Origin of the sequence: Burkholderia sp. KJ006, assembly GCF_000262695.1 — a bacterium.
In the GTDB taxonomy this organism is placed as follows: domain Bacteria; phylum Pseudomonadota; class Gammaproteobacteria; order Burkholderiales; family Burkholderiaceae; genus Burkholderia; species Burkholderia vietnamiensis.
On record NC_017922.1, the window covers coordinates 980,418 to 1,038,088 of the forward strand.

The following is a 57,671-nucleotide window of genomic DNA, read 5'->3' on the forward strand; positions in this document are numbered from 1 at the left end:
ACTACCAGTTTCTTGTCGGGCATCTGTCTGAACGCGTCCACAATTTCCGGTACCTTCTTGTAGGGTACTAACCTCGAGGCGGTCAAATAGAACGGCTCCTTGGGTAAATGCAGCGAGAACGCATCCGTATCGACCGGCGGATAGATGACCGTGGCATGCCGCCGATACGACTTACAGATGCGCCGTGCGATGAAATTCGAATTCGCAACGAAGGCATCGACCCCAACTGAAGTCCGCGCGTCCCACATCCGTACCTTGTGTAGCATCCAGCGCGCAAACACGGTGCGCAACCCGCGATTCAGTTTCGCTTCTCGCAAATATTGGTTCTGCAGATCCCATGCGTATCGCATAGGCGAGTGCACGTAAGATACGTGAAACTGATTCGGCCCAACCAGAACGGCCTTCGCCACTGCGTGCGAGCTCGAAATAACGATGTCATATCCTGAAAGATCAAGTTGCTCGATGGCAACCGGCATTAGAGGAAGATATGACCGATACTTCGAACGTGAACGCGGCAGTTTCTGAATGAAAGTAGTCTGTGAGCTTTTTCCCTGTATGAATTGTCGATCAGCGTCCGAATAGTGATCGACGACGGTGAACATGTCCGCATGAGGAAATATCTCGACAATCTTTTCGAGTACCCGTTCCGCGCCGCCACGAGTGACGAGCCAGTCGTGGACAATAGCAATCTTGTGTCCTGCAAGGGGGCTCATGTCACGCTCCCAAACTATTTACCAGTTCCATCATCCTGCTCGTCCTGCGCTCATACGTATATTCCTGCGCGAGCGAAAGCCGCGCGTGGAGTTTTTCCGTCGAGTCCGAAAGAGCGCGCTCAACACCCGCGACGAAGGATGCGTGGTCATTCGCAAGCGTGCACACATCGGCAAAACCGGCAAGTGCATGGAGATCGGTCGCAACGACCGGCTTGCCAGCCGCGAGATACTCAAAGAACTTCATTGGAAACATTCCCCGCGTATATTCGTTCAGGCGGCTTGGCAAAATAGCGACGTCAATGCCTTTCAGGTAAGCCGGCAAGCTCTCGTAGGAGCGCGCACCGAGGAGATGGACATTTGGCAATGCTTCGACCTGCGAAACGGTAGTCGATGGATCGCCTTCTCCGACGCGACCAATTAGTACGATCGACCATTCGGGATGCTCGTGCGCCATGCGAGCCAGAAGCTCGAAGTCAACCTTGTAACCGCTGATCGCACCGATGAATCCGATGCGCGGCCCTGGAATCGCCTCAAGATCGGAGGGAACCTTGAGTTCTCGGTCCATCGCCGAACCAAAATGAGCGTAATCGGCAACGTTCGGGAAATAGTAGGTCTGCTGCTTCCACGCCTTGCGCGTCTCCAAGAGGTGCTCCGAAGTGACGAAGCAGATCTGGCAAGACTGTGTCAGTTCCATCTCCGCAACTTCCACGATGTCGTATGGAACCCCAGGTTGAGCCTTAACCTCGTCAACGCAGTGGTAGACGAGCTTTTCGAAACGCGACAAGTCGAAGAACCGCGTAGTCAGAGGGTTATATGTCCAGCAAATCGGGCGCTTGAATCCCAAGTATGTGCTGCACATCGCCAGGCCGAACGACAGCAGCATGCGGTTGAGACGCCGCACAACGCTATATTGATGCATGGGAATAGCAACAGGTGACCAAACCCAGATCCGTTCCTGCACCTGACGTAGCCCCTTCGCGCTCTTGACCAGCCGCCGCACAATTCGGCGCATGTCACCCGTGGTCGCCGATGGCTGCCGCAGCCCGATTGAATCCACATAAAGGACGCGATGGCCGCGGCGTGCCAGTTCAACGGCTACGTGCTGTTTGTTCGTCCAGAAGGGGTTGTCCCAATCCGCTGTCGACAGCAGTACGATGTCTTCACATTTCATGATGACTCTCCATCCGACACTCTTGTTGCGCGCGAAATTGATTGCTGGCGCGAAGCTCTTGAAATAGCTGGATGTATTGAGCCGCGCAGTAATCGATCGACTGCTTCGCGTCAAGCACGCTGCGACTGCCTTCGTTCGCGTGGCCCAGTGCGGACATGAGGGCATCGGCTGCCTCTTCGGCGTTCAGCGCATCAACACCCCACACCGCTCGCCGGTTAGGAACCCGATTCAAAAGATGGTCAGACAGGACGCACGGCAATCCCACGCCCATCGCTTCGAGCAAATTGAGCGGCGCTCCTTCTGCACGCATCGATAGGAAAGCGAATACATCGCCCGCATTCAAATAGCGCGCAACCTCGTGCCGGGATAGTCCGCCGGCAAAGTGAACTGTCCGTTCGATACCGAGTTCGGCTACGAGACTCTCAAGACGACGTCGGTCCGGACCATCGCCCACGAGGATCATCCGTACCGAAGGAGCCCGCTTCAGAACGAGCGCAAAGCTCGAGATCAGCTGTGCCACACCCTTTTCGACGTGCATACGGCACGCACAAACAATTACGGGTGCCCCAATCCAGCCGAGCTTCGCGCGGATCGCTTCACGCGCATCGAGGTCGATTGAAAACAAAGACTGATCGATGCCATTTTCGATGACTGCGATTCGTCGGTCTTTGCCGCCAAGCCGCGACAGCGGATGCAATAGCTCGCTCTTTACCGTCTCCGAAACGCATACAGTCGCGTCATATCGTGCGCGCACGGCGCGATCCTTGAAGAGCCAAACCGCGTTGCGTACGGATCCCGCGACTGACTTGATAGATGGCGTCTTCCACTTCGTGCGAATTTCCCCGAGGCTGCTCCCGTGTGCCTGCAACACGATGGGTTGATGACGCTCGGCGGTCATCTTTGCCACCTCACGGCCTGCTGCGCTGACGCTGAGCACACCGAGCGTCGTATCCCTTCGGACATCGAGAAAGAGCTCCTTCGTGCCATGCCAGAATCGTGCCGAATAGCGGGCCGCCGCGGCACCAGCGATGGCCTGCACGCACACGCCATCTTGCTCAAATGTGGCCGGCGCTCCGACGATCTCCGTTGTGCCGACGATGACCTCAACACCCTGACGAACGATCGCCTTCGCCAAATCCCAGGTCATGACCTCGAGTCCACCGATACGATGTTGGGGAATCGATCGGGAAAGAATCAATAGCCGCTCTTTTGTCATCTTGCTTCCGCGATTTCGCTATAAATGCGCTCAAGCGTCGAACATTGCTTGACCACATCGAATTGCCGTTCCACGCGCGCCCGTCCACTGCGCCCCATTCGCTGCCGGACCGTCTCGCTTTCCACGAGAAAGGCGATTGCATCCGCTAATGCGAAAGCGTCTCGCTCGGCAACCAACAAGCCCGTCTCGCCGTCCACTACGGCTTCTGGAATCCCTCCATGCCGCGTCGCCAGAACAGGTAGGCCGCTAGCAGCTGCCTCGAGAACCACCATGCCCAGCCCTTCGGCGTCGCCGTTACCGGCAGTCACACTGGGTAGGCACAGCAGATCAGAGCTCTGCAGATGTGCCTGCACTTGAGCTTGTGTTTGGACGCCATGGAATGCCACGTTCCCCGTCAGGCCTTCCCGCGTCGTCATAGCTTCGAGTTCGGCACGCAGCGGGCCTTCGCCTATTACATCGAGACGCACGCGACGACGGACACGCTCCGGTAAGCGCAACAGTGCTTCCAGCAAATAGCGCGTGCCTTTTTTCTCAACTAATCGTGCAACGTGCAGGATCCGAAACACTTCACCGCGTGTGTACGACGTCGGCGTAAATTGACTTAGGTCTATCCCGATGTAATGCGTCAAGAGTCGCTCTTCGGGAAATCCAAACTCGATCGCTTTATTGCGGATGAATTCCGAAACGCACAAGAGGCGCGTTGCATATCTCGCGAGACTTCGATGGGATAAACCGTAGCGCACCAAAGCCGGCGACCTGGAATTTAGGAACTCAGCGCGTCCGACTGTCACGTCAAAGCCATGCAGCGTCGCGATAAGAGGTACGCCGAGCGAACGCGCGAGTGAAGCTCCATATAGCGCGTCGACGCCAAAGTGCGCGTGCACGAGCGCAGGCTTACGCTTGGCGACTTCCCGGTTCAGCTCCCGAGAGCGACCGCAAAGCGCATGCATGAACTTCCCTATTCGTCCGCCAGACTCGATAACGATGCTTTGCTGACCTGCCGCCGCGGGCGCCCAGCGTTCACGCCCGACGAATATCGGGTGGAACGAAGGAAGATGGCGCGCCTGCAGTGCGATGAAAGGCTCCGAAGGCTTGAACAGCTGATTGCGGTAAATCACAACAGAGCGGTTTTCGGCGCACGGGCGTCCCGGGAAAAGCGAATTTTTCGCGTTCATTCCGACACGCTCTCGTAGCCGTAATAGCTCGAGTAATACGCTCCGTATCCGACGCGGCGCTTCGGCACATCGGTAAATAGCGCGCCTTTCAGGGTCACGCCACTAATTCGCAGTCGGCTTACCGATTCGAGCAGCTCTGGCACTGGGTGACGCCCGTGGCGCACGACAAGAAGAGTCGAGCCCGCATGGCGACCGATCAATGCCGCATCGGTCACGGCCAGAATAGGTGGCGTGTCGATGATAACGAGGTCGTAGCGCGCCCCGAGCTCGTCGAGTAGCGCCTTGAAATTGCGGCTCATCAGGAGTTCGGCCGGATTCGGCGGTAGAGTCCCCTTCGGCAGCAAGTCGAGCCCCGGCAGCACCTCATGCAACAACGCGCTGTCGAGTTCGGCTCCCGCAATCACGTCGGAGAGCCCCGGCTGTCGTGAAACGCCCAAATAGCTATGGACATCGCCGCGCCGCATATCCGCATCGACAAGAAGCACTCGCTTGCCGCTTGCGGCGAGTACCGCTGCCAGATTGACTGACGTGAACGACTTACCGACGGCCGGACGTGGTCCCGTAATGACCAGGATGTTGTTCGATGCTTCGATAAGCCCGAACTGCAATGCGGTATGCAGACTGCGCATTGCTTCTATCGCCACGTCATTAGGGGCAATTGCCGCGAGTACGTGGTGCTGCCCGACGGACGCACGGCGGATTGCGCGCGACAGTCGCGTCTGCGTCTCGCTGTGCGGAATCGAAGCGTAGACGGGAAGCTCAAGCACACGTTCGATCTCGTCACTCTGCTCTACCCCTCCAAGCAACGTCTTGCGCAAGAATGCCACCGCGACGCCTGCGACAACGCCAAGCACCAGTGCCGCAGCAATCACGAATAGTCGCTTGGGCTTGACCGGTAGATCCTGAGCGACTGCGTAGTCGACTACGCGCACCGAGCCGACCTGCCCAGCCTTCAAGATGCGTAATTGCTGTGCGCTGTCGAGCAGATTGGTGTACAGCTGCGTATTCACGCGTACGTCGCGCAACAGCCGAAGCGCCGATTGCTCCGTGTTGGGGAGACTCTCGACGTGCTTGTTCAACTGACCCTGCTGTTCCTGCAAGGCAGTGATTTGAGCGTCCAATGACGCAATTGCCGGGTGTGACGGTGTAAACCGTTGCGCCAGCTCGATACGCCGTTGTTGGAGGTCCGCCAGCTTGGCTTTGCCATCCACAATCTGCTGGAGTAGCAACCGGCTCTCCTCGGTCAGGTCAACCGTACCGTTCCGATTCCGAAAGACGTTGTAGCGGTTCTCAGCATCGTCGAGTTGCTTGCGCAGAACCGGGAGTTGCTGGTCGAGAAATGCGATCGTGTGTTCGGCTTCAGCCGATTTTCGATCTATGTTTTGCTGAACATATGCAGATGCGATCGCATTTATGATTTCGGCCGTGCGCTGGCTATCCGGTCCGTCGAGGCTCACGCCGATCACGCCGGATTGCTTGGTTTTCTCCGCGATGACAAGATCATTCTGAAGTTTATTGACCGTTTCAAGCGTCGACGCGCGTTTGACCACGAACTCGGTGCCTGGCCTGCCAACAAGGCGAGAAACCTGTATTGCACGCACCTCACCGGACTTGAAAGTCAGGAGTTGACCGACCCTGCCCCGCAACACAACACTGTCGTCCTTGTCCCGCAGTTCGAATTGATTATCCGGCAGGGCTATGAGGATGAACGGTACGTCGTACAACTGCTCCGGAACGTCGAAACGAGTGACTTCGGCCGCCTCATTACCCCATGCGAACTGCCGCAGGCCCCATAGCGGCGGGGCAGGCATCGACCCGGAGGCGTGTCGTGCGATTATCGATCCTATAAACGGGAAATATCGCGGCTGAACCGAAATGTCGAGGTGCAGTGCGCGGACCGTTTGTCCTACGACGAGACGCGAACGAATCAGCTCAATTTCTGCCGATGCAGTCTGCTTCGTGTCGAAAACAGAAGCGAGCTGCCCCAGCGCGTCGTTGACCGATCCAGTGCTGTCATCGACTTGAATCATCACGTCTGCCCGATACACCGGCTTCGCGATCAACGCGTACATGACACCAATCAGCACGGTACATGCGGTAATAGCCGCAATCAGTCGCCAGTTTTCCTGAACGATTACCAAGTAATCGGACAGATGCACGTCTTCGCTATGTGCCGCGTCAACAGGGATTTTGATTGTAGCAGTCATCTCTTATTTGTTCAGGCGAGTAATTTCATTGGTCCAGCGCACCAGACCTTTTTCGATCTGCGCAAGAGAAGCCTCAAAAATCGAACGTCCTCGGCGATACGGATCAACTACGTCTTCGCTTCCGTCAGAGGAGATTCGATAGACCCGCCCTTTCGAAAACGGATAGCGATTCTCGATTTCCTTTTGCTGCATGCGCGTCATGACCAGAACGAGATCGGCCGTTCTTACATGCTCCAAACTCATGCTCGACGCTATATGGCTGCCAATGTCTATGCCTCGCCGCGCCATTAGCTCGATGGCGTGCGGATCGGCTGTTCTGCCCACGAGCGCGCGGCAGCCCGCTGAAATAACGTTCACGCCTGGCAGACGCTCCGCCAGCAAACCCTGCGCCATCGGGCTGCGGCAGATGTTGCCTTCACACACAACCAGGATGGTGTCGATCATTTGGTCAGCACCGCGCCGGTCAGACCTGCGTTGATCGCGGGCAGCAACAGGCTCAGTACGCGGCTGAAACGCACAAGCGCGTTGCCGTCCACATACACGACGTCCTTCGGCTGCAGTTCGAACTGGTTTGCCAGCACCATCGAAACCGGCGAGTGAGCGTTCAGATGAAAAACCTGCGGCTTCGCTTCCGACGCACCGCGTATCACGTACAGCTGCGCGGCATCGGCACTCGCGCTATTCACGCTACCGGCCTGCGACAGCGCATCGCTCAACGTCAGGCGTCCGTTCCGCAACGGCAATGCCGTAATCGGCTTGCTGACTTCACCCATCACGAACGCGCCGTTGTCCTCGCGCGAAACGACGCGCAGCAGATCGCCGTTCCGAAGCAGGATCTTCGAAGGATTGATGTTGCGGTCGAGCATCCGCGTGAGGTCGATGCGGTACGACTTGCCATTTCGCACGACGACCATCCGGCTCTGATCGGCCGTCGGGCTGAATCCGCCCGCGCGGTTGATCGCCTCGTTCAACGTCATCGGGACATCGTTGACCGGGATGACGCCCGGTGTATGCACTTCCCCGTCCACATACACCTGCTTTGCACGAAACGAGGAAACGCGCACCGTAACCTGGGGCTTCACGAACACGCGTTGCAACGCGGCCTGGACGACACGTTGCGCCTGATCGATACGTATTCCGGCGACATGCACGGCCCCGGCATACGGTATCTGCACGTTGCCGTTGTCGTCGATGACGAACCCCTGGACAGGGTCGTACGGCCGCGAGTTCGTCGAGTTTTGCGCACCCTGCGCGGCTGCAAGTTCCGGGTGATCCCAGACGGTGATCTGCAATACGTCGCCCGCGCCGAGCGTGTACGGCTCGGGTTTGCCTACCAGGTCGCTGAGCTGCGATTCGCCGAGCCGCTGCGCTGCCTCACGCATCTCCTCAATCAACTCCATGTTGATATCGGTGATCGGAATCTGCAGGTTCTGCTGCGACGTACTTTCATCGCCGCCTGTAACCGGCAATGTCGCTTGCGACGACATGCGCATGCCCGGCGCCACCGAGCATGCCGACAGTGCCGCGCTCATCGCCGCGCCGATCACGATTCGTGTGCCAAGACGGCGGATTTCCGTCGCCCCGGCCTCGCGCCGATCCAAAATACATCTCATCTCGTGTTCCCCGGTTTATGTTTAGAGATGCGACAAATCACGACTTCCACCACCGCTCAATAAGCATTCGCATTGACCAACCCCTTCGCCACCGTCGCCAACACGATCCGCATATCCAGCGCGAACGACCAGTTCCGCAGGTAATAAAGGTCGTACTCCACCCGCTTCTGCATCTTCTCGAGCCGATCGGTTTCCCCGCGATACCCGTTCACCTGCGCCCATCCGGTGATGCCGGGCTTGATTCGATAGCGATGGATGTAGCCGTCGACGACCTTCTGATACAGCCGGTCGTGCTCGATCGCGTGCGGCCGCGGTCCGACCACCGACATGTCGCCACGCAGCACGTTGAGGAATTGCGGCAGCTCGTCGAGACTGGTCCTTCTGAGGAAGCGCCCCACCCGCGTGATGCGCGAATCGGTCTTCGTCGCCTGCGTGACCACGCCGGCCTGCTCGACGTGCACGCGCATCGTCCTGAACTTGAGGATCTGGAACTCTCGTCCGTCGGCCCCCTTGCGGTACTGCTTGAAAAACACCGGCCCGCGCGACGACAACTTCACCGCGATCGCGATCACGACCATCACCGGCAGCAGCCCGATCAATGCAACGGCTGCGAACAGGCGATCGAACAGTTCCTTCTTCCACATCGCGTGGCGCGGCAGTGGCGATGCCACGAGATTGATCGCCGGCGCACCCATGAGGTCGACCATCTCGCCGTCGAACAGCGCGACGCTGCGCACGTCCGGAATGAAACGGATGTTCACCAGGTCGTCGCCGAACGCATTGACGAACCGCAGAATCGTCGCCTCTTCCGACAAGGGCAGCGCCAGCCAGATTTCCTGCACACCGGTCTCGCGCACGAACTTGGCGAACTCGTCGAGCTCCGTGAATACCGGCACTCGAGGCGAAACACTCGCGACCGCCGGCTGTAGATCGAACACCGCAGCCGGGCGAAACCCGCTCGCCGGCGACTCCTCGATGTTGCGAATCACCTGCTGGCAATGCTGAGCATGCCCCACCACCGCAACACGGCGCAGGTTGATGCCCGCGTGGCGGACGCTGCGCAGGAAGATATGCACGCCAATGCGCGAAGCGATTAACGCGCTCCCCGTCATCGCGGTCCAGTACACGAACCACAACCGTGAAATCACGTCCGATCGATGCAGCGAAAACATCAGCACGATGCCGCACGCCTGCACCGCGAACCACGCGAGCGAGATCTTTCCGCTCAGCCTGAGCATCGAGCGTCCACGCCACGATTCGTATACACCGAACACCGGAAACAGCACGAGTGCAAAGGCGATCGAAAACGTCACCAGCGCGCCGTCGAAGTGCGATTCAGAAACCGTCTGATAGCGAAATTGCGACGCCAGCAACGAGCCGGCGACGATCACCGCGATATCGACGAGTCGAGCCATCATTCCTTGCAGACCGAACATTTCAATCTCCCGTCTGATGTCAACGAATACAGCCGAATCGGCGCATCACGCACGCCCATACGTGTCATCGAACCGCACGATGTCGTCTTCGCCGAGATACGATCCCGATTGCACTTCGATGAGCTCGAGCGGCAACTTGCCCGGGTTCTCGAGACGATGCGTCACGCCCAGCGGGATGAAGGTGGACTGGTTCTCGCCGAGCATGAATTGCTCGTCGCCACGCGTGACGAGCGCAGTTCCGCTCACGACGATCCAGTGTTCGGCGCGGTGATGGTGTAGCTGAAGCGACAGCCGGCCGCCGGGATGCACGACGATGCGCTTGACCTGGAAGCGCGCGCCGTGATCGATCGAGTCGTAGTAGCCCCACGGGCGCCGCACCTTGCGGTGCGCGTCGGCCTCCGGCGCCTGCTGCGCGCGAATGCGGCTCACGAGGCCCTTCACATCCTGCACACGCGAGCGATCCGCGACGAGCACGGCATCCGCCGTTTCGACGACCACCGCATTGGTCACACCCACGCATGCGACGAGGCGCCCTTCCGAATGAACGAAGCTCGACGTCGCGCCCTCGAATACGACCTTGCCGCGACCGACGTTGCCGTCGGCGTCCTTGTCGAGCGCCTCCCACACGGCGTCCCACGAGCCGAGATCCGACCAACCCGCATCGAGCGGCACGACCACGCCCTCCGCCCCGACCGCCGTGGACGCCAGGCGCTCCATCACGGCATAGTCGATCGAATCCGCCGGCGACTTCAGGAACGCGTCCTCATGCGGACGGAAAAACGGGCCGTCGGTCTCGCCTTGCACGTACGCAGTGAGGCAGGCCGCGTGCATGTCCGGCTGCAGCGCACGCAACGTGTCGAGCCACACGCTCGCACGCACGACGAAGATCCCGCTGTTCCACCAGTACGCGCGCGACTCGACATACTGCGCGGCGAGTTCGGCAGCCGGTTTCTCGACGAATCGCTCGATGCGATGCGCGCCGCCGTCGAGCGCTTCGCCGAGCTTGATGTAGCCGAAACCGGTATCTGGACGCGTGGGCGGCACGCCCAGCGTCGCAATCGCACCGCGCCGTGCATGCTCGACCGCCAATGCGATCGCACGGTGAAACGCCGGAGTATCGGCAATGGCGTGATCGGCCGGCATCGCGACGACGATCGCGTCCTGGCCATCGGCATGCGCCACCGCGGCGGCGAGCGTCAGTGCAGGTGCCGTATCGCGCCGCGCGGGCTCGACGACGATGCTTGCGGCGAGCCCGCTCGCACGAAGCTGCTCCGCCGTGACGAAGCGGTGTTCATCGCCGCATACGACGATCGGCGCCGACACTTCGCTCTCGCCAGCTGTAAAGCCGGTCATGCGCTGAACCGTCGCCTGCAGCAGCGAGTCGGCACCCAGCACGCCGATCAGCTGTTTCGGATATTGCTCGCGCGACATGGGCCACAAGCGCGACCCCGATCCACCCGCGAGAATGACCGGCGCGACTCGAACCTTCGCCCGCACTGCGTCGCCGCGGTCGGGATCGACCGATCCCGTTTCGTCGTGTGCTGTCTCGGTGAATGCCGACATGATCTGCACTCCTATTCTCTCAGGGCAATGATTCGATTCGAAAATCCGAGAAGATGTGCGCCGTCCCGTCGCCGCGGCACATCCCGTGTTTGCTAAATCGGTCGCACGTCCTCGTTCGAGCGGGCCTGCAACCGATATTGCGAAGGCGTCACATCCAGGTGCCGCCGGAAAATCTTCGCCAGGCGATCACCGTTTCCCCACCCGCATTGCCGAGCGATCGTGCCGATCGGCATGTCGGTCTCCATCAGCAGCTGCACCGTGCGCTCCAGGCGCACCTGCAGCAGAAACTCGGACGGTGTCGTTCCGATCTCCTGCTTGAAATGCCGCAGGAAGTTCCGTTCGCTCATTGCCGCAACCCGCACCGCGTCGCTAACCGATATCGACCGATCGCAGTTCCTGCGCAACCAGTCCGCTGCCGCCCGTACCCGCTCGACGGGCGCACCGTGGCGCGCGTCGTCATGCTCCGCCGTAACCAGCGCGTCGTTCAGCGCGAGCCGCGACGCGATCGCTCGTACCGCATCGCCGCCGAGATCGCGCTCGACCAGAGACAACGCTGCGCGAGCCGGCCCGTAACCGTCGTAATCGACGACGACTGCATCGGACGCGTGCGCACCGCTTCGCGCGGCGTCGATCAACATCCTGCCTTCGCTGATGGTCTCGACCATGCCGGCCTTCGGCACGACGACCCTCAGCCAGTCGATCACCCGCGCGTCACGCGCAGCGCGCCGCGCACCTTCTCCACCTGCAACGAATACCGCATCGAAGGTATCGGCCAACGCCGCATCGCACGCAAACGTGCGTACGCTGACGGCCGACGACCACACGACGTTTCCACCTCGCGACGAATAGAACCGAACGTCATACAGCGGAAGCGAGGCCGCTTGAGGTGCATAGATCTCATTGGCTGCCTCGAACACCTCGCATACCGCAGCCGCTGCAAGCAACGAGAATCCCTCGAATACGACAACGCCGATTTCCCGACTCTTGCGCGACCGTCTCCCTCCAACATCTCCTTCCGCTTCATCTACCGAATGAGCGACATTCGTGTGCGTCATGGCGTACTCTCGAACATCCCTTCCAATCGACTTCGGTCCGGCTCGGTAATTTGACTCCGTTGCGATGCATCATACCGACGGCGCCGAGTGGCGTTTAAACGCTGGCCGATCAGAACAAACAGTCGTCGGATTAGCCTGCGGGAATTCCCTGATCGGCCAGAAATTGGCGTTTTCTGACTACCGTGTAGCAGCGAAATGAAGCACGTGTGCTGGAGAAAGATGCATGACGAGCGAGATGCGGGAATCGCCGCTTCCGAATGCGTCGAATCGAGTAGCACTGCGATGTGACGACAGCACGCGCCAACGCGCACTTCACGCACCGCTTCGCAGGTTCCCCATCGATCCAGGCCATATGCGAATGCGATGCGGCTCACGGCGACGGGATGGTCCGATGCCTTCACATCGATGTGGCAAACGCATGCGATTCGACGGCAACATGCAATCGGTGTCACTCGTGCATGTGCCGCATCGATACGGCGTATTCGGCCACGCGTACGGCCGCGGCCGCAGTAGGCAGATTCCGCCAGGTAACCGAACACCGTGTTTGGTCTCGCGTGCCCGTGCTGTCGCATATGAGCGGCGTCGCGCGCACCGCTTACCGCTTCAACGAGCGTCTATGTGAGCGCTATGCCAGCGATGAGCGTCGCGACGCCGATCGGCAGCGCGAACACGGCCGAGAGCGCCATTCTCTTCAATACGCGAGCGCGCGCCACTTCACGCGAACCACGGGCCCGCCGAGGCCGAAACTCGAGCAGCAGCATCGCACGTCCATGTCGGGCACCGGCCCACAGGCCGGATGTCACGCTGAACACGAGGTAGACCAGAATCCACACGAAGCAGATTCTCGAGAAGATCAGGAGAGCGACGTTCATATCCGCAATGCCAAGTTATCGGTGAAGTCGCGCAGCTCAACCGATGCGCGATTCGCTGCTGCTAGCGTACATTGCGGTGCAACATGCCGCACATGACATTCTTCCCCTCGATTCCGCCATTGACGATCGCGTTTGACGTAGATGAAGGTTAGTGAGCGCGCCAGCCGTTTTTTGCGCGGTCGTGCGTGAATGCCGTGCTACGCGACGGACGCGTCGAGCGCAGCGCACGGTGCCGTCGGGTTCGGCAAGAGTGAGGTTCTGGAGATTGGCGCTTGCTGCATCGCCGCCTTCGATAGAGGCGGCACGCATCATCGCGTGGCGTCGGCGAGTCGAGCGGCGGCAAAGACATGCGCCGCACCTGCAGCTCGACCCGTGCTGAATAAAAAGACCTGCGCGCGCGACGCGCGCAGGTGAAGTTCCGAGGAGGTTCCGGGGTGAACGCGTCTCCTCGAAAGGCCAGACCAAAGACTAGCGCCGAAACGATCGTTCGGAATCGAGATGGCGGCTGCCGCCACGATCATGGCCGAATGCAATTGTGTCGATGCGCGCCGCACGCTCGACGCCAACGACATCGCGATAACGCGCCGATTTGCGAGCGCCAATTGGCGGAATGCTTCGAGGTTTTGACCGACGAGCGCGATCATGCCGGGCAATGATGATGAACACCGTCGGCGACAACTCCGCGGCATTGTGGGTCTACGAAATCGGCACACCGATTCACAGACCGACGCAAACGCCATCGCGATCCGACGCCGGCACATTCCCACAAACTTCATGGAGCCTCTCCGCCATGTTGCCGCTCGATACCTTCTTGCGCATCGTCGACGCAACGCCGCTCGTTGCGATCGACCTGATCATCTCGAACGAGGACGGCGCATACCTGCTCGGCCATCGCACCAACCGTCCCGCTCAGGGCTTCTGGTTCGTGCCTGGCGGACGCATTCACAAGAACGAACGCCTCGACGATGCATTTCGACGGATTGCGCGCGATGAACTCGGATGCAGCGATCTCGAGCGCGCCGACGCGGAGCTGGTCGGCGGTTACGATCGCTTGATCGAAACTGCGTCAATCAAGCTCGGACATCTCGATCGATTATGTTGCGATGGAATACTCGATCTTGTGTCGCTGGCCAACGGGCCGCACCGCGAGCAATCGACGACACGGTCAGCGCCGAAGGGGGTTCAAGCCTACTTCGCGCCAGCGCCCTGAACACCGCCCCGAGCCACGCGTGCGCACATGCCCCAATCGGCCGGCAAGACGCCGGCCATCACACCCACTGCGAATGCGACGCTGCGTTTCAGCGGCGGAACGTGCCGTTGCGCCATTCGACACCGTCCGCGGACGCGATCATGCGGTCCCGAGCGGCCGCGCGATACTCGGTCGGCGACATCGACAGATGCTGTCGGAACAGCTTCGCGAGGCGGTCTCCGCTGCCGAGACCGACACGGCGCGCGACCTTGTCGGCCGGCAAGTCGGTTTCGACCAGCATGCAGCAAGCCTTCTCGAGCCGCACTCGCAGCACGAACTCGGTGGGCGTCACGCCGATCTCGTTCTTGAAGCGCCGCAGAAAATTCCGCTCGCTCATCGCCGCCGCCTGAGCGGCATTGGCGATCGAGATGCGATTTGCGCTGTTCGCGCGCAGATGAAGCGCGGCAGCACGAATCAATTCGCTGGCGCGCGCCTCCTGCGCGCCGAACAACACGCTCGCGAACTTGCGGCTCGCGCCCGGCATCATGCAGGCGACGATTTCCTGCGCGATCTCGTAGCCGGCATCGCGCACGACGATCGACAACGCAGCGGCGAACATGCCCTCGTCGCCATCGCTGCTCTGCTCGGCTTCGCCCGGATTGCACACCGCCAACGACGCCTGCAGCGCGGGCGGCACGGTCTCGGGAGTCTTCTGGTTCAACCGGATCGCGCTCAGCATTTCGACGCCGGCGCCGTCCCCCTTGACCACGCGCGCACGCTGATGCGCATGATGCAGCCAGCCGATGAACGGCTCGTCGAGCCCGTTCACCCGCCCCTGCCCGCCCAGCACGAACATCGCTTGCACGCTGCTCGTATCGAGCGGACGCGGCGCGTCGGTCCAGATCTGCACGCCCGACGACGAGCGCACGGCGCCGCCATGACTCGAGTGAAGCCGCAATTCATAACGGTCCTCAAACGACGCATTGACGCGCTCGAGCCGATTGGCGAGTTCGAATACTGCAGCCAGCCTGCCCATTTGCATAATGGAAAAACCGTCGAGCAACAGAATGATTACGCTGTCACGTCGACGACCGATAGTTCGACCCCGATCCCCGCTCACTCGCGACCCCGTTGTAATTACATTCGGCACTGTCAGCATCATCTCGGCCCTTTAACAATTTTTTGCATTTTCTGCAGCGCATCATATGCGGCAAATACGCCGCCGTTCCGTCAGTGTCCGATCTCGCCTCATTGTTGACGGAATCAATCAAGACGGCGATCCGTTACCAATTATTTGTTGGTAATCAAGAAAATCAATCACGCCGACCGCCGCGGAATTGACCTCCCTTGATCCAGGTCATTGCCTTAATATTTTTGCAATGTATCGCGCCGCTGTATGGAATGCGTGCATTGCGGGCGTTGTTCGTGTGCCGTTGCGGCTGCGGGGCCCAAATGGATATGGCGCGGCGGCGCCGATGGTATCGCGAGTTCACGTCATTGAAGCGGTGCTCGGCATTAGCAGCCGCAACGGATCTCACGAGCCATTCACCGGTGATCAAACGTATCTACCGGCAGTACATCGCAGGGCAATATGCCTGTCGATTTTAACGTTTGCGCAGAATGTGGAATCCAGCACAATTGGTTCTAGAACACTTATTCGCCGGCCGTCGCATGTCGTCCTGGCAACGCTTTAATATCCAGTAACACGCCGTAATTAAAAGTGACAGCGGGAACTCGCGCTTTTTGCGGGTTGCCCGCCGTGACAAGCAGATCGTGTCCGACACGCAAGTGGGCACCGTCGCGCAGTGGTCCGGGGCCGCACACGCCCGCCGACTGCCTGCGGAATGTGTCAGGCGCGTGACGAGCAACGCGCCCTGCAACGCCACCGGACTCCGCCAGGCCCCAACGCCACCGCAGCTCGCGCCGTATGCGAACGAGACGGAACAATCCGTACCGGATCACCGATAGTTCGAACAACGGATGTTGCACGATTGCCAGCGCCACGCACATTCGATGTCGAGCGCCATACCTCACCGCGCGATTTCGGCAAATAGCCCGGATCGCTGTCGGATAAGACATGGGCCGTATCGCTCGTTGCATGCCTCGCCGAATCGGATCCGGATTCGCGCTACTCATGTCAATTCGCCAACGCGAGAGTTTCGCGATGTTGCCGAACGATCGCTTTCTCGGCGCCTGTATTGCACACCATCACGCCGATCTTGCCTACGTGACTGCATAAATTTATTGGCACACCCGCGGGTGGCCGGAGTGCACCGTACGGCGAATCAGTTTCCATCACATGGTGACAATTCAAGCGAATAAAGAACGCGGCTTCAATCCGACAGGACACCATCAACATACTGCACGACGAGAAAGCATCGCACAACCGTTCCATAAGATTCAGCTCGCGCAGCGGCAATAATCCCGCACAGTATTTCTGTTTATCAATCGACGCTAAAAATGGTTTGAAACTCTCAGCACTCGGCGTCGGCGGTGAGCTTTGAAGACCGCATGGAAAGCGAAAACGATCGATCTACCGTCACACACGAAACTAAGAATCCCATAATAATCCGCCAAATTTCACCGTCCGATCTAGACAAGACTTTGTCCGAATACACCTTATTAGATCCATTGCCTTCTCGAAAATAGATCAAATAAAACGGCGCCCAGTATCGTAATCCGCTCGATATCAATCAACAGCATCGCAAATCGCCCTCGCCCCACATGTCCGGGACATACCGATCCCCGTTTCTTTTCCACGACACATCGCACCCCTGAATTTCCGCAAGAAAATATCTCGATGTACGCTGCACTGCACTATTCGAACGCAAACACGCACACAAAGCGGAGAGACCATGAAACAAGCAACTTTTCCGATCCTGACGATCGCGTCGTTGATGGTGGCCGGTGCAGCGCACGCGCAGACGAGCGTCACGCTGTACGGCACGATCGACACCTCGTTGACGTACGTGAATCACGCCGACGGCAGCAAGAATCTCTGGGCGCTCGGCAACAGCAGCGCGGGCAACCTGTCGGGCAGCCGCTGGGGTCTGAAGGGCTCGGAGGACCTCGGTGGCGGCCTCTCGGCGATCTTCCAGCTCGAGAACGGCTTCAATCCGAGCACCGGCGGTCTCGGCCAGGGCAGCCGCATGTTCGGCCGTCAGGCCTACGTCGGCGTCGCCAGCAATCAGTACGGTTCGCTCACGCTCGGCCGCCAGTACGATCCGCTGATCGATCTCGTCCAGCCGATCACTGCCGACAACTACTTCGGCAGCGCGTTCGCGACCGCCGGCGACGTCGACAACTACGACAACAGCTTCCGCGTCGACAACGCGATCAAGTACACGTCGCCGGTGTTCGCCGGCCTCCAGTTCGCGGCGATGTATTCGCTGGGCGGTGTCGCGGGCAGCACCGGCTCGAAGCAGTCGTATTCGGCAGGCGTGTCGTACACCAACGGTCCGCTGAGTCTCGCCGGCGGATACTTCTACGCGGCGAACGCGAACCCGTCCGCGGGCACGCGCACGACATGGTCGAGCACGTCGGACGGCACGTTCGACGGCGCGATCAACACAGGTTATCAGAGCGCGCATTCGATCGGCATCGCGCGCGTGGCGGGCCAGTACGTGTTCGGCGCATTCACGGTGGGGGCCGGCTACAGCAATTCGCAGTACCGACGCGACGGCGCCTCGGTGTTCGCGAGCAACGAGCACTACAACACCGCGCAAGGATTCCTGAACTATCAGGCGTCGCCGGCGCTGCTGGTCGGCGTGGGCTACAGCTTCACGAAGTCGGGCGGCGACACCGCGGCGAACTATCACCAGGCATCGCTCGGCGCCGACTACAACCTGTCGAAACGTACGGACGTCTACATGACGGCCGCGTATCAGCATGCCAGCGGCACGACCGCCGACGGAGCCGGCGGCTCGATGGCGGCAGAGGCTTCGATCGGGTCATACGGCTACAACGGCACGAAGTCCCAGACCATGGTCAATCTGGGACTCCGTCACCGGTTCTGATCGCCGTCGCGGGCAGCCGGCCGCGTCGGCGCCCGCAGTCTCACTGCGCGTGCAGCGAGATCTCGACGCGCCGGTTGCGCGCGCGCCCTTCTTGCATATCGTTCGACGCGACCGGGTTCGCTGGCCCGTGCGCCGCGGCCGCGAACGCGTCGGCCTGCAGTCCATGCTCGCGCAAGTACGCCGCGACGGCGTCGGCGCGACGCTTCGACAGCGCCTGGTTGTGCGCGGCCGAGCCCGTCGAGTCGGTATAGCCGTCCACGTCCACGCGCGCGAAATGCATGTCGCGATGCTGGTTCAGCAACGCGTCGAGCGCGGCGCGTGCGGCCGGCGTCAGAACGGTCGAGTCGGTCGCGAAATAGGCGTCGCCGGTCAGCGTGACCTTCTCGGCCGGGGCCGGTGCAGTACGGCGTCGTCGAATCGACCACGCGCACGGGTTCGCTGCCGCACATGCGCGTCGCGACCTTCATGCAGGCCTTCTCGCTCGACAGGAAGCCGTGGCAATCGACACGGAACGTCTTGATGCCGTCCCGCGACTGCCGTTCATAGGCGTTGAACGTAGGCCCCGACGCGTTTCACGTAAAGCTCCGTAAATGCGAGGGGCACGGCGCAGGCGGCGCGATGGCGCGCCGCATGCGCGTGCGATGGTGTTCGGAGTGCGACGCGGCATGTGCCGGCCGTACGTGCCGGCGCATGCCACTGCGCCGCTCATTTCCACTGATACAGCATGCCCGCGCCGACCACGCGCTGGCTGCCGGCAAAACCGACGTTGACCGTCGCCTTCAGGTTCTCCGTGATGCGCGCCTGCACGCCGACTGCCATGGCTTTCCGGCCCTGGAACGTCGCCGTGCCGCCCCCCATCGCGAAGCTCGAATCGCGGTCCATGTGCGGAATCGACGCCATCCCGGCCGTCGCGGCGATCCCTCGCGCGCCATCGAATCGGTCTGCTGGATCGGCCGCTGCATCTGCGTGAGCTGGTTGTTCACCGTGTTCAGCGATTGCGTGAACTGGTTCGATACGGCATTCAGCTGATTTACGTTCACCGCGTCGGTGCCTTGCGTACCGGCCGCGACGTTCACCACCTGCCGCGCCGAATCCGCCGAGCCGACCGCGACGACGTTCGAGCGGCCGCCGTCGTTGCTGCCCGCGCCGAGCGCCGTCGAGTCGTTGCCCGACGCCGTCGAACTGTTGCCGACCGCCGTGCTGTTCGAGCCCGACGCAACCGAGCCCGAGCAACCGGCCGACGAATTCGAACCGCTCGCCCCCGGGCGGCACGTTGCCGCCGGCCGGATTCGACGTGTAGGAGCCGTGCGCGCTGGCGCTGTCGATCGCGATCAGCACGATCTTGTGCGGCGACGGCCGCAGCAGCAGTAGCCGCTGCACGATGTCGAAGAACAGGAGATCGGCGCGGCGCAGCACGCCGGACGCGCTCAGCGACACGCACACCAGCAGCACGAACGCGCCCATCACGATGCATTCGCGGATGAAGCCGGCGGGCAAGTGTGCGTCGTCGCCGCGCATCAGAGGCGGCTCGTCATGCATGCGCGTGGCACAGCGGCAGCTCACTCGCACTCGAGTCCGACCGGCGTCAGCCGGGCCGGCGACACCGGCTCGGCGGGCTGACGCAACGCCGCCGCGCCGCCGTGAGCGCGCTACGACGACACCGCTTCGAGGCGATAGCCGTGCGTATAGACGACACTGAGCCGCACGCCGTTTCCGGGCAGCGCTCGAGCTTCTGCCGCAGCCGGTAGATGTGCGTATCGAGCGTGCGCGACTCCGGATCGAGCTCGCGCCCCCACGTGCTCATGCAGACCAGCTTGCGCGACAGCAGCTTGCCGACGTTGTTGAAGAACAGTTCGGCGAGATCGAATTCCTTCGGCGTCAGCTTGATCGGCGCACCGCGCAGCGTGATCGTGCGCTCGCGCGGATCGAGCAGGTAGTCGCCGGCTGCGATCGCGCCGCAGCGGTCGGTAGCGCGCCGAGCGCATCAGCAACGCGTTCACGCGGCTGGCGAGTTCGGCGACGCGAAACGGCTTCGCGATGTAGTCGTTCGCGCCCGCATCCATCGCGAGCACGATCTCGTCTTCCAGCGTCTTGCTCGTCACGAACAGCACGGCGGGCGAGGCGCCCAGCGTGCGGCGGATCCAGTACAGCACTTCGAAGCCGCTCATGCCCGGCAGCAGCCAGTCCAGGATCACGAGGTCGAACGGCTCGGCGCGCAGCAGCCGCTGCGCCTCCTGGCCGTCGGCCGCTTCGATCACCTCATGACCGAGCGGCTCCACTACCCGCGCGGCGCGCCTTCGCATGAACGGGATCATCTTCGACTATCAACACACGCATCAGCGGTCATCCTCGTCATCGGCGGACGAGCGACCTGGCCGTCGTCGCTTCGCCGCGGGCACGACATCGTATGGGATACGTATGGGATACGAACGAATCATGCGCGTACGGTGCAGAGCCAAACAGCGCGCGCGTCCGCGCCCACGCTCATGGCGGTTCGCATTCGTCGCGCTACCTCGCGCGACCGGTAGGTACGGCGCGAATGGTCCAGCAGGCCCGTTATGGGCGTTCCACGGGGCTCTCAGCATCGGGATGCTCATGGTTGCAGTGCCTTCATCGGGCTGCATGTGTTTCGGTGGTACCGGATGGAATCGGCCGCGTCGCGCAGCCGGTTTCGCGGCAAACGTTTGCGTCCGGAACACTCACGAGCAATTTTTTTCCGATCCGAACGATCCGCCGACGCTGTAGTCGTTGGCGAGCCAAAAGCCGGGCGGATTTTCGCATGAGGGTAATGGTTGTCATGTGACGACAGATGTTTGAGCGCAACAGCCATACATGCTCAGCCGGCGTGCTTCGCGGACGCCCTCGCGCCTCATTGGATCGCCGCAGCCGAAGGCGGCGATCATGCGATGGCACGCCGCCGGCCCGCGTCATCACACCGATGCGCGTGCAACGCCGGATTCCGCCGGACGACGCCATTAAGTCGCCGAACGAACGCATGCCGACCGGCGCCACGGGTTGGTTCGCGCCAGCGACGTCGCGACACCCACCGCTGAGCCGACGCACGCGCTGCGTGCTCGCGAACACCGACAGCCACGACCGGTTCGATCTGTCCCGCACATCGATCCGCCGAGTTCGCCATGTTCATTTCTTTTCATGCCGCGCGACTCACGAAACGTCGCGCGCGACCGCCGCCTGATGAACCGCGCGACCGGCGATCGACGCAAGTTCACTCACCCATTTTTCATTCCGGCATCCCACTATTTTCCAGTTTTTCCACAACATTCAGTGATTGACCGCATGACCACGACATCACATTTATAAACTGACTTTATTTAACTATTTCTGTCTTTCTGCTGTGTCAAACTCTCGTCCGGTTCCGCGTCCTTTCTTTCGTTTTCCGCGTCAGTGCGTTCGAAGGATAGGCGGCTCGCAACGGCCCTCGTGCCTACGGTCGTCGCAGCCCCGGAATCCCAGACTCTGGGAACATAAGTACGCGATGTCACATCGAGCGCCGAGCGCAACAAAGCGCCGCTTCGACCGTTGAATTTCGCGTGGAATACCAGTTGATTGGCCAAACCGGTTCCACTGCTTCGAGGCTAGTTTGCAGGCATTCCAGCTCGCAAACCTTTGCCCGAGCGGACGAAATGTTTTCCCGGCCGGACGATATTTACATTCATACAATCGCGCATCGCGACGGATGCCGAGTGTGAACGCTTTTTTTACGCCCAATAAATACAATGCCCGCTCACGGAGACGATAAAACGATGAATTCGATCTGCAATGCGTACGGAGTCCCGCACGACAAAATCCGCTTCAATCCATCGTTCGGGCCAATTCGATTTCCATTCGCCGGATTCGGAAATAACGACCGGTATTCAGCGGACGTGGCGGCACGGTTTTTGTCGATCCGTTCGCGATTGCTCCGCGCAGCGCCGCGCGTGCCGTGCGCTGTCAATCAAGTCCACACGGATCGCACGGAATCGTTACCGCGGCGCGCGCCCTCGACCTATAATTTTTCGCAATAATCGCGCACATAGATGCATCGAGCCAGCCCAGGCCAACCCTCTCCAACGCGCTCGCAACCATGCCATCCCGTTCGTCCAGTCCGGCGTCGCTCCGCGCCACGCCTGAGCTCGTCGGCGCACATATTCTCGTCGTCGACGATCGCCCGAACGACCTGCGGCTCCTGACCGAGATCCTGCGCTCAGCGCGGTGCCGGATCAGCGTCGCGTTCGACGGCCTGCAGGCGTATCACCGCGCGCAGGCGATCGTGCCCGACCTGATCCTGATGGACGTCCGGATGCCGCGCATGGACGGCTTCGCCGCGTGCCGGCTGCTGGCGTCGACGCCCGACACGCAGAACATTCCGGTCATCATCCTGACGGCCGCCGGCGATCTCGACGATCGCATCGCGGGCCTCGAGACGGGCGCGCTCGACTACATCGTGAAGCCGTTCGAGCCGGCCGAGGTGATCGCCCGAATCCGCAATCACCTGAAACGCGCGCGGCGCAGCCAGCCGTTCGCGCATCTGCCCGAGCTGCCCGATCACCCGGACACCGCGCTGGTGCGCGCGGCCAGCGACATCCTGCTGCGCGAACTGCGCAACCCGCCGACGCTGGACGAACTCGCGCGGCAGGTCGGCACCCATGAGAAGCGGCTGTCGCGCGTGTTCCGCGATCATCTCGGGCAGACCGTATTCGAATATCTGCGCGACACGCGGCTGCGCGCGGCGCAGCACTTCCTCGCCGCGACGTCGATGGGCATCGGCGACATCGCCGAGGAGATCGGCTTTTCGACGCCCGGCAACTTCGCGACGGCGTTCCGCGAACGCTTCGGCGTCACGCCGTCCGACTGGCGCCGCCAGCGCCCGACGGTCGATGCGCAGCCGCCGTCGCATGACCATGCGTAGGCGCGGCGCGTCGGCCGCGTATGCGTTCGGGCTGCTCGTGCGGCTCGTGCTGGCGCTGCTCGCCGCATACGCCGCGCCCGCGGCCGCGGCCGACGACAACCCCGCGCGGCTCGAGGCAGTGGCGTTGCTCGAGGATCCGGGCGCGGCGCTGTCGGCGAGCGAGGTCGCGACGCGGGTGGCCGAGCGTCAACGTCGCGCTGCCGAGCCGGCGCGGCCGTCGTTCAACATCGAATTCTCGCGTTCCGCGTGGTGGGTCGGCGCAACGCTCGTGAACCGCGCGGCGACCCGCCAGCCGATGGTGCTGGCGATACGCGACGCGCGCGTCGATCGCGCCGACTTCTATGTCGAACACGGCGGCCAATGGACGCTCGCCGGCCGCTTCCCGGCCCGCGACGGCAGCCTGGGCGAACCGGTGTCGCGATATCCGGTGCTCGCCGCGACACTGGACGCCGGCGAACGGCTGCCGGTGCTGGTGCGCGTCACGTCGCGCAAGGAACTGAAGCTCGCGCCGAGCGCATTCACGCGCGACGCGTGGCATGCGTACGAGCTGCGCGCGGCGATGTGGGACTTCGGCTTTCTCGGCGGGCTGCTCGCGCTCATGTGGTGTGCGCTGCTGATCGGCTTCTTCTCGCGCAGCGGCACGTTCGCGGTGCTCGCGCTGCTGGCGCTCGGCACCGCGCTGTTCGAGGCGACCTACCGCGGCTACACCGCGCTGTACCTGTGGCCCGGTGCGTACGAATGGTCGGCGCGCGCGGAAATGGTGTCCGTGTATCTGTCGCTCGCATGCTTCATCGCGTTCATTCTGCTGATCGCCGATCGCGAAAAGACCGGCATGCCGATGCGCGCGGCGTACCTGGTGTTCCTCGCATTCGAATGCGTCGGGATGGCCGGCGCCGCGTGCGGCGATCTGCTGACGTTCACGTGGCTCAGCCTGCGGGTGAACGCGGCGCTCGCGGTGATGAACATCAGCCTCGCGCTGATCCTCGCGTTCCGCCGCACGCCGACCGCGCGCGTGATGCTGATCGCGATCTCGTTCGCTGGATTCAACATGCTGATCCGCGTGCTCGACGCGCGCGGCGCGATTCCCGGTTGGCTGCCGTGGCTCCGATCCGACATCTATCCGAACCCGGTGATCGCGATCATCGGCCTCGCCACGCACCTGCTCGTGCTCGCCGCGTGGATCAACCACGTGGGCCGTCAGCGTACCGAAGCGCGCAAGCGCCTCGAGCACTGGCAACTCACCGAACAGGACCGCCTGCGCGACGAGGTCGCGAAGCGCACGGTCGCCCTCAACGACGCGCTGCAGGAAGTCAAGACGCACATGCAGCAGAAGATCGAGACGCTCGGCTACGTCAGCCACGACCTGCGCGCGCCGCTGTCGACCATCCACGGCTACGCGAAGCTGCTGCTGCAAACCGCGACGCCCGGCCAGGCGCGCCTGATCCGCTCGATCGACCGCAGCATCCGCTACCAGCTCACGCTGATCGACGAATTGCTGCAGTACACGCGCGCCGAGCTGCAGCCGCTCGGCATTGCGCCGGACGCGACCGACCTGCCCGGCCTGCTCGACGACATCGGCGACTACGCGCTCGCGCTGTGTGCGCAGCAGAACAACCGCTTCGACTACCGGCCGCTGACGCCGTTGCCGCGCAAGCTGACGATCGACGGCATCCGGCTGCAGCAGGTGCTGCTCAACCTGCTGTCGAATGCGTCGAAGTTCACGCGCGACGGCACGGTCACGCTGTCGATCGGCGCGTACCGGCAAGCGGGCGCGTGGCGGCTGGTGTTCGAAGTCGCCGACACGGGCATCGGCATCGAGCTCGACCAGACGACCGACATCTTCCGCGCGTATCAGCAGGTGCAGGCCGTGAACGGCGGGACCGGCCTCGGCTTGTTCATCGCGCAGCGGATCGTCGGCGCGATGAACGGCGAGCTGGCCGTATCGAGCCAGCCGGGCGTGGGCACGTCGTTCACGTTTCAGATCGTCGCACCGGCGCTCGGGCATGCGTTGATCCCGGCGTCCGCGCTCGCGCGCACCGTGCAGCCAGCGGAACAGATCGACCTGCTCGCCGATGCGCGCGGGATGCGCTGTCCGCCCGACGATGCACTCGATGAACTGATCGTGCTGGCCGGCGAGGGCCGCCTCACCGATATCGAGGAATGGCTTGGACAGCATGCGCCCGCGCCGCGACATGCCGCGTTCGTGCATGCCGTGCGGGAGCGGCTCGACACGCTCGACCTGCAAGCGATCGAACGCCTGGCCGCAGCGCTGAAGCATACGGGCATCGTGGATGCACCGAGTGCGCCGTCGCTCGACGCGGAGCCGGATCTGGCCGGGCCGGCCTGATCGCGGTATGCGCGCAGGCCGTCGTCGGGCGGTGTGCGGTGCGAGGCCAGCGCGCCACGCATGCACCCCGCGCCGCCGCATGGCCCGCACCGCCCTCACGCTACAACCGCGGCATCGTCGACACCAGCGCCGCGTCGTCGCCCGGCGCAGCGGCCGCGGGCCGAGCGGTTTCCCGCGTCGCGCGCTTCGGATCGAGCCCGCTGCCGCCGGTGCGGCGCCGTGCGGCGTGCCGCTCGATGACCCGCTGCAGCAGACAGAACACGCACAGCAGCGCACCGATCACGATGCGCGTCCACCACGAGCTCAGCGTGCCGTCGAACGTAATGAGCACCTGAATCGTGCCGAGAATCCCGACGCCGAACACCGAGCCGATCACGTAGCCCACGCCGCCCGTGAGCAGCGTGCCGCCGATCACGGTCGCAGCGATCGCGTCGAGCTCCATCCCCTGTGCCTGCAGTCCGTAACCGGACAGCACGTACAGCGTGAACACCACGCCGCCGAGCGCCGAGCAGAAGCCGCTCAACGCATACACGCCGACTTTCGTGCGCGCGACCGGCAGCCCCATCAGCAACGCCGAGCGCTCGTTGCCGCCGATCGCGTAGACGTTGCGGCCGAAGCGCGTGAAATGCGCGACGTAGATCGCGCCGGCCAGCGTCGCGAGCGCGATCAGCGCACCGGCGCTGAGCATGCCGCCGCCGAGCGGCACGCTGATGCCCGCGAGCGCATGGAACGTCGGCTCGTTGATCGTGATCGATTGCGTGGTGATCAGGAAGCACGCGCCGCGCGCGAGGAACATCCCGGCCAGCGTGACGATGAACGGCTGCAGCCGGAAGTAGTGGATCAGCGCGCCCATCGCCGCGCCGTACAGCGCGCCGAACAGCAGCACGATCGGCACGATCGCCCACACCGGCCAATGCAGCCGCTCGGCGCCGACCGCGCACAGGATGGTTGTCAGCGCAACGACGGAGCCGACCGACAGATCGATGCCGCCCGACACGATCACGAAGGTCATCCCGATCGCGACGATCAGCAGGAACGCGTTGTCGACCAGCAGCCCGGTCAGCACCTGCATGGAGAAGAAGCCCGTATACATCACGGACCCGAAACCGAACAGCGCCGCGAACAGCGCGATCGTCACGACGATCGGCAGCGTGCGCGGGTCGGTGAGCCGTGCGAGGAATCGGTTCATCGCGGCGTCGCTCCGGTGGTGGCGCGCAGCGCGCGCGTCGCGTGGCGCAGCGCCAGCGCGCGCGCCGCGTCCGACTGGATCAGCGTGACGACGATCACGACGATCGCCTTGACGACGAGCGTCGCCTCGGGCGGCACGCCGATCGAATAGGTCGTGTAGGTCAGCGTCTGGATGATCAGCGCGCCGAGCACCGAGCCCGCGAGGCTGAAACGGCCGCCGAGCAGCGACGTGCCGCCGAGCGTCACGGCGAGGATCGCGTCGAGCTCGAGCAGCAGCCCTGCGTTGTTGCCGTCGGCGCTGCGCACGTTCGAGCTGGCGAGGATGCCGGCAAGCGCCGACAGCACGCCGGAACACAGATAGACGCCGAACACGACGGCCCCCGCGCGCAGCCCGACGAGCCGCGTCGCGACCGGATTCACGCCGATCGCGCGGATGAACAGGCCGAGCGCCGTGCGGTTGACCAGCAATGCGATCGCCGCGATCGTCGCGATCGCGATCCACACCGAGCACGGCACGGCCGCGAGATAGCCACCGCCGAGCGCCAGGTAGCCGGGCGCGGCGATCGGAATGATCTGTCCGCCGGTGAGCAGCTGCGCGATCCCGCGCCCCGCAACCATCAGGATCAGCGTCGCGATGATCGGCTGCATCCCGACGAACGCGACCAGCACGCCGTTCCATGCGCCCGCCAGCAGCCCGACGCCGAGCGCCGCGGCGAGCGCGACGCCGACGCGCGACGGGTCGCCGTCGAGCACGATCGCGGCCGCCGCGCCGGCGATCGCGACGATCGCGCCGACCGAGATGTCGATGCCGCGCGTCGCGATCACGAGCGTCATCCCGAGCGACACGATCACGAGCGGCGCCGCGCGATTCAGGATGTCGATCGGCGCGCCGAACAGATGGCCGTCGAGCAGCGAGATCGACAGGAAGCCCGGCCGGTGCGCGACGTCCAGCGCGAACAGCAGCGCGAGCGTCAGCACCGGCCACGCGAGCGAATGACGAAACAGCGAACGCAGCCGCGTCATGAGCGGCCTCCCGCGATCAATTGGTACACCTGCTCCTCCGAGGCATCGCTGCCGGTCAGTTCGGCGACCTTGCGGCGGTCGCGCAGCACCGCGATCCGGTGACTCACGCGCACCACTTCGCTGATCTCCGACGAAATGAACAGAATCGCGAGCCCCTGCGCGCACAGCGCGAGCACGCGCTCCATGATGTCGAATTTCGCGGCGACGTCGATGCCGCGCGTCGGCTCGTCGAGAATCAACAGCTTCGGCTCCGTCGCGAGCCAGCGCGCGAGCAGCACCTTCTGCTGGTTGCCGCCCGACAGCAGCCCGATCGGCTGCTCGGCGTCGCGCGCCTTGATGCCGAGCCGCTCGATGTACGTGTCCGCAAGCTCGCGCTGGCGCGCCCGCCCGATCAGCCGCCACCAGCCGCGCCGCGCCTGCAGCGCGAGCACGATGTTTTCGCGAATCGACAGCGCGGCGACGATGCCCTCCTTCTTGCGGTCCTCGGGGCAATACGCGATGCCGTTGTGCACCGCGTCGTGCGGCGACGCGAGCCGCGCGCGCCGGCCGTCGATCTCGATTGCGCCGGTGTCGGTGCGCTCCGCGGCGAACGCGAGCCGCGCGGTCTCCGTGCGCCCCGAGCCGAGCAGCCCGGCCAGCCCGACGATTTCGCCGGGCCGCACGTCGAGATCGAGCGGGCTCATCATCCCGCGCCGGCCGGCGCGCTGCATCGACAGAAACGGCGCGCTCGCGCCGGCATCGCGCTGCACGGCCGCCGCGCCCGCCTGCAGCGTGCCGGACACCGGCTCGCGGCCGGTCATCTTCGCGACCAGCAGGTCGACCGGCAGCTCGCGCGCGAGGTACTCGCCTTCGCGCTCGCCGTTGCGCATCACGGTGATGCGGTCGGACACCGCGTAGGTCTGTTCGAGAAAGTGCGTGACGAACAGGATCGCGATCCCCGACGCCTTCAGCCGGCGCAGCACGTCGAACAGCCGCGCGACCTCGCCGTCGTCGAGGCTCGAGGTCGGCTCGTCGAGGATCAGCACGCGCGCGTCGACCGACACCGCGCGCGCGATCGCGACCATCTGCTGCACGGCGATCGGATACGCGTCGAGCGAGCGCGTGACGTCGAGCGACAGGTCGAGCTCGGCGAGCGCGTCGCGCGCACGCGCATGGATCGCCTTCCAGTCGATCGCGCCGCGCCGCATCGGCTGCCGGCCCGCGAAGATGTTCTCCGCGACCGACAGGTTCGCGCACAGGTTGACCTCCTGGTACAGCGTCTGGATGCCGGCCGCCTCGGCCTCGCGCGGCGCCGCGAAATTCACCGGCGCGCCGCCGACGCGAATCTCGCCCGCATCGTGCGCATGCACGCCGGTCAGCACGTTGATCAGCGTCGACTTGCCCGCGCCGTTCTGGCCCATCAGCGCATGGATCTCGCCCGGAAACAGCCGGAAGTTCACGCGCTGCAGCGCGTTGACGCCCGGAAACGCCTTGTCGATGCCGATCATCTCGACCACCGGCGGATTCGTCATGGATCGCCCTCGATTCGTTGAAGTGGCCGGACGGCGGCGCGACGGCCACCGTCCGCGCCGCAAGCGACGCTCAGTACTTGCGGGTCGGCAGCACCTGCGCGGCGACGTTCATCGGGAACACGGTCTCGTTCGTGACGATCCGCTTCGGCAGCTGCTTGCCGGCCACCACCTCCTTCACGGCGGTCATCAGCTGCGGGCCGAGCAGCGGGCTGCATTCGACGTCGACGTTGATCTTGCCCGCGACCATCGCCTGGAAGCCGCCCTTGGTCGCGTCGAACGACACGACGCTCACGTCCTTGCCGGGCTTGATGCCGGCCTCCTCCATCGCCTGGATCGCGCCGAGCGCCATGTCGTCGTTGTGCGCGTAGACGACGTTGATCTGCTTGCCGTAGGTCTTGGCGAACGCTTCCATCACCTGCTTGCCGCCGGCGAGCGTGAAGTCGCCGCTTTGCGACGCGATCACCTTGAACTTCGGATTGTTCTTGATCACCTCGAGCAGGCCCGCGCGGCGGTCGTTGGCCGGCGCCGAGCCGACCGTGCCCTGCAGCTCGACGATGTTGATCGGGCCGGCGTCGTTCTTGTAGCGCTCTTCGAGCCAGTGGCCCGCGCGCCGCCCTTCCTCGAGGAAGTCGGAACCGATCATCGTCACGTACAGCGACGGGTCCTTCACGTCGACGCCGCGATCGGTCAGGATCACCGGAATATGCGCGGCCTTCGCTTCGGTCAGCACCGGCTCCCAGCCCGACTCGACGACCGGCGAGAACGCGATGACGTCCACCTTCTGCGCGATGAACGAGCGGATCGCGCGGATCTGGTTCTCCTGCTTTTGCTGCGCGTCCGAGAATTTCAGGTTGATGCCGGCCTCCTTCGCCGCACTCTTCACCGACACGGTGTTCGCCGTGCGCCACGCGCTCTCCGCGCCCACCTGCGAAAACCCGAGCGTGATCTGCTTTTGCTGCGCGTAGGCGCCGGTGGTCAGCAGCGTCGCCGCCGCGACGATCGCGCCGGTCGCCAGCTTCCTGATGAATGTCATGGTCCGTCTCCGATGATGTCGTTGTATGCCGCGGCGCCGGCGTGGCGCGGTGCCGCGCTGCGCTGTTGTGGTTCTGCGTCGCGCGGGCGCGGTGCGGGGCCCCGCGAGCCGGCGCTTGCGGCCGGCCCGGAATAGACGCCCCGCATCAGTCTAGGAACAAGTCCGATAACCTGCCAATGAAATCTTGGATTGAAGCGATACAACTATCGGCATACGTATAAACACTGATCCGCGGCGCGCGCCACCGCGAGCCGTGCCGCAGGCCGTGCAATCGGCCCTGGAGCGGCGCCGGCGACGCGGCGCACGCAACTTGCTCCGGCGCTCAGGCTCGTTCAAGACAAGGAGAACCGCGATGCGTGCCGGACGCGAACCGAAATCGCAGCGCGCGGCCCCCGGCCGCCGCCTGCCGCGCTGCAGCATGACGAAGCGCCCGTCCCGCTCGAACGGCGGCGCGCGGGTGGACGCCGCGCTGCGCCACGTCGACGACCGGCATCCCGGCTATACGCGCCGGCGCGTGCGCAACGGCTTCGCGTATTACGGACAGGACGGCCAGCGCATCCGCGACCCCGACGAAATCGCGCGCATCAACGCGCTGGCGATTCCGCCCGCGTACACCGACGTGTGGATCTGCATGGACCGGCGCGGCCATCTGCAGGCCACGGGCCGCGACGCGCGCGGGCGCAAGCAGTACCGCTATCACCCGCTGTGGCGCGAGACGCGCGACGCGAACAAGTACGCGCGGATGGCCGCCTTCGCGGCTGCGCTGCCGCGGATCCGCGCGCGTGTCGCGCGCGACCTCGCGCTGCCGGGAATGCCGCGCGACAAGATCGTCGCGACCATCGTCCGCCTGCTCGACACCACGCTGGCGCGGATCGGCAACACCGAATACGCACGCGAGAACGCGTCGTTCGGGCTGACGACGCTGCGCAAGCGCCACGTGACGATCCGGCCCGGACAGGTGCGGCTGCGCTTCACCGGCAAGAGCGGCATCGAGCACGACGTGACGGTGCAGGACCCGCGCGTGGGCCGCATCGTGCGACGCTGCGCGGAGCTGCCGGGGCACGAGCTGTTCCAGTATGTGGACGACGACGGCGCGCGCCATTCGGTCGGCTCGTCCGACGTGAACGACTACCTGCGCGAAGCGGCGGGCGCGGAGTTCACCGCGAAGGACTACCGGACCTGGGCCGGCAGCGTGCAGGCGCTGGCGCTGCTCAGGCGCATCCCGCACGAGAGCGTCACGCAGGCGCGCAAGCAGATCGTCGAGACGGTGCGGGCCGTCGCCGGCATCCTGCGCAACACGCCGGCGGTGTGTCGGCGTTGCTACATCCATCCGGTGGTGCTCGACACGTTCGAGGCCGGCCTGCTCGACACGTTCGAGGTGACGCGCAAGCCGCGAGGGCTGCGCGCGGACGAAGCGGCGTTCGTCGCATTGCTCGAGCAGGCCGAGCGCCGCTCGGCCCGGCCGCAGAAAAAATGACGCGGGAAGTGACGCGGGCCGCGCCGGCCCGCGGTCGGCGTTACAGCCCGAGCGAATTCGCCGTGCTGCGAAACACCAGCGGACGCTCGTCCTGCCGCTGCTCGCGGCGGGCGAACTGCACGGCCTGTTCGACCCGGCCGTGATGGGCCGATTTCGAGCACACCGGATCGGCCTCGGCCGGATCGCCGGCCAGCATGTACGCCTGGCAGCGGCACCCGCCATGATCGACATGCCGCTCGTCGCAGGTGCGGCACGGCTCGCGCATCCAGCCGTCGCCGCGAAACGCGTTGAACGCGTCGCTGTCGTACCAGATCTCCTTCAGCGACTGCTCGCGCACGTTCGGCAGCGTGAGGCCGGGCAGCGAGCGCGCGGCATGGCACGGCAGCGCGGCGCCGTCGGGGGCGACGCCGAGGAACACCGAGCCCCAGCCGTTCATGCACGCCTTCGGCCGCTGCTCGAAGTAGTCGGGCACGACGAACAGGATCTTGCAGCGCTCGCCCACCAGCTTGCGGTAGCGGTTGACCGTTTCCTCCGCGTCGCGCAACTGCTCGGCGGTCGGCATCAGCTGGTCGCGGTTGAGCATCGCCCAGCCGTAGTACTGCGTATTGGCGAGCTCGAGAAAATCCGCGCCGAGATCGAGCGCCATCTCGATGATCTGCCCCACGTGCGGCAGGTTGTATCGATGCAGCACGCAGTTCAGCACCATCGGATAGCCGTGCTGCTTGATGAGCCGCCCGACGCCGCGCTTCAGGTCGAAGGTGCGCGTGCTGGTGAGAAAGTCGTTCAGCTCGCGCGTCGAATCCTGCAGCGACAGCTGGATATGATCGAGGCCGGCCGCCTTGAGCCGCTCGATGCGCGTCGCGTTCAGGCCCACGCCCGACGTGATCAGGTTGGTGTAGAAGCCGAGCGAGCGCGCATGCCCGACCAGTTCTTCCAGATCGTCGCGCTGCAGCGGCTCGCCGCCGGAAAAGCCGATCTGCGCGGCGCCGAGCGCGCGCGCGTCGCTGATCACCGTGCGCCACGCGTCGGTGTCGAGCTCCGCGCCGTGCGTCGCGAAATCGACCGGGTTGTAGCAGAACGCGCAATGCAGCGGGCAGCGGTACGTGAGCTCCGCAAGCAGCCACAGCGGCGCCGACGGCCGGTTCTGATCGGGGGTCGTGTCCATGTCAGTCGAGCCAGCCGCGCAGCCGCGCATGATCGAGGAAGCGGTAGACGTCCGACGCAAGATCCGACGTGCTGAACAGCTGCTCGAGTTCGCCGATGATGTCGTCGAGCTCGCGCGTGCCGTCGCAGCGCACGAGGATCTCGCCGGCACTCGGGTTGAGCCGGACCATCCCTTCCGGATACAGGAGCACGTATGCGTCCTGGGCCGCCTCCCACTGCAGGCGGTACATGCCCCTCAGCGAGGGGCGCAGCGGCACGCCGCTGACGGCTTCGTTCGAGTTCATGCGGGATATGCCTTTTCGATCGCATCGAGAATCTGCCACAGGACATCCAGCTTGAACGACAGGATGTCGAGCGCGCGCCGTTGCGCGTCAGGTGTCGTGAAATGGCTCAGCGTCACCGCGAGCCCGTGCTCGACGTCGCGCTGCGCGAGCGGCACGCGGCTGCGGAAATACTGCAGGCCGTCGGCCTCGATCCACGGGTAGTGCGACGGCCAGCCGGCCAGCCGGTCGAGGTGGATCTGCGGCGCGAACATCTCGGTCAGCGACGAGCACACGGCTTCCTGCCACGGCGCGCGACGCGCGAAGTTGACGTACGCATCGACCGCGAAGCGCACGCCCGGCAGCACGCGCTCGAGCGACCACAACTGCGCGCGCTCGATGCCGACCGCCTCGCCGAGCCGCGCCCACGCCTCGATGCCGCCTTGGCTCTCGCCGTGCCCGTCGTGGTCGAGAATCCGCTCGACCCACAGGCGGCGCGTCTCGCGGTCGGGGCAGTTCGACAGGATCGCCGCGTCCTTCAGCGGAATGCTGATCTGATAGTAGAAGCGGTTCGCGACCCAGCCGCGAATCTGCTCGCGCGAGCATTCGCCGGCATTCATCCGCCGGTTGAACGGATGATGAATGTGATAGCGCGATTCGAGTGCGCGCAGGCGCGCCTCGAACTCCTGCGCGCTCCAGGGCGTCGCGTGCAGCGCCGCGGCGGGAATCGGTGCGTTCATGGTCAAACCTCGAATTGCATGCCGTCGTGGGCGACCTCGATGCCGTGCTCGCGCAGCTGCGCACGCTCGGGCGAACCGGGGTCGAGAATCGGATTCGTGTTGTTGATGTGGGTGAGGACCTTGCGCGTGCTCGCGGGCAACACCCCGAGCCGCTCGATCATCCCCGGGTGCGCGGCGTCGCCGCGCTGCGCGAGATGCCCCATGTCGGCCGCGTGCTTCGACGACAGGCCGAGGTCGATCATCTCCGTCCCGGTCCAGAAGGTGCCGTCCACCAGCACCAGCTCGGCGTCGCGCATCGCGGCGCGCACGCCGTCGTCGACGTCGGCGAGCCCCGGCGCGTAGAACGCCTGGCGGCCGGTGGCCGTGTCCTGAATCAGCAATGCGATGTTGTCGCCCGGCACGCTGGCTGCGCGATGCGGCGAGTAAGGCGGCGGCTTGCTGTCGACCGGCAGCGCGGTGAAGCGAAGGCCGGGTGCGCCGGCGATCGCGAACGGCTCGCGCAGCGCGATCGGGTTCACGTCGACGCCGCAGTAGTGGCCGAGCAGCGGGACGAGCGGCAGCCCGGTCGACAGGTCCTCGAGCACCGGCGCGCTCGCGTAGAGCGGCAGCGGCGAGGTACGCTCGCGCAGCATCAGCAGGCCCGTCACGTGATCGATCTGCGCATCGCACAGCATCACGGCCGCGATCGCGCTGTCGCGGATCTGCCGTGCCGGTTGCAGGTCGGGATCGGCGCGCAGCTGCGTGAGGATGTCCGGCGACGCGTTCACCAGCACCCAGTCGACGCCGTTGCCGCTGACCGCGATCGACGACTGCGTGCGCGGCACGATGCCGCTGCTGCCGGTGCGGGCGCGACGGCAGTTGCTGCAGTTGCAGTTCCATTGCGGCAACCCGCCGCCGGCGCCCGAGCCGAGTATCTTGATCTTCATCTGCGTGTGCTCCGGGTGCTGCCCGCATCGGGTTCGCCGACGCGGGCGGCACTGCGTGCGTCGATCAGCGGTTGGCGATGTACATCGTGATTTCGAAGCCGAAGCGCAGGTCGGTATAAGCCGGGGTGGTCCACTGCATGATGTGTCTCCTTGTTGAGTTGGTAAATCGAACAACCGCATCGATCGAGCGGCCGTTACCAGTTCAGCAAGGAGCGTGCCGGGGCGGCGGGCGCGCGGCGCGGCGGCGTGCGCGGGCCTGCGCGGGCGTGCGACAGCCGCCGCATCGTGACGACGCCGCCATTCTTACGATATACCAACGAAACTCTTTCGGAATCCGTCGGGCGACACGCTCGGGTGTGCCCGATGGGCGTTGCAGGTGTTGAATCCTTGAACACCGGGTGTTGCAACATGACACACCGGTGTGACACTCGCGGCGGCGTCAGCGCGTTTCGGGCTCCGTCGCGTCCTGGGCGGCGGCCGGCATCTTCCGGTAGATGGTGTTGCGCGACACGCCGAGCGCGCGCGCCGCGGCCGATACGTTGCCGCCGTGACGGGCGAGCGCGGCCGCGATCGCGGACGCGGCCACGTCCTGCAGCCGCGCATCGCTGGCGGCTGCCGCGGCCGCCGCGGCGGCCAGCGGCGCGGGCTCCGCCGCGAGCGACGCCACGTCGTGGCCGTTGGCGGCCGGTGTCGGCTCGCGCCGCACGTCGTCGAAGAAATCGTCCGGCAAATGCTCGCGGCGAATTTCGCCGTCTTCGTCGACCATCGCGGCGGCGGTGCGCAGCAGGTTCGCGAGCTGCCGGAAGTTGCCCGGCCAACCGCAGCGCTCGAACAGCGCCATCACGTCGGGCGCGACGCTCAACGGGCGGCGGCCTGGGCCCGACAGCGTCTCCCGCTGCAGCATCTTCTGCACGACCACCGCGAGGTCGGTGCGATCGCGCAGCGGCGGCAGGCGCACGACCAGGCCGTTGAGCCGGTAGTACAGGTCTTCGCGGAAGCGGTTCTGCGCGATCATCTCGCGCAGGTCGCGGTGGGTCGCGCAGATGATCGCGATGTCCACGCCGATCGCCTTGGTCGAGCCGAGCGGGTTGACGATGCGCTCCTGCAGCACGCGCAGCAGCCGCACCTGCAGCGGATACGGCATGTCGCCGATCTCGTCGAGAAACAGCGTGCCGCCGTTGGCCTGCAGCAGCTTGCCGGTCGCGCCCTTGCGCCGCGCGCCGGTGAACGCGCCTTCCTCATAGCCGAACAGCTCGGATTCGATCAGCGTCTCCGGGATCGACGCGCAGTTCACCGCGACGAACGGACCGTCGCGGCGCGGCGAGTCGTTGTGGATCGCCTGCGCGAGCAGCTCCTTGCCGGTGCCCGTCTCGCCGGTGATCAGCACCGGGATGTCCTTGCCGATCACCTTGCGGACCTTCGCGATCACGGCCGCGACCTGCGGATCGCCGGTGTCGAGGTAGCTGAGCCGCGACAGGCTCGCCGCGTTCTGCGCAGCGGTCGGCCGCGCGGCCTGCGCCGTGCCGCCGTCGTGGACTTCGGCCGGGCGGCTGCCCTCGGCCCGCGATGCGCGCCGGAACTGCACGCGCGCGCAGACCACCGCGCCGTTGCCCAGATTCAGCGACACGTGCGGCTCGGTGCTGGCACGCATCCGGTCGATCAACTGCGCGCTCGTCACGTCGAACAGCGACGCGAGCGTATGCGCGCGCAGCGCCGCGAGCGGCATCCCGAGCTGGAATTGCGCACTGCGGTTGGCCGACAGGAAGCGGCCGTCGGCGGTGAACGCGACGATCCCCTCCATCAGCGTGCCGAGGAATTCGGGGCGGCCGTGGAACGACACCTGCAGCGTTTCCTGGAAGGTCGTCGTGAACAGATGGTTCTCGATCATCTGCACCGACATCTTCGCGAGCGCCATCGTGTGCTGGTGATAGCTGCGATGGTCGCCCGTCACGTCGAGCACGCCGATCGCGTCGCCGTACGGATCGAGAATCGGCACGCTCGAGCAGGTGAGGAAATGGTTCGCGGCGAGAAAGTGCTGGTCGCCGTGCACGACCATCGGACACAGCTCGGCGAGCGCGGTGCCGATCGCGTTGGTGCCCTGCCGGTTCTCGGCCCAGTTCGCGCCCGGGCGCAGCGCGACGCGCTCCGCGCGTCGCAAGAAATCGTCGTCGCCGATCGAATGCAGGATCAGGCCCTCCGCATCGGTCAGCACGATCATACTCTGCGTGTTGACGATCTGCTCGTGCAGCGTCTCCATCACGGGCATCGCGTGGACGCACAGCACGCGGTTCTGCTCGCGCTTCAGCGCCAGCGCGGTGCCGGACAGCAGGTCGTAGTCGGGGCGTGTCGACGCCTGCAGACCGAACGTTTCGGACCGCTCATGGGACTTCTGGATCGTCGGCGTCGGCCAGCCGGGCACTTGCGGTGCCCGAGCGCCGGCCGTCGGATAAACGTCATCGCGCATTGTCTCCTCCGGGGATCCTTCCGGTCGATGCCGGACTCTTTGCCATCGATGCAAGCAAACATCGGGCCACAGGGCGGCCCGCTCATCGAGGTCGTGGCGTTGCGTCGGCGTCCGGCCGACATTGAAAGGAAAATGAAATCGGCATCGCGAGGCACGTCGTGCGATGCGTTTCCGGTACGGCCCAGTGATAGCGCGAAACCATGGCGCACCGCCACCCGGACGAATCCCTAGGGTCTGTTCACGCTAATAGCGGACTTGCGCTGGCCCCACGAACGAATTTTTCCAAATAGGCGAACGTGCCTTTGCGCCCGCACGGCGGCGTCGTTCGTCGTTGCAATAGCTACGGCTATTGCGCCTCCTCTCTTCTTGCCCTGCGGGCGCAAAGGCCCGTTCGCAAGCCCGCTATTAGCGTGAACAGACCCTAGCTTGCGCGCGGGCGCGATTCTCGCTTCAGTGGACGCAAGCGCGCGGCGCGCCGTCGCCGCCTTCTCCCACTACCCCGACCGACATGAAGCACACCTTCAAGCGCCTGCACTGCGACGCCTGCACGATCGCATGGACCGAAGCCGGCAACCCGCTCGGCGAGCCGATCGTCGTGTTGCACGGCGGCCCCGGCAGCGGCAGCCGGCCCGCGGTGCTGAGCCTGTTCGACCTCGAACGCATGCGCGTCGTGCTGGTCGACCAGCGCGGCGCGGGCGCATCGACGCCGCGCGGCGGCTTGCGGCACAACGACACGACGCGGCTGCTGCGCGATCTCGACGCGCTGCGCGCGCAGCTCGGCATCGCGCGCTGGGGCGTCGTGGGCGGGTCGTGGGGCGCGGCGCTGGCGCTCGCGTATGCCGGACGGTATCCGTCGCGCGTCAGCGGCGTCGTGCTGCGCGGCCTGTTCCTCACGTCGTCGCGCGAAGTGCGCGCGTTGTTCGTCGGCATGCGCGCGCACGCGCCGCGCGCGTGGCGACGCCTGATCGACGCGGCCGGCACCGCGCGCGCCGAGCGCCTGACGACCAGCTTCGCGCGACGGCTGCAGCCCGGCGCGAGCGCGGCGCGGCAACGCGCGCTCGCGCTCGCGTGGAGCGCCTACGAAGACGCGATCCTGACCGGGCGGCCGACCCGCCGCACGCGCACGACGCAACCGGCGCTCGAGCGCCTGATCGACAAGTACCGGATTCAGGCCCATTACCTGCTGCACGACTGCTGGCTCGGCGAGCGCCGGCTGCTCGCGCTCGCGCGACGGGCGGCCGACGCCGGCGTGCCGATTCACGCGGTGCACGGCACGCGCGACCGCGTGTGTCCGGTCGACAACGTCGCGCGCCTCGCGCGCGCGGTGCCGGCCGCGCTCGTCGAGCGCGTGCCGGCCGGCCATCTCACGCGCGACGCTGCGCTCGCGCGCGGCGTCGCCGCGGCGGTGCGCGCACTGCCGGCCGTCATGCCGGCCGATCGGCACACGGCAGCCGACGCGCCCGTTCAGTCCCACGCATAGCGCGCGCCGAGCCACGCGCCGCGCGGCGCGCCGGGCCCGACGAACTGCTCGTTGACCGGATTCAGCCCGTCGAACGAATGATTCGGGCCATTGAAGAAGTTGCGGCCGAGCGTGCCGAAGTTCGCATAGCGCTTGTCGAGCAGATTGGTGACCGACGCGAACAGTTGCAGATGCTTGGTCGCCTGCCACGTCGTGTCGAGATCGATGAGGAAATAGCCGGGAATCGTGCCGTTCGCGTCCTGGTTGTTCTCGTCGCCGCGCGCGAATACGCCGCCGCGATACGTGAGGTTGGTGCCGATGTTCCACTTCGGCGTCGCCGCGAAATCGAGCCGCAGCTTCACGGTGCTGGCCGGAATGCCCGGAATCCGGTCGCCGGAATGCACGACGATGTTGCCGCGCGCGTCGGCGCTCGAATTGCTCGCGCTGCTTTCGGTCCACGTCGAGCGGTAGCGCGCATCGACATAGCTGTAGCTCGCGCCGATCCCCACCGGCCCGAGCCGCGTGTGTCCGGCCAGCTCGACGCCTTGCCGCCGCGTGTTGCCGACGTTCTGGAAATAGCCGAGCGTGCTGGCGCCGCCGTTGCTGCTGATGAACTGGATATCGTCGGCGAGCGTGGTACGGTAGACCGCCGCGCTCCACGTCGTCGCCTGGCCCGCGCGGCCGCGCGCGCCGAACTCGAAGGTCTTCGCGATCACCGGCTTGAGCGCCGGATCGGCGAGAAAGTCGTTCGGCAGCGAACACGGCGCGGCCGGGTCCGCGCAGGCGAGCTCGATCGCGGTCGGCGAGCGCATTCCCTCGTTGTAGGTCGCGTACGCGGTGAAGCCCGGCACCGGATTCCACGTGACGCCGACGGCCGGATTGAACCGCGAGAACGTATGACGCGCGGTGAGCAGCGGCTGCTGGCCGCTCACGTCCTCGATCGCGGCGCGCGACCAGTCGTAGCGGCCGGCCAGCGTCAACGCCCACTGCTGCGTGAGCGCGAGCGTGTTGTCGAAGTACACGCCGTAGTTCGCGTTGCGCGTCCGGGCGCGGGTCGTCTGCGTGAAGTCGCCGACGCCCACCGTCGCGCGCGTGTCCGTGAACGCCGCCTGCTGCGACGCCTGCTCGAAACCCGACGTCGCGAGATCGGCGGACGCGCCCATCACGAACTGCTCGTCCATGCCGGCGAGCTTGCCGAGCAGCGTCAGCTGCAGCGCCGCGCCGTAGCTGTCGGTCGTGATCGTCGAGCGGTCGTTGGTCCCTTGCACGGTGTCGACGGCGCCGCTGTCGTCGACGCTGCCGAAGTCGTCGTTCACGTTGCTGCTGGTGTTCGTGTTGCGGTAGTGCCGGTAATGAACGCCGCCGCTCAACTGCACCTGATCGTTGAACGCATGATCGCCCGACAGCGTGACGTACGCGGCGCTGTTGCGATTCAAATCCGGATAGGTGTACGCCTGCGCGCGGTTGTCGAGAAACGAGCGCGGAATCGTCTGCGTGCCCTGCAGCGCGTTGTCGGCGCCGCCGGCCGAGATCGACAGCGTCGTGTCGGCATCCACGTAGCGCAGCTTGCCGAAGCCCTGCCGTACGCGGCTCGCGTTGTGATCGGCCCAACCGTTGTCGTTCGCGACGTTGCCCGTCACGTAGTAGTCGAGCGCGCTGCCGATGCGCCCGCCCTGCTCGAACTGCGCGGTCTTGCGCCCCCATGAGCCGCCGGACAGCTGCGCGGCGCCGCCGGGGCTGGTCCTGCCGTTCTTCGTCGTGATCGCGAGCGCGCCGCCGAGCGTGTTGAGCCCGTAGGTCGGGTTCGAGCCGGGAATCAGCTGCATCGTGTCGATCGCGGCCTGCGGAATCAGATCCCAGTTGACGACGTCGCCAAACGGTTCGTTCACGCGCACGCCGTCGACGAACACCGACAGCCCCTGCGGCGTGCCGACGACCGGTGACGCGGTGAAGCCGCGGTAGTTCACGTCCGCCTGGTACGGGTTGCCCTGCGCGTCGTTGATGTCGATGCTCGTCACGTTGCGCTCGAGGTAGTCGGTCAACACGCCGCGGTGCTGCCGGTCGACGTCGTCGCCACGTATCGTCTGGACGTTGGCCGGCACGCGCGACAGCGGCGTGCCGATGCCGAGCAGCGGCGTCGTGCCGACGACGACGATCGGCGCGAGCGTCTGCTCCGCGGCCGGATCCGACGGCGCGACCTGCGCGGCAGCGGGCGTCAGCCAGCCGCCGCGCAGGTCGCCGACCCACAGCGTTGCGCCGGCGCGGCCGGCGGCCCGGCAGCGCTTCGCCAGTTCGGCTTCCTTCATTTACGGGTCTCCTCAGTCGTCTTGTCGTCGTGTTGTCGTGTATAGCGATACAGCAGGCGCAGGCGCCGTATCGGCGGCCGCGGTCGGTTTCGCGTCATCGGCTGCGCGCCCGCGGCGAACGCGATGCCATCCGCGTGCTGACGATGCCGGACACGTGCGTGCGACACCGTCTCCGTCGAGCCCATTGAATCGTTCTGGAAATGGCATCCGGTTTCGCGCTGCATGAATCGCTTCGTGATCCAGATGGCAAGAAGCATGCCGAAATGCCGGTCGCCTTGCGGGTGGCCTTGTCAGCGCGAAGCCGACCCACTCACCCGCGGACGCATTGCGACACTGGGCCACGCGCGTGTTGCACTTCGTGTCACCGCCGCTGCACCTGTGTCACTTTGGATCAGCACGGCGCGGCGCATGCCGCGAGATGCGCCGACATGCGCGGCGCGATGCCCGTCGGCGCCGGCACCGGAACTGCGCAATCGGTGAAAACCAGCGGCGCGCGACGGCTTCATCTCGTTGATCGATGCGAGCCGGCCCGCCTCGAACGCGAGCACGGCGCAGCGTGCATCGTTGTTCCGCCGCACGATGAATGCACTGTCATCTTTAGCAACACTACACGCACGGTTGTCCCCGAACGCAACAACCATTGATCAACCGCAACCATCGGCACGCGACCGCACGGCGCGCGCGAATCGCCCGCTGCGCGTTGCGCGGCAATGCTCGCGCATCAATGGCATGCGATTTGCGTTACTGGCTGCGCACTGATCCCGGAACCCCACCCAGCCGGCCTGGCCGGATGTTGGCCGCGGTGCGACCACAATGACTCAGGAGACAACCATGAAGAAACTCTCGGCTTCGAAGAGCCGACTGGCATCGATCGGCATCGCGGCGGCTGCCGCGATCGTCTTGAATCCCGGCCTGGTGGCTGCCGCCGCGGATTATCCGGCCGTTACGTATCAGCGGCTGACCGATGCGCAACGCGACCCGGGCTGGCTCACCTACTACCGCACCTACAACGGCCAGGCGCATTCGCCGCTCAAGCAGATCGACGCGTCGAACGTGAAGCAGCTCACGCAGGCATGGAGCTACAAGTTTCCGGCCGAGCTGAAGCAGGGCTTCGAGGCCACGCCGATCGTCAACGGCCGCTACCTGTTCGTCACCACGCCGAAGGACAACGTCTACGCGTTCGACGCGACCACCGGCGCGCAACTGTGGAAGTACGAGCCGAAGCTCGGCGCCGAGTCGTTCAAGACCGCATGCTGCGACGTCGTGAACCGCGGCGTCGCGCTGTACGGCAAGAACGTCTACGTCGCGATGCTGAGCGGCGAGGTTGCCGCACTCGACGCCCAGACCGGCGCGCTCGTGTGGAAGAAGCAGATGTTCGAACCGGGCCTCGGCTACGCGTTCTCGCTCGCGCCGCTCGCGATCGACGGCGCGATCGTGGTCGGCAGCTCGGGCGGCGAATACGGCGCGCGCGGCTTCATCGCGGCGCTGAGCCCGAACGACGGCTCGGTGCTGTGGAAGCGCTACACGATCCCCGGCCAGGGCGAGAAGCACGCCGACACGTGGCCCGACGGGATGCAGGCGCACGGCGGCGCGCCGGCGTGGCTGACCGGCACCTACGATGCGGCGACGCGCACGCTGTACTGGGGCGTCGGCAACCCGGGGCCGTGGCTCGCGGACCTGCGCCCCGGCGACAATCTGTACTCCGATTCGCTGCTCGCGCTGGACCCGAAGAACGGCGACCTCAAGTGGCACTACCAGTACACGAAGCACGACACGTGGGACTACGACGGCGTGAACACGCCGGTGCTCGCGACGATCAAGTACAAGGGAAAAGAGCATGACGCGATCATCCATGCGGACCGCAACGGCTACTTCCACGCGATCGACCGCGACAGCGGCAAGCTGATCTACGCCGAGCCGTTCGTGAAGGCGACCTCGGTCACCGGCTACACGGAAGACGGCGCACCGATCCAGGACCCGGCGAAGTATCCGAAGGTCGGCACGACGATCGAGACGTGCCCGAGCTTCCTCGGCGGCAAGAACTGGTGGTCGGTGTCGTACGACCCCGAGCGTCATCTCGCGATCGTGCCGACGCTGCATGCGTGCATGAGCCTGTCCGGCAAGTCGGTCAACTACATGGAAGGGCTGCCGTATCTCGGCGAAGGCTTCGAGATCAAGCCGGAACCGGGCAGCGAAGGCTACGGCGAACTGCAGGCCATCGACGTCAACACCGGCAAGAAGGTGTGGAGCCACTGGAGCAAGCTGCCGTGGAACGGCGGCGTCGCGACGACCGCCAGCGGCCTCGCGTTCAGCGGCTCGCTCGACGGCCACCTGTATGCGTTCGACGTGTCGACCGGCAAGGTGCTGTGGGAAAGCCCGCAGCTCGCGAGCGGGATCATCGCGCAGCCGTCGGTGTTCGAAGTCGACGGCAAGGAATACGTCGCGGTGCTCGCCGGCTACGGCGGCGCGAACCCGATCTGGGGCGGCCCGATGGCCAAGGCCGCGGATGACGTACCGCGCGGCGGCACGCTGTACGTGTTCGCGCTGAACCGCGGCTGATCGGCGTCCGACCACCGCATGACGCCCGCGCCGACGGTGCGGGCGTCCTCCCCTTCGTTCCCATTACCCACCGAGCGTACGAACATGAACCTTCGACTTTCCCGCGTAGCCGTCGCCAGTGCGCTCGCGGCAGGCACGGCACTGATTCCCGCACTGTCCATGGCCGCGCCTGCGGTGCGCGTCTGCTCGCTGCCGGGCACCCCTACCGCCGGGCTCGACAAGGCCGTCGCCCGCGAGGCGTTCCGCACGGCCGGCATCGCCGCGACGTTCGCCGCGCACGACGCCGCAGGCAGCGACGACGACGGCGTGTCCGCCCACGAGCTCGCCAAGATCCTCGAGCACGATTGCGACGTGCTCGCCGGCTTCCCGCGCTCGGCGATCGCCGACGCGTCGGACACCAAACTGCTGTTCTCGCAGGGCTACCTGCGCTCCGGCTACGTGAGCGTCACGCGCCGCGACGCGGCCAAGCCGGCCAACGAACGCGAAATCGTCGCGGCGACGTATGCAAGCCCCGCGCAGCTGATCGCGGTGCAGCAGAAGAACGCCCGCTTCGATCTCGAGAACACGTCGGAGCAGACCGTCGACGCGGTCGCCCGCGGCCGCGCGAACCGCGCGATCGTCTGGTATCCGGCGGTCGTCGCCTACCAGGCAGCGCATCCGAAACAGGCGTTCAGCATCGGCGCGACCTCTTCTCCTTATGCGGAATGGCAGCTCACGTTCGCGTTCGCGCAACGTTCGGCCGAGCTGCAGCAGCGGATCGACGCCGCCCTCACGCAGATGAAGCAATCGGGCCGCCTCGCTGCGCTGACGCGCAAATGGGCGCTGCCCGGCAACGCGCTCGAAGCGCGCGCCACGCACGATTCGCGCGCGACGCCGCGCTTCCTCGACGGCGCGCTGGCCACGGGCGCATCGCGCGCCGGCGTGATCCGCGCCGGCGGGCGGGCGGCCGGCGGCGGCTTCATCCGCGTTTCGGACAGCACCGGCGAAGCCGCGCCGTCGTTCGACGCGGCCCAGGTCGAGCATGGCAAGGCGCTGTACGGCAGTGCGTGCGCGAAGTGTCACGGCGTCGATCTCGAGGGCAATACGGCGCCCGCGCTGAGCGGCCCGTCGTTCGCACCGCTCGCGCATTCGCATCTGACGATCGGCGGCGTGTTCGGCTACATGGCGACCAACATGCCGGCCGACCAGCCGGGCAAGATGAAGGACGACGAGTACGCCGACCTGATGGCGTTCCTGCTCGCGTCCAACGGCTATGCCGCGTCCAAGACCAAGCTGAGCGCCGACACCGCGCGCGCGTCCAACGCGCCGCTCGTCGCCGGCCCGGGCGGACACAAGCAAGCCAGCCAGTAAGCGCGGCGCGCGGCCGCCACGGCACATGCCGGGCCGCGCGTCGGCAAGATTTCTTCTTCAACAGGAAACGACCGTGATGCACAACCCGAATCGCAGAACCTTCATCGTCCAGACCATCGGACTGTGCGCGGCGCTCGCCGCAACCCGCTCCGCGCTCGCCGCGCTGCCGCTCGTCGACGAGAACGACGCGACCGCGAAGACGCTCGGCTACCGCGCGCGCGCGTCGAGCGTCGACGCCGCGAAGTTCCCGAAATACCAGAGCGGCCAGCGCTGCGCCAACTGCCGCTTCTACAAGAGCGAAAGCGCCGACGCCGGCACCTGCCCGATGTTCGCCGGCAAGTCGGTCGCGGCTGACGGCTGGTGCAACGTGTATGCCAAGGGCGCGTGATGCGTTGCCGGCGCGCCCGGCGCCACGGCACGCGCCGGTGCCGGTGCCGGTGCGCGCCGCCGGCCACGACGGCGACGCGCCGCCTCACGCGGCGCACCTGCACGCACTGATTTCGACGGGGCTCACACGCGGCTTCGTCACGCACGGCGACATCATCGACGCCTTGCCGGACGACGACGCCCATCAGGGCGGCGTCGACGCGACGGCTGCGATGCTGCGCGAGCTGGGCATCGCGGTGTCGGACGGCGCGCACGCCGCGGGCTGGACGCTCGACCGTTACTTCCAGCCCACGCCGAGCGCGCGTGCGTGGGCCGAAGGGGCCGGCGCGCTCGCCGCGGCCGAGCTGAGCGCACCGCGCACGACCGACCCCGTACGCCTCTACCTGCGCGAGATGGGCATGACGCCGCTGCTCACGCGCGACGAGGAGATCATGCACGCGCAACGGATCGAGCGCGGCCGCGCGGCGTCGGTCGCGGTGCTGTGCGGCGATCCGCAGGCACTCGACGCACTGGTCGCGATGCGCATCGAGATCGCCGAAGGCCGGACGGCCGCGTCCGCTTACGTGCTGTCCATCCCGGATATCTCGGACATGGCGCCCGCCGGCGGCGCCGCCGACAGCACGCATGCCGGCGATACGCCGGTCGACGCGGGCGCGAGCACGCGCGACGACGACGCTCCGGCCGACGATGGGCTCTGCCGTCATACCGTGCTCGCGCGACTGGCGCCGATCGACGCGCTCGCGGCCGCGATGCGCGCCGCACTGGAAACCGACGGCGCGCACGGTCTCGCCTACCGCGCCTGCGTGCGCGAAGCGGCCGCCCTGCTCGGCACGCTGCGCATGTCGATGCGCGCACTCGAGCGCATGAGCGAGCCGCTGCGCACGCACGCGCGCCGGCAGCGCACGCTGCACGGCCGGCTCGCACGCACGCTCGCCGACGCGGGCGTGCCGCACGGCGCGGCGGCTGCGTGCGTGCAGCGCGACGGCGATCATGCCCGCTGGCTCGCGGCGTGCATCGCCGCGCATCCCGAATGCGAGCCGGCGCTGACGCGCCGCGCGGCCGAGCTGGTCGACGCGCGCGACGCGATCGCGCGGGCCGCCCGCACATCGCCGCTGCCGCCCGACACGATCGCGTTGCTCGATGCGCGGCTCGACACGATCGAGCGCGCGATGCAGCCGGCGCGGATGGGCCTCTTCGACGCGAACCTGCGGCTCGTCGTATCGATCGCGAAGCGCTACCCGGACCGCGGGCTGCCGTTCGCGGACCTGATCCAGGAAGGCAACATCGGGCTGTTGAAGGCGATCGACCGCTACGACCATCGGCGCGGCTTCCGCTTCTCGACCTACGCGACCTGGTGGATCAGGCAGGCGATCACGCACGCGCTCGCCGATCTCGGCCGCACGATCCGCGTGCCGACGCACACCGTCGACGCGATCAACAAACTGACACGGATCGCGCGCGAACACCGGCAGCGTTCCGGCGCTGCCGCGACGCCGCACGAACTGGCCGTGCAAATGGGCGAGCCGCTCGACAAGGTGCGCGACCTGATGTCGATCGTGAAGGAGCCGATGTCGGCCGACGCGCCCGTCTCGCCGGAAGGCGAGATGACCTTCGTCGACGTCGCGCCCGACGTATCGACGCCGTCGCCCGAAGACGCCGCCGGCGCCGCGCAGTTGCGCGACACGATCGCGGCGATGATCGGCCGCCTGCCCGCGCGCGAGGCGACGGTCCTGCGGCTGCGCTACGGGCTGCACGCGGACGAAGGCTGCTCGCTGCGCGACATCGGCCGACAGCTGAACCTGTCCGCCGAACGCGTGCGGCAGATCGAGGCGTCGGCGCTCGCGCGGCTGCGCGCGTCCGACGGGCTCGACGTGCTGCGCGCGTTCATCGCATAGCCCGCGCAGGGACGGCGGCGCATGCGCCGCCGTCCGCCGCCATGTTGACACCTGCAACACCCGCTGCTGCATTTCGGCGCAACGATCGCGCCGCTCACGATGCCGCGCGGCCATGCGCAGATCGTTTGCATCCCCTATCGATTCCGGAACGCCGCGCGCGACGGGCATGCGTGCCGATTCGACCGGATCGCGGCGGCGCTTGGCATGCTAGTTGCGTTTTGCTATTCCAGCCACACCCAGACAAATTATGGAGAACACCTTGACCGCCCTCGTATCGATCCTTCAGGAAAGCCGAATCTTCGAACCGACGGCCGACACGCGCGCACGCGCGACCATTTCCGGCATGCCGGCCTACCGCGCGCTCGTCGCCGAGGCCGAACAGGACTACGAGGGCTTCTGGGCGCGTCTCGCGCGCGAGAACCTGAGCTGGCACAAGCCGTTCACCAAGGTGCTCGACGAGAGCAACGCGCCGTTCTGCACGTGGTTCGACGACGGCGAGCTCAACGCGTCGTACAACTGCCTCGACCGTCACGTCGAAGCCGGCAACGGCCAGCGCGTCGCCGTGATCTTCGAGGCCGACGACGGCACCGTCACGCGCGTCACCTACGCCGAGCTGCTCGCGCGCGTGTCGCGCTTCGCCAATGCGCTGAAAAAACGCGGCATCGGCAAGGGCGATCGCGTCGTCATCTACATCCCGATGTCGATCGAAGGCATCGTCGCGATGCAGGCCTGCGCGCGCATCGGCGCCACGCACTCGGTCGTGTTCGGCGGCTTCTCCGCCAAATCGCTGAACGAGCGGCTCGTCGACGTCGGCGCGGTCGCGCTGATCACCGCCGACGAGCAGGCGCGCGGCGGCAAGACGCTGCCGCTCAAGAGCATCGCCGACGAGGCGATCGCGATGGGCGGCTGCGACGCGGTCAAGAGCGTGATCGTCTATCGCCGTACCGGCGGCAAGATCGACTGGCATGCCGGGCGCGATCTGTGGATGCACGAGCTCGCCGACGCCGAGTCCGACCACTGCCCGCCAGAATGGGTCGGCGCCGAGCATCCGCTGTTCATCCTCTACACCTCGGGCTCGACCGGCAAGCCCAAGGGTGTGCAGCACAGCACCGGCGGCTACCTGCTGTGGGCCGCGCAGACGATGAAGTGGACCTTCGACTGGAAGCCCGACGACGTGTTCTGGTGTACGGCCGACATCGGCTGGGTCACCGGCCACACGTACATCACCTACGGGCCGCTCGCATGCGGCGGCACGCAGGTCGTGTTCGAGGGCGTGCCGACCTACCCGGACGCCGGGCGCTTCTGGAAGATGATCGCCGACCACAAGGTCAGCGTGTTCTACACCGCGCCGACCGCGATCCGTTCGCTGATCAAGGCCGCCGACGCCGACGACAAGGTCCACCCGAAGAGCTACGACCTGTCGAGCCTGCGCATCATCGGCACGGTCGGCGAGCCGATCAATCCGGACGCGTGGATGTGGTATCACAAGCACGTGGGCGGCGAGCGCTGCCCGATCGTCGACACCTGGTGGCAAACCGAAACCGGCGGCCACATGATCACGCCGCTGCCGGGCGCGACGCCGACGGTGCCCGGTTCGTGCACGCTGCCGCTGCCGGGGATCATGGCCGCGGTGGTCGACGAGACGGGCCAGGACGTGCCCAACGGGCAAGGCGGGATCCTGGTGGTCAAGCGACCGTGGCCGTCGATGATCCGCACGATCTGGGGCGACCCGGAGCGCTTCAGGAAGAGCTACTACCCTGAGGAGCTCGGCGGCGGGCTGTATCTGGCGGGCGACGGCACGGTGCGCGACAAGGACACCGGTTACTTCACGATCATGGGGCGCATCGACGACGTGCTGAACGTGTCGGGCCACCGGCTCGGCACGATGGAGATCGAGTCGGCGCTGGTGTCGCACGAGCTGGTGGCGGAAGCGGCCGTGGTCGGCCGGCCGGACGACACGACGGGCGAGGCGGTGGTCGCGTTCGTGGTGCTCAAGCGCTCGCGCCCTGAAGGCGACGAGGCCGCGGCGCTGGCCAAGGCGCTGCGCGACTGGGTCGGCAAGCAGATCGGGCCGATCGCGAAGCCGAAGGACATCCGTTTCGGCGACAACCTGCCGAAGACGCGCTCGGGCAAGATCATGCGGCGCCTGCTGCGCTCGCTCGCGAAGGGCGAGGCGATCACGCAGGACACCTCCACGCTCGAGAATCCGGCGATTCTGGAGCAGCTCGGCCTGTCGCTCTGAATGACGGGGCCGGCACCGGCCGGCCCCACCCGACCTCCGCGACGCACGCACGTTCCGGCGCCCATCCCGGCCGCGAACGCGCGACGCGCAGCCGCCACCCGGCCGCGCACCTGCGTCCCCGCGCCCCATCCCGCGTGCGCGGCCCGGGCGACGGACACCGCTGCGCGGCCGTCCGGCGCCTTTTCTGTTCGATGCATGGACGTACAACAACACTGGAGACACCCCGATGAAAAGCAGGATCGTGATCGGCTGCGCCGCGCTCGCAGGCGCGCTTGCCAGCCCCAGCGGCTTCGCCCAAAGCAGCGTGACGCTGTACGGCAACCTCGACGCCGCGTTGCTGTACACGAGCAAGACGCTCGATAGCGCCACCGGCGCAAACGCAGGCCATCAGTTCTCGATGGCCGATACCGGCATGACGCCGACGACGTTCGGGATGACCGGCACCGAGGATCTCGGCGGCGGCCTGAAGGCGAAGTTCCAGCTCGAAAGCGGCTTTGCCGTCACCAACGGCGCATTCGCGCATTCGAACGGCAACATCTTCGGTCGCCAGGCGTGGGTCGGACTCGACGGCGCGTTCGGCACGGTCAAGGCCGGCGTCCAGTATTCGCCGTTCCTGCTCGCGATCTTCGATTCGGACCCGCGCAGCTTCTCGCACTTCGGCAGCGGGCTCGTCAACTACGTCGACAACGTGCTGGTGACCGGCCTGTTCAACCCGAACGCCGTGTCGTACACGAGCCCGACGATCGCCGGCCTCACCGGCAGCGCGATGTTCGCGTTCGGCGGCAAGGCCGGCGATTTTCAGGCGGGACGCCAGTACTCCGCGAGCCTCAAGTACGAGCACGGCGGCTTCATGATCAACGCCGGCTTCTACAACGGCAACGACGGCACCAACCCGACGCCCACCGCCAGCACCGTCGCGTTCGTCGGCCGCACGATCGGCGCCGCGTACCGGTTCGGCCCCGTCACCGCGAAGGCGTCGTTCGCCAGCTACAAGGTTGCCGGGTCGTTCAGCAACAACGTGTACGGCGGCGGCCTCGACTACCAGGCGACGCCGACGGTCGACCTGAACGGCGGCGTGTGGTTCACGAGCGATCGCAACGACACGGCCAACCACTCGCTGCTCGCCGCCGTCGGCTCGACGTACAGCCTGTCGAAGGCGACCGCGTTGTATGCACAGGTCGCGATGGTCAACAACCACGGCGCGATGGACACCGGGCTCGGCATCACCAACGCGCTTTACGCGGTCAACGGCACGACCGTCGGCGCGAACGTCGGGATCCGGCACATGTTCTGATGCAGGAAACGGCGGCATCGGCAGCGCCGCCGTTCTGCATTTGCAGTCCGAATCATCAAGTGTCGGAGTCGGCATGCGCCGACTCCGGCGCGAACTTCGTCGCGCATCGAGGGTGCGATCCGCTCGCGCACGCGCTGCGTCCGCGCCGCATGCCCGCAAGAAGGCCTGGTATAGACCGCGCGCTTCCCGGTCCAACGCGTCGACCGACGCCGCCCGGTGTTGCGGCGCACATCGCGCGGCTGCGCGATGCGTGTCGTTTACGACCGATTTCCGGGCGCATCGCCGATAGTCCGCACGCTCCGTTTCTCTACACTGGTGCACGCCAGCACACAGCCACCTGCCCCGTGTCGCGTGTCGCGTGTCGCGTGTTGCGCCGCGTCACGGCACCGTGGCGATCCCGAGACAACCGCCCTCGCCGCCGACGCTGCCGCGTCCGTCCCGCCGCGCTGCCGCCGGCCCGCTGCGAAGGCCCCTTCCAGGAGCGTTCATTGAGTTCACCGCACGCGCACTCCGCGAAAACCCGGTCTTCGCGCCAGGCCCTCAAGCTCGACGACATCACGATCGTGGACCGCGCCATCCTGAAGCGCGCGGTCGGCGCGATGGCGTTCGGCAATGCGATGGAATGGTTCGACTTCGGCGTCTACAGCTACATCGCCGTCACGCTCGGCAAGGTGTTCTTCCCGTCGAGCAGCCCGTCCGCGCAGCTGCTCGCCACCTTCGGCACGTTCGCGGCCGCGTTCGTCGTGCGCCCGCTCGGCGGCATGGTGTTCGGCCCGCTCGGCGACCGCATCGGCCGCCAGCGCGTGCTCGCCGCCACCATGATCATGATGGCCGTCGGCACCTTCGCGATCGGCCTGATCCCCAGCTACGCGTCGATCGGCATCATGGCGCCCGTGCTGCTGCTCGTCGCCCGCCTCGTGCAGGGCTTCTCCACCGGCGGCGAATACGGCGGCGCCGCCACCTTCATCGCCGAGTTCTCGACCGACAAGCGCCGCGGCTTCATGGGCAGCTTCCTCGAGTTCGGCACGCTGATCGGCTATACGCTCGGCGCGGCCACCGTCGCGCTGCTGACGGCGACGCTGTCGCACGACGCGCTGCTGTCATGGGGCTGGCGCGTGCCGTTCTTCATCGCGGGGCCGCTCGGCCTCGTCGGTCTGTACATCCGGATCAAGCTCGAGGAAACGCCTGCGTTCAAGAAGGAAGCGCTGGCGCGCGAAGCAGACGAACGCGCGCGCCCGAAGCAGTCGTTCGGCACGCTGCTCGTCGAACAGTGGCGGCCGCTGCTCCAGTGCGTCGGTCTCGTGCTGATCTTCAACGTGACCGACTACATGGCGCTGTCGTACCTGCCGAACTATCTGTCGGCCACGCTGCACTTCAACGAGACGCACGGGCTGTTCATGGTGCTGATCGTGATGCTGCTGATGATGCCGATGACGCTCTATGCCGGGCATCTGTCCGACCGCATCGGCCGCAAGCCGGTGATGATGTTCGGCTGCGTCGGCCTGCTCGTGCTGTCCGTGCCGGCGCTGATGCTGATCCGCACCGGCGGCATGCTGCCGGTGTTCGGCGGGATGCTGATCTACGGCACGCTGCTGTCGACCTTTACCGGCGTGATGCCGTCGGCGCTGCCCGCGCTGTTCCCGACGCGGATCCGCTACGGCGCGCTCGCGATCGGCTTCAACGTGTCGGTGTCGCTGTTCGGCGGCACGACGCCTCTCGTCACCGCATGGCTCGTCGATCGCACCGGCGACCTGATGATGCCGGCGTACTACCTGATGGGCGCGTCGTTCATCGGCATCGTGTCGGTGCTCGCGCTGCGCGAGAGCGCGCGGCGGCCGCTGCCGGGCTCCACGCCGTGCGTGGGCAGCCGCGCCGAAGCGCAGGAGCTGATCCGCCGCGGCGCCGGCGAGGTCCGCGGGCGCGAACGCAAGCTCACGCCGATCGGCGAACGCGCTTGATCATGTGACGCACGTGATGTGCCTGATGCGCGGCACATCCGTCGCGCAGTGCCAGCCGCAGCGGCGTCACGCAACGCCGCGTGCCGCTCAAGCCGCGGCGAGCTTCTGCTCGTCGAACCAGTCGAGCAGCGTGCGCGTGACGAAGGCGGGATTCTCGAGGTTCGAGATGTGGCCGGCGTCCGGCACCAGCACGTGGCGGCAGCCGATCACGCCTGCCATCTTCTCCGTCTCCGACGGCGGCCGCGCCATGTCGCCGGCGCCGCACATCAGCAGCGTGCGCGCGGCATCGAGGTCGGCGAGTGCGGCCAGCGTGTCCGGACGCCCGAAAATCAGCCGGCCGAACGGGACGATCGACTCGCGCAGCCGGTCGGCAGGCAGGCCGGCGAGTGCGGCGCGAAATGCGCTCGGCACCGGGTCCGACAGATTCGCGTCCGGGCGGAAGAACAGCGGCACGATCGCATCGAGCAGCGGTGGCGCAATCTTGCCGGCGGCGGCGATCGCATCGAGCATCCCGAAGTAGCGCAGCCGCGTCGCGTCGGGCTCGGCTTCGAGCGACGCGTCCATCAATACGAGCGAGCGCACGCGCTGCGGTTCGCGCAACGCGAGCCGCGCGCCCCACATCCCGCCAACGCTCAGGCCGACCACCGCGCATTGCTCGATCTCGAGCGCGTCGAGCAACGCGCTCGCATGCGCGGCGAGATCGTCGAGCGTCTGCGTGCCGGCCGGCAGCGGACCCGATGCGCCATGCCCCCACAGGTCGGGCACGATCACGCGATACCGGCGCGACAGCGCGTCGATCTGCGGCGCCCACATCGCCGCGTCCCACAGATAGCTGTGTCCGAGCAGCACCGGGAAGCCGGTGCCGTGATCGTGGTAATGCAGCGTGCTGCCGTGGATGGTGCGGGTGAGCATCGGGCCTCCGGGTATGACGACGATGGGCAGCGGCGCGCAAGCGCGCGCTGATTCACTGGCGCGTTGCCAGCAACGCTGGCGCCGCGCATGATCGCACAGCTCGGCGGGCGCTGCAGGCGACGTGTGTAGCGCGTCGCGGCGGCGGTGGCGCGCTCGCATGCGGCGCTGGATCCAAGGGTCGGGAATGCCGGCGTCGGGCCGCGTTCGGCCCGGCGCGCAGTGCGAACGATCACGCGGCCCGCATCGAACCGGGCACGCGGACCAAGCGCGTGTCCGCACCGGCCTGTTCGGCGAGCGCCGCATGCTGCAGCGTGGTCCGGCGTCGGTCACTTGCATGCACAACGCGAGGCACGCGCACGCCGCAAACCGGCCACGAAGGAAGAATCCGTTAACGTGATCGCGGCGCCGGACGATGTCGATCGTCCGGCGCCGCGCGGGCCGATGCCGGTACTCAGAACACCGCGTGCCCGCTGATCAGGCTCGGCAGCCAGGTCGAAAAGAACGGCATGTACGTGACGATGTTGATCGCGCTGAAGATCGCGAGGTAATACGGCCACGCCATCTTGGTCGTCTCGCCGATCGACACGTTGCCGATCGCGCAGCCGACGAACTGCACCGAGCCGATCGGCGGATGCACGAGGCCGAGCGAGCAGTTCAGCAGCAGCATGATGCCGAACTGCACGGGCCCGACGCCGCAGGCCATCGCGATCGGCAGGAACAGCGGAGTCGTGATCAGGATGTGCGCGGCCATGTCGACGAAGGTGCCGAGGAACACCTGGATGACGTTGATGTACAGCAGCATCAGCCACGGCGCGGCGGTCGACTGCTTGAGCAGCCCTTCGATCGCATCCGGGATCTCCAGATACGACATCTGGAAGCGCAGCATGTTCGACACGGCGATCAGCAGCAGCACGACGCCCGTCGTGCGCGCCGCATGCGACAGCGCGCGCCGCAGCTTCTCGACGGTCAGCGTGCGATAGACGAGCGCGGTCAGCACGAGCGAGTACACGACCGCGATGGCCGCCGCTTCGGTCGCGGTGGCAATCCCCTTCGCGACGCACACGAGGATGATCGCGATCACCATCAGGCCGGGCACCGCGCCGACGAAGCTGCGCAGCACCGCATACCAGCCGGGGAACGCGGGCAGCGCGGACGAGCCGTCCTCGCGGCGCGGATAGCCGTGACGCACGGCCTGCCAGTACGCGGCGGCGAGCACGAAGCCCATCACCCACAGCACCGGCAGCAGCCCGGAAAACAGCAGGTCGCCGATCGACACGCCGCTCACCTGCTGGCCGTGCAGCATCCCGGTGATCCCCTGCGCGGCGAACGCGTAGATGATCATGTTGGTCGACGTCGGCATCAGCGCGCCGGCGAGCGACGCGTGGGTCGTCACGTTGACCGCGTACGCCGCGCTGTAGCCCTCGCGCTTCATCAACGGGATCACCACGCCGCCCATCGCCGACGTGTCGGCGGTCGGCGAGCCCGACACGCCGCCGAACAGCGTACAGGCGACGACGTTGGCCATCCCGAGGCCGCCGCGAAAATGGCCGACGGTCGCCTGCGCGAAGCGCAGGATCCGGTCGGCGATGCCGCCGTGCAGCATCAGTTCGCCGGAAAAGATGAAGAACGGCACCGCGAGGAACGAGAACGCGTTCATCCCCGAGATCATCGACTGCATCGCGGTGGCGATCGGCAGCCCTTCGACGAGGTAGGTCAGCACGCATGCGATGCCGAGCGCGAACGACACGGGCACGCCGAGCACGAGGAAAATCAGAAAACTGACGGACAGGATCGCGAGTTCCATGGCGTTAATGTCCCGACGAAGAACGACGGAGCGCGAGCAGGTGCTCGAGCGAGAAAAGGATGATGGCGATCGCTGCGGGAATCGTGATCAGATAGCGCACGCCCTCGGGCAACCCGATGATCGGAATGCGGTCGCCCATCGTCTCGGCCGCCATGCTGCCGCAGCCGGCGATGATCGCGATCGCGAACGCGATCAGGCACAGATGCTGGATCGCGATCACGACGGTGCGCCCCTTCGGCGGCAGGCGCTGCACGAGCGAATCGAGGCCGATGTGGCCGCCGTCGCGCACCTTCATCGCCGCGCCGAACATCGCGATGACGATCACCAGCAGCAACGCTATCGGCTCGACGAAATCGGGCGCGTTCTCGAACACGTAGCGCATCACGACCGCGTAGAACACCAGCACCGTGAGCGCCGCGAGACACAGCGACGCGATCACCGCGAGCGCGCGGAACAGCAGGTCGTTCGCGCAGTGCAGCAGCGGCGTCGCGCGCGCGCGGCACGGCGCCGCGCCGACGGCCGCGGCGCCATTCGGTGAAGTGCGACGGGTCACTTGGTGGCCTCGATCTCGTCGACGATCTGCTTCATCTGCGGGGTCTTTTCATACTTGGCCCACAGCGGCTGCATCGCCTTCACGAACGCCGCGCGATCGATCTGCGCGGCCGGTACGATCTTCGCGCCGCCCTTCGTCACCGTCTGCTGCGCGGACGCCTCGCGCGCGGTCCACAGCTTCTGGTAGTACGGCACCGAATCCGCCGCGGCCTTCTTGATCGCGGCCTGCTCCTGCGGCGACAGCGTGTCCCAGATCTTCTTCGAGAACACCAGCACTTCGGGCGTCATCGCGTGCTGCGTCTCCGAGTAGTCGGGCGCGACTTCGAAGTGCTTGGTTTCCTCGTACGACGGCAGATTGTTTTCCGCCGCATCGACGAGGCCCGTCTTCAGGCCCGTGTACACCTCGGCGAACGGCATCGGCGTGGGCGTGCCGCCCATTGCCTTGATCTCGTCGACCATCAGGTCAGACGGTTGCACGCGCACCTTCAAGCCCTTCATGTCGGCCGGCGAGCGCACCGGGCGCTTCGCGTAGATCGAGCGCGCGCCGCTCTCGTAGAACGTCAGCGCGATCATGCCCTTCGCCGCGAACGCGTCGAGGATCTTCTGGCCGGCGGGACCGTACATCGCCTTGCGGAAATGGTCGACGTCGCGGAACAGGAACGGGAGCGACGGGATCAGCGACTCGGGCACGATCTCGTTGAACGAGGCGCCGTTCACGCGCGCCATGTCGATCGCGCCGATCCGCACCTGGTCGACCGTGTCCTTCTCCGAGCCGAGCGCGCTGTTGCCGAACACCTTGATCGAGTCCTTGCCGCCCGTGAGCTTCGACAGCTCGTCGCCCATGTACTTGACCGCCATGTTGGTCGGGAAGTTGTCGCCATGCACGTCCGCCGAGCGGAACACGCGCGCGTGCGCGGATACGGCGAAGCCTGCCATCAGCGCGACGGCCACGGCGGTACGGGAGCGGGTGAATCGGTGCTTCATCGTCAGTCTCCTTGCTGGTTGCTCGTTGTTCGGCGGCGCGCCGGGCGACCTCCGCCCGCTTTCGGTACACGGCCTGCGTTTAACTTGAGTCATACGTTGTATGACGTGTGGAAGCGAATGTACGTCGGTTAATCGTTTAACTCACTTGGTGCATACCCGTATAAGCGGAGTAGTCCGGGGTTTTTGAGGAGATTGGGGGAAAACGTTTCTACGTGAAGCGCCCGGTTAGCGAAACGTTTTCCGAACGGGCGTCGGTATTGGAAGTCGGCACCGTGCTGGCCGGGATGCCGGGTAGCCGACTTGGTTATTTTCTAGTTGTCCGATGACTGACTACTTGACGGCTTTACGTGCTCGATCTTGTCCGCACCGCGCCAGCCGAATGCGTTCGGCTCCCCCGTTGTAATGACGCCGCGACGCCGTCTGCGTCGGGAGCCGCGGCGGATGCCAGCGCAAGCGTTGCCGATGCGCGTATCGGCGCGGCTTTCGGCAAGCGCGCCGGCCACCGTACCCCACTTCGTCACGGCGGGCACGCACGATGCGGCGGGGCGATACGGCAAACACACGAGGAGGTATGCGATGCAGACGAGTCGACCGTCGGCGGGACAGCGTCAGGACGCGCCGTTGAATCCTGGGGACGAAGGGCCGCCCGATACGCCCGGTGTCGGCGACGATCTATACGGCGTATGTCGCGGCACAGGGAT

Annotated in this window: 45 protein-coding genes and 3 pseudogenes (2 of these 48 cut by a window edge); 14 read left to right on the plus strand and 34 right to left on the minus strand. The window is 65.8% G+C overall.

Annotation, left to right across the window (positions count from 1 at the left end; translation table 11 throughout):
* The 12 genes from MYA_RS28210 to MYA_RS31615 all read right to left on the minus strand — a co-directional run.
* Window positions 1–713 carry the 5' portion of a glycosyltransferase family 4 protein gene (locus MYA_RS28210; protein WP_014726214.1) on the minus strand. The gene continues 445 nt to the left of window position 1, outside the view, so only the first 713 of its 1,158 coding nucleotides appear in the window; the start codon lies at window positions 711–713; its stop codon lies beyond the left edge, outside the window.
* 1 nt (window position 714) lies between these two features.
* On the minus strand, window positions 715–1,884 hold the full coding sequence (locus tag MYA_RS28215) for a glycosyltransferase (RefSeq protein WP_041494407.1): 1,170 nt from the start codon (window positions 1,882–1,884) through the stop codon (window positions 715–717).
* Window positions 1,874–3,100 carry a glycosyltransferase family 4 protein gene (locus tag MYA_RS29015; protein WP_081054441.1) on the minus strand — a complete coding sequence of 409 codons (1,227 nt, stop codon included), beginning with the start codon at window positions 3,098–3,100 and terminating at the stop codon, window positions 1,874–1,876. Before MYA_RS29015 ends, MYA_RS28215 begins: the two co-directional genes overlap by 11 nt.
* Window positions 3,097–4,275, minus strand: a complete 1,179-nt coding sequence (locus MYA_RS30570) for a glycosyltransferase (protein WP_081054440.1) — start codon at window positions 4,273–4,275, stop codon at window positions 3,097–3,099. The genes MYA_RS29015 and MYA_RS30570 overlap by 4 nt, the downstream gene beginning before the upstream one ends.
* On the minus strand, window positions 4,272–6,482 hold the full coding sequence (locus tag MYA_RS28230; protein ID WP_014726218.1) for a polysaccharide biosynthesis tyrosine autokinase: 2,211 nt from the start codon (window positions 6,480–6,482) through the stop codon (window positions 4,272–4,274). The genes MYA_RS30570 and MYA_RS28230 overlap by 4 nt, the downstream gene beginning before the upstream one ends.
* A gap of 3 nt (window positions 6,483–6,485) precedes the next feature.
* Window positions 6,486–6,926, minus strand: coding sequence for a low molecular weight protein-tyrosine-phosphatase (locus tag MYA_RS28235; protein ID WP_041494409.1), 441 nt, complete (start codon window positions 6,924–6,926; stop codon window positions 6,486–6,488).
* Window positions 6,923–8,095: a polysaccharide biosynthesis/export family protein gene (locus MYA_RS28240; RefSeq protein ID WP_081054439.1), complete on the minus strand. Its 1,173-nt coding sequence runs from the start codon at window positions 8,093–8,095 to the stop codon at window positions 6,923–6,925. Before MYA_RS28240 ends, MYA_RS28235 begins: the two co-directional genes overlap by 4 nt.
* Window positions 8,096–8,151: 56 nt before the next feature.
* Complete coding sequence (locus MYA_RS28245) at window positions 8,152–9,531, minus strand: undecaprenyl-phosphate glucose phosphotransferase (protein WP_014726221.1); 1,380 nt, start codon at window positions 9,529–9,531, stop codon at window positions 8,152–8,154.
* A 45-nt stretch (window positions 9,532–9,576) separates the two neighbouring features.
* Window positions 9,577–11,094: a mannose-1-phosphate guanylyltransferase/mannose-6-phosphate isomerase gene (locus MYA_RS28250; protein ID WP_014726222.1), complete on the minus strand. Its 1,518-nt coding sequence runs from the start codon at window positions 11,092–11,094 to the stop codon at window positions 9,577–9,579.
* Between the two features lie 92 nt (window positions 11,095–11,186).
* On the minus strand, window positions 11,187–12,149 hold the full coding sequence (locus MYA_RS28255; RefSeq protein ID WP_014726223.1) for a GlxA family transcriptional regulator: 963 nt from the start codon (window positions 12,147–12,149) through the stop codon (window positions 11,187–11,189).
* Window positions 12,150–12,763: 614 nt separating this feature from the next.
* The gene (locus MYA_RS28260) at window positions 12,764–13,021 is read right to left on the minus strand and encodes a hypothetical protein (protein WP_041494410.1); all 258 of its coding nucleotides are present in this window, start codon (window positions 13,019–13,021) and stop codon (window positions 12,764–12,766) included.
* Between the two features lie 308 nt (window positions 13,022–13,329).
* On the minus strand, window positions 13,330–13,665 hold the full coding sequence (locus tag MYA_RS31615) for a hypothetical protein (protein ID WP_124260117.1): 336 nt from the start codon (window positions 13,663–13,665) through the stop codon (window positions 13,330–13,332).
* Between the two features lie 8 nt (window positions 13,666–13,673).
* Here MYA_RS31615 and MYA_RS32485 point away from each other — a divergent pair, with 8 nt between their 5' ends.
* Window positions 13,674–14,231: an NUDIX domain-containing protein gene (locus MYA_RS32485; protein ID WP_370687167.1), complete on the plus strand. Its 558-nt coding sequence runs from the start codon at window positions 13,674–13,676 to the stop codon at window positions 14,229–14,231.
* Between the two features lie 88 nt (window positions 14,232–14,319).
* Here the strand turns inward: MYA_RS32485 and MYA_RS28270 are convergent, their stop codons facing one another.
* Window positions 14,320–15,372 carry a GlxA family transcriptional regulator gene (locus tag MYA_RS28270; protein ID WP_011880589.1) on the minus strand — a complete coding sequence of 351 codons (1,053 nt, stop codon included), beginning with the start codon at window positions 15,370–15,372 and terminating at the stop codon, window positions 14,320–14,322.
* Window positions 15,373–17,065: 1,693 nt separating this feature from the next.
* On the opposite strand from MYA_RS28270, the gene MYA_RS28275 reads away from it, so the two are divergent.
* Complete coding sequence (locus tag MYA_RS28275) at window positions 17,066–18,226, plus strand: porin (protein ID WP_011880592.1); 1,161 nt, start codon at window positions 17,066–17,068, stop codon at window positions 18,224–18,226.
* A 40-nt stretch (window positions 18,227–18,266) separates the two neighbouring features.
* Here the strand turns inward: MYA_RS28275 and MYA_RS28280 are convergent.
* The 4 genes and pseudogenes from MYA_RS28280 to MYA_RS32380 all read right to left on the minus strand — a co-directional run.
* A pseudogene (locus MYA_RS28280) lies at window positions 18,267–18,747 on the minus strand (OmpA family protein).
* Between the two features lie 184 nt (window positions 18,748–18,931).
* A pseudogene (locus MYA_RS28285) lies at window positions 18,932–19,531 on the minus strand (YadA family autotransporter adhesin); the annotation flags it as partial.
* A 280-nt stretch (window positions 19,532–19,811) separates the two neighbouring features.
* Window positions 19,812–20,177, minus strand: coding sequence for a winged helix-turn-helix domain-containing protein (locus MYA_RS32375; protein ID WP_309486126.1), 366 nt, complete (start codon window positions 20,175–20,177; stop codon window positions 19,812–19,814).
* Window positions 20,178–20,283: 106 nt separating this feature from the next.
* Window positions 20,284–20,541, minus strand: a pseudogene (locus MYA_RS32380) (response regulator); the annotation flags it as partial.
* Between the two features lie 1,769 nt (window positions 20,542–22,310).
* Here MYA_RS32380 and MYA_RS28300 point away from each other — a divergent pair.
* Both MYA_RS28300 and MYA_RS28305 read left to right on the plus strand, forming a co-directional pair.
* A complete protein-coding gene (locus MYA_RS28300) occupies window positions 22,311–23,135 on the plus strand; it encodes a response regulator transcription factor (RefSeq protein ID WP_011880598.1) in 825 nt (274 codons plus the stop codon).
* Window positions 23,128–25,482 carry a sensor histidine kinase gene (locus tag MYA_RS28305; RefSeq protein ID WP_014726233.1) on the plus strand — a complete coding sequence of 785 codons (2,355 nt, stop codon included), beginning with the start codon at window positions 23,128–23,130 and terminating at the stop codon, window positions 25,480–25,482. The genes MYA_RS28300 and MYA_RS28305 overlap by 8 nt, the downstream gene beginning before the upstream one ends.
* A 100-nt stretch (window positions 25,483–25,582) precedes the next feature.
* On the opposite strand, the gene yjfF is transcribed toward MYA_RS28305, so the two are convergent.
* The 4 genes from yjfF to MYA_RS28325 all read right to left on the minus strand — a co-directional run bounded on the left by yjfF (window position 25,583) and on the right by MYA_RS28325 (window position 30,237).
* On the minus strand, window positions 25,583–26,671 hold the full coding sequence (gene yjfF, locus MYA_RS28310; protein ID WP_011880600.1) for a galactofuranose ABC transporter, permease protein YjfF: 1,089 nt from the start codon (window positions 26,669–26,671) through the stop codon (window positions 25,583–25,585).
* On the minus strand, window positions 26,668–27,693 hold the full coding sequence (locus tag MYA_RS28315; protein ID WP_014726234.1) for an ABC transporter permease: 1,026 nt from the start codon (window positions 27,691–27,693) through the stop codon (window positions 26,668–26,670). The genes yjfF and MYA_RS28315 overlap by 4 nt, the downstream gene beginning before the upstream one ends.
* A complete protein-coding gene (locus tag MYA_RS28320) occupies window positions 27,690–29,204 on the minus strand; it encodes a sugar ABC transporter ATP-binding protein (RefSeq protein WP_014726235.1) in 1,515 nt (504 codons plus the stop codon). Before MYA_RS28320 ends, MYA_RS28315 begins: the two co-directional genes overlap by 4 nt.
* A gap of 70 nt (window positions 29,205–29,274) precedes the next feature.
* Window positions 29,275–30,237 (minus strand): ABC transporter substrate-binding protein, encoded by a 963-nt coding sequence (locus MYA_RS28325; RefSeq protein WP_011880603.1) that lies wholly within the window; start codon window positions 30,235–30,237, stop codon window positions 29,275–29,277.
* A 418-nt stretch (window positions 30,238–30,655) separates the two neighbouring features.
* On the opposite strand from MYA_RS28325, the gene MYA_RS28330 reads away from it, so the two are divergent.
* The gene (locus tag MYA_RS28330) at window positions 30,656–31,714 is read left to right on the plus strand and encodes a DNA topoisomerase IB (protein ID WP_046425579.1); all 1,059 of its coding nucleotides are present in this window, start codon (window positions 30,656–30,658) and stop codon (window positions 31,712–31,714) included.
* Window positions 31,715–31,754: 40 nt separating this feature from the next.
* Here the strand turns inward: MYA_RS28330 and pqqE are convergent, their stop codons facing one another.
* The 6 genes from pqqE to MYA_RS28355 all read right to left on the minus strand — a co-directional run bounded on the left by pqqE (window position 31,755) and on the right by MYA_RS28355 (window position 37,268).
* Window positions 31,755–32,879, minus strand: a complete 1,125-nt coding sequence (pqqE, locus tag MYA_RS28335; RefSeq protein WP_014726238.1) for a pyrroloquinoline quinone biosynthesis protein PqqE — start codon at window positions 32,877–32,879, stop codon at window positions 31,755–31,757.
* A gap of 1 nt (window position 32,880) precedes the next feature.
* Complete coding sequence (pqqD, locus tag MYA_RS28340; protein ID WP_011880606.1) at window positions 32,881–33,162, minus strand: pyrroloquinoline quinone biosynthesis peptide chaperone PqqD; 282 nt, start codon at window positions 33,160–33,162, stop codon at window positions 32,881–32,883.
* Complete coding sequence (gene pqqC / locus MYA_RS28345) at window positions 33,159–33,878, minus strand: pyrroloquinoline-quinone synthase PqqC (RefSeq protein ID WP_014726239.1); 720 nt, start codon at window positions 33,876–33,878, stop codon at window positions 33,159–33,161. The genes pqqD and pqqC overlap by 4 nt, the downstream gene beginning before the upstream one ends.
* Before the next feature lie 2 nt (window positions 33,879–33,880).
* On the minus strand, window positions 33,881–34,804 hold the full coding sequence (gene pqqB / locus MYA_RS28350) for a pyrroloquinoline quinone biosynthesis protein PqqB (protein WP_011880608.1): 924 nt from the start codon (window positions 34,802–34,804) through the stop codon (window positions 33,881–33,883).
* A gap of 64 nt (window positions 34,805–34,868) precedes the next feature.
* On the minus strand, window positions 34,869–34,943 hold the full coding sequence (gene pqqA, locus MYA_RS30575; RefSeq protein WP_006410019.1) for a pyrroloquinoline quinone precursor peptide PqqA: 75 nt from the start codon (window positions 34,941–34,943) through the stop codon (window positions 34,869–34,871).
* Between the two features lie 300 nt (window positions 34,944–35,243).
* Window positions 35,244–37,268: a sigma-54-dependent Fis family transcriptional regulator gene (locus MYA_RS28355; protein ID WP_014726241.1), complete on the minus strand. Its 2,025-nt coding sequence runs from the start codon at window positions 37,266–37,268 to the stop codon at window positions 35,244–35,246.
* A gap of 508 nt (window positions 37,269–37,776) precedes the next feature.
* On the opposite strand from MYA_RS28355, the gene MYA_RS28360 reads away from it, so the two are divergent.
* The gene (locus MYA_RS28360; RefSeq protein ID WP_014726243.1) at window positions 37,777–38,748 is read left to right on the plus strand and encodes an alpha/beta fold hydrolase; all 972 of its coding nucleotides are present in this window, start codon (window positions 37,777–37,779) and stop codon (window positions 38,746–38,748) included.
* Here MYA_RS28360 and MYA_RS28365 read toward each other — a convergent pair.
* The 3 genes from MYA_RS28365 to MYA_RS31620 are packed head-to-tail and all read right to left on the minus strand — an operon-like array spanning window position 38,733 to window position 41,674.
* Complete coding sequence (locus MYA_RS28365; protein ID WP_014726244.1) at window positions 38,733–41,033, minus strand: TonB-dependent receptor; 2,301 nt, start codon at window positions 41,031–41,033, stop codon at window positions 38,733–38,735. The two genes, MYA_RS28360 and MYA_RS28365, sit on opposite strands and share 16 nt — an antisense overlap.
* Complete coding sequence (locus MYA_RS28370; protein ID WP_041494412.1) at window positions 41,030–41,290, minus strand: hypothetical protein; 261 nt, start codon at window positions 41,288–41,290, stop codon at window positions 41,030–41,032. The genes MYA_RS28365 and MYA_RS28370 overlap by 4 nt, the downstream gene beginning before the upstream one ends.
* Before the next feature lie 33 nt (window positions 41,291–41,323).
* Window positions 41,324–41,674, minus strand: coding sequence for a hypothetical protein (locus tag MYA_RS31620; protein WP_148278621.1), 351 nt, complete (start codon window positions 41,672–41,674; stop codon window positions 41,324–41,326).
* Window positions 41,675–41,864: 190 nt separating this feature from the next.
* On the opposite strand from MYA_RS31620, the gene MYA_RS28375 reads away from it, so the two are divergent.
* From MYA_RS28375 to proP, 7 genes are all read left to right on the plus strand, one after another.
* Window positions 41,865–43,592 (plus strand): methanol/ethanol family PQQ-dependent dehydrogenase, encoded by a 1,728-nt coding sequence (locus MYA_RS28375; RefSeq protein ID WP_011880613.1) that lies wholly within the window; start codon window positions 41,865–41,867, stop codon window positions 43,590–43,592.
* Between the two features lie 84 nt (window positions 43,593–43,676).
* Window positions 43,677–44,942 carry a c-type cytochrome gene (locus tag MYA_RS28380; RefSeq protein ID WP_034194615.1) on the plus strand — a complete coding sequence of 422 codons (1,266 nt, stop codon included), beginning with the start codon at window positions 43,677–43,679 and terminating at the stop codon, window positions 44,940–44,942.
* 76 nt (window positions 44,943–45,018) lie between these two features.
* Complete coding sequence (locus tag MYA_RS28385; protein WP_011880615.1) at window positions 45,019–45,330, plus strand: high-potential iron-sulfur protein; 312 nt, start codon at window positions 45,019–45,021, stop codon at window positions 45,328–45,330.
* Window positions 45,314–47,224 carry a sigma-70 family RNA polymerase sigma factor gene (locus tag MYA_RS28390; protein ID WP_041494413.1) on the plus strand — a complete coding sequence of 637 codons (1,911 nt, stop codon included), beginning with the start codon at window positions 45,314–45,316 and terminating at the stop codon, window positions 47,222–47,224. The genes MYA_RS28385 and MYA_RS28390 overlap by 17 nt, the downstream gene beginning before the upstream one ends.
* 247 nt (window positions 47,225–47,471) lie before the next feature.
* On the plus strand, window positions 47,472–49,466 hold the full coding sequence (acs, locus tag MYA_RS28395) for an acetate--CoA ligase (protein WP_041494414.1): 1,995 nt from the start codon (window positions 47,472–47,474) through the stop codon (window positions 49,464–49,466).
* Between the two features lie 226 nt (window positions 49,467–49,692).
* Window positions 49,693–50,760, plus strand: a complete 1,068-nt coding sequence (locus MYA_RS28400) for a porin (protein ID WP_014726251.1) — start codon at window positions 49,693–49,695, stop codon at window positions 50,758–50,760.
* Between the two features lie 488 nt (window positions 50,761–51,248).
* Window positions 51,249–52,718 carry a glycine betaine/L-proline transporter ProP gene (gene proP / locus MYA_RS28405; RefSeq protein ID WP_014726252.1) on the plus strand — a complete coding sequence of 490 codons (1,470 nt, stop codon included), beginning with the start codon at window positions 51,249–51,251 and terminating at the stop codon, window positions 52,716–52,718.
* Between the two features lie 87 nt (window positions 52,719–52,805).
* Here the strand turns inward: proP and MYA_RS28410 are convergent, their stop codons facing one another.
* The 4 genes from MYA_RS28410 to MYA_RS28425 form a co-directional block, all read right to left on the minus strand.
* On the minus strand, window positions 52,806–53,630 hold the full coding sequence (locus MYA_RS28410) for an alpha/beta fold hydrolase (RefSeq protein WP_034194428.1): 825 nt from the start codon (window positions 53,628–53,630) through the stop codon (window positions 52,806–52,808).
* Window positions 53,631–54,081: 451 nt separating this feature from the next.
* Entirely contained in the window at window positions 54,082–55,434 is a 1,353-nt protein-coding gene (locus MYA_RS28415) for a TRAP transporter large permease (RefSeq protein WP_011880621.1), read from the minus strand.
* A gap of 4 nt (window positions 55,435–55,438) precedes the next feature.
* Window positions 55,439–55,987 carry a TRAP transporter small permease gene (locus tag MYA_RS28420; protein ID WP_014726256.1) on the minus strand — a complete coding sequence of 183 codons (549 nt, stop codon included), beginning with the start codon at window positions 55,985–55,987 and terminating at the stop codon, window positions 55,439–55,441.
* Window positions 55,984–56,970 (minus strand): TRAP transporter substrate-binding protein, encoded by a 987-nt coding sequence (locus tag MYA_RS28425; protein WP_014726257.1) that lies wholly within the window; start codon window positions 56,968–56,970, stop codon window positions 55,984–55,986. Before MYA_RS28425 ends, MYA_RS28420 begins: the two co-directional genes overlap by 4 nt.
* A gap of 576 nt (window positions 56,971–57,546) precedes the next feature.
* Here MYA_RS28425 and MYA_RS32385 point away from each other — a divergent pair.
* Window positions 57,547–57,671 carry the 5' portion of a hypothetical protein gene (locus tag MYA_RS32385; protein WP_014726258.1) on the plus strand. The gene runs 70 nt beyond the window's last position, so 125 of the gene's 195 nt are visible here — the first part of the coding sequence; its start codon is at window positions 57,547–57,549; the stop codon falls past the right edge of the window.

Excerpts from the sequence above, each read along its gene's own strand:
- MYA_RS28215 (WP_041494407.1), bottom strand. The coding sequence starts at position 1,884 with ATGAAATGTGAAGACATCGTACTGCTGTCGACAGCGGATTGGGACAAC.
- MYA_RS29015 (WP_081054441.1), bottom strand. The coding sequence starts at position 3,100 with ATGACAAAAGAGCGGCTATTGATTCTTTCCCGATCGATTCCCCAACAT.
- MYA_RS30570 (WP_081054440.1), bottom strand. The coding sequence starts at position 4,275 with ATGAACGCGAAAAATTCGCTTTTCCCGGGACGCCCGTGCGCCGAAAAC.
- MYA_RS28230 (WP_014726218.1), bottom strand. The coding sequence starts at position 6,482 with ATGACTGCTACAATCAAAATCCCTGTTGACGCGGCACATAGCGAAGAC.
- MYA_RS28235 (WP_041494409.1), bottom strand. The coding sequence starts at position 6,926 with ATGATCGACACCATCCTGGTTGTGTGTGAAGGCAACATCTGCCGCAGC.
- MYA_RS28240 (WP_081054439.1), bottom strand. The coding sequence starts at position 8,095 with ATGAGATGTATTTTGGATCGGCGCGAGGCCGGGGCGACGGAAATCCGC.
- MYA_RS28245 (WP_014726221.1), bottom strand. The coding sequence starts at position 9,531 with ATGTTCGGTCTGCAAGGAATGATGGCTCGACTCGTCGATATCGCGGTG.
- MYA_RS28250 (WP_014726222.1), bottom strand. The coding sequence starts at position 11,094 with ATGTCGGCATTCACCGAGACAGCACACGACGAAACGGGATCGGTCGAT.
- MYA_RS28255 (WP_014726223.1), bottom strand. The coding sequence starts at position 12,149 with ATGACGCACACGAATGTCGCTCATTCGGTAGATGAAGCGGAAGGAGAT.
- MYA_RS28260 (WP_041494410.1), bottom strand. The coding sequence starts at position 13,021 with ATGAACGTCGCTCTCCTGATCTTCTCGAGAATCTGCTTCGTGTGGATT.
- MYA_RS31615 (WP_124260117.1), bottom strand. The coding sequence starts at position 13,665 with ATGATCGCGCTCGTCGGTCAAAACCTCGAAGCATTCCGCCAATTGGCG.
- MYA_RS32485 (WP_370687167.1), top strand. The coding sequence starts at position 13,674 with ATGATGATGAACACCGTCGGCGACAACTCCGCGGCATTGTGGGTCTAC.
- MYA_RS28270 (WP_011880589.1), bottom strand. The coding sequence starts at position 15,372 with ATGATGCTGACAGTGCCGAATGTAATTACAACGGGGTCGCGAGTGAGC.
- MYA_RS28275 (WP_011880592.1), top strand. The coding sequence starts at position 17,066 with ATGAAACAAGCAACTTTTCCGATCCTGACGATCGCGTCGTTGATGGTG.
- MYA_RS28300 (WP_011880598.1), top strand. The coding sequence starts at position 22,311 with ATGCCATCCCGTTCGTCCAGTCCGGCGTCGCTCCGCGCCACGCCTGAG.
- MYA_RS28305 (WP_014726233.1), top strand. The coding sequence starts at position 23,128 with ATGCGTAGGCGCGGCGCGTCGGCCGCGTATGCGTTCGGGCTGCTCGTG.
- yjfF (WP_011880600.1), bottom strand. The coding sequence starts at position 26,671 with ATGAACCGATTCCTCGCACGGCTCACCGACCCGCGCACGCTGCCGATC.
- MYA_RS28315 (WP_014726234.1), bottom strand. The coding sequence starts at position 27,693 with ATGACGCGGCTGCGTTCGCTGTTTCGTCATTCGCTCGCGTGGCCGGTG.
- MYA_RS28320 (WP_014726235.1), bottom strand. The coding sequence starts at position 29,204 with ATGACGAATCCGCCGGTGGTCGAGATGATCGGCATCGACAAGGCGTTT.
- MYA_RS28325 (WP_011880603.1), bottom strand. The coding sequence starts at position 30,237 with ATGACATTCATCAGGAAGCTGGCGACCGGCGCGATCGTCGCGGCGGCG.
- MYA_RS28330 (WP_046425579.1), top strand. The coding sequence starts at position 30,656 with ATGACGAAGCGCCCGTCCCGCTCGAACGGCGGCGCGCGGGTGGACGCC.
- pqqE (WP_014726238.1), bottom strand. The coding sequence starts at position 32,879 with ATGGACACGACCCCCGATCAGAACCGGCCGTCGGCGCCGCTGTGGCTG.
- pqqD (WP_011880606.1), bottom strand. The coding sequence starts at position 33,162 with ATGAACTCGAACGAAGCCGTCAGCGGCGTGCCGCTGCGCCCCTCGCTG.
- pqqC (WP_014726239.1), bottom strand. The coding sequence starts at position 33,878 with ATGAACGCACCGATTCCCGCCGCGGCGCTGCACGCGACGCCCTGGAGC.
- pqqB (WP_011880608.1), bottom strand. The coding sequence starts at position 34,804 with ATGAAGATCAAGATACTCGGCTCGGGCGCCGGCGGCGGGTTGCCGCAA.
- MYA_RS28355 (WP_014726241.1), bottom strand. The coding sequence starts at position 37,268 with ATGCGCGATGACGTTTATCCGACGGCCGGCGCTCGGGCACCGCAAGTG.
- MYA_RS28360 (WP_014726243.1), top strand. The coding sequence starts at position 37,777 with ATGAAGCACACCTTCAAGCGCCTGCACTGCGACGCCTGCACGATCGCA.
- MYA_RS28365 (WP_014726244.1), bottom strand. The coding sequence starts at position 41,033 with ATGAAGGAAGCCGAACTGGCGAAGCGCTGCCGGGCCGCCGGCCGCGCC.
- MYA_RS28370 (WP_041494412.1), bottom strand. The coding sequence starts at position 41,290 with ATGCTTCTTGCCATCTGGATCACGAAGCGATTCATGCAGCGCGAAACC.
- MYA_RS31620 (WP_148278621.1), bottom strand. The coding sequence starts at position 41,674 with ATGGTTGTTGCGTTCGGGGACAACCGTGCGTGTAGTGTTGCTAAAGAT.
- MYA_RS28375 (WP_011880613.1), top strand. The coding sequence starts at position 41,865 with ATGAAGAAACTCTCGGCTTCGAAGAGCCGACTGGCATCGATCGGCATC.
- MYA_RS28380 (WP_034194615.1), top strand. The coding sequence starts at position 43,677 with ATGAACCTTCGACTTTCCCGCGTAGCCGTCGCCAGTGCGCTCGCGGCA.
- MYA_RS28385 (WP_011880615.1), top strand. The coding sequence starts at position 45,019 with ATGCACAACCCGAATCGCAGAACCTTCATCGTCCAGACCATCGGACTG.
- MYA_RS28390 (WP_041494413.1), top strand. The coding sequence starts at position 45,314 with ATGCCAAGGGCGCGTGATGCGTTGCCGGCGCGCCCGGCGCCACGGCAC.
- acs (WP_041494414.1), top strand. The coding sequence starts at position 47,472 with ATGGAGAACACCTTGACCGCCCTCGTATCGATCCTTCAGGAAAGCCGA.
- MYA_RS28400 (WP_014726251.1), top strand. The coding sequence starts at position 49,693 with ATGAAAAGCAGGATCGTGATCGGCTGCGCCGCGCTCGCAGGCGCGCTT.
- MYA_RS28410 (WP_034194428.1), bottom strand. The coding sequence starts at position 53,630 with ATGCTCACCCGCACCATCCACGGCAGCACGCTGCATTACCACGATCAC.
- MYA_RS28415 (WP_011880621.1), bottom strand. The coding sequence starts at position 55,434 with ATGGAACTCGCGATCCTGTCCGTCAGTTTTCTGATTTTCCTCGTGCTC.
- MYA_RS28425 (WP_014726257.1), bottom strand. The coding sequence starts at position 56,970 with ATGAAGCACCGATTCACCCGCTCCCGTACCGCCGTGGCCGTCGCGCTG.